This is a genomic window from Streptomyces sp. CB03234 (assembly GCF_001905885.1).
In the GTDB taxonomy this organism is placed as follows: domain Bacteria; phylum Actinomycetota; class Actinomycetes; order Streptomycetales; family Streptomycetaceae; genus Streptomyces.
In genome coordinates this window covers 498,169-555,839 of record NZ_LIYH01000001.1, presented here as the reverse complement: position 1 = coordinate 555,839, position 57,671 = coordinate 498,169, and the positions used below count along the sequence as shown (strand labels likewise).

The 57,671-nt window shown below is 72.5% G+C and carries 45 protein-coding genes, 2 tRNA genes and 1 pseudogene (1 of these 48 running past the window's edge); 8 read left to right on the top strand and 40 right to left on the bottom strand.

Annotated elements, in window-relative coordinates:
• The 3 genes from ybeY to AMK26_RS02435 form a co-directional block, all read right to left on the bottom strand.
• Window positions 1–442, bottom strand: the 5' portion of a protein-coding gene (ybeY, locus tag AMK26_RS02445; protein WP_073751379.1) for an rRNA maturation RNase YbeY. The gene continues 56 nt to the left of window position 1, outside the view; the window shows 442 of its 498 coding nt (coding positions 1–442); its start codon is at window positions 440–442; the stop codon falls past the left edge of the window.
• A 12-nt stretch (window positions 443–454) separates the two neighbouring features.
• On the bottom strand, window positions 455–1,468 hold the full coding sequence (locus tag AMK26_RS02440) for a PhoH family protein (protein ID WP_073751377.1): 1,014 nt from the start codon (window positions 1,466–1,468) through the stop codon (window positions 455–457).
• A 120-nt stretch (window positions 1,469–1,588) separates the two neighbouring features.
• The gene (locus AMK26_RS02435; RefSeq protein ID WP_073751375.1) at window positions 1,589–2,707 is read right to left on the bottom strand and encodes a carbohydrate kinase family protein; all 1,119 of its coding nucleotides are present in this window, start codon (window positions 2,705–2,707) and stop codon (window positions 1,589–1,591) included.
• Window positions 2,708–2,974: 267 nt separating this feature from the next.
• Here AMK26_RS02435 and AMK26_RS02430 point away from each other — a divergent pair, with 267 nt between their 5' ends.
• The gene (locus tag AMK26_RS02430) at window positions 2,975–4,300 is read left to right on the top strand and encodes an MFS transporter (RefSeq protein ID WP_073751373.1); all 1,326 of its coding nucleotides are present in this window, start codon (window positions 2,975–2,977) and stop codon (window positions 4,298–4,300) included.
• Window positions 4,301–4,633: 333 nt separating this feature from the next.
• On the opposite strand, the gene AMK26_RS02425 is transcribed toward AMK26_RS02430, so the two are convergent.
• From AMK26_RS02425 to hrcA, 9 genes are all read right to left on the bottom strand, one after another.
• Window positions 4,634–5,638 carry an adenosine deaminase gene (locus tag AMK26_RS02425; RefSeq protein WP_073751371.1) on the bottom strand — a complete coding sequence of 335 codons (1,005 nt, stop codon included), beginning with the start codon at window positions 5,636–5,638 and terminating at the stop codon, window positions 4,634–4,636.
• An 11-nt stretch (window positions 5,639–5,649) separates the two neighbouring features.
• Window positions 5,650–6,555, bottom strand: coding sequence for a ribonuclease Z (locus AMK26_RS02420; RefSeq protein ID WP_073751369.1), 906 nt, complete (start codon window positions 6,553–6,555; stop codon window positions 5,650–5,652).
• A gap of 9 nt (window positions 6,556–6,564) precedes the next feature.
• Complete coding sequence (locus AMK26_RS02415) at window positions 6,565–6,927, bottom strand: histidine triad nucleotide-binding protein (RefSeq protein WP_073751367.1); 363 nt, start codon at window positions 6,925–6,927, stop codon at window positions 6,565–6,567.
• A gap of 52 nt (window positions 6,928–6,979) precedes the next feature.
• The gene (locus tag AMK26_RS02410) at window positions 6,980–8,098 is read right to left on the bottom strand and encodes a tetratricopeptide repeat protein (RefSeq protein ID WP_073751365.1); all 1,119 of its coding nucleotides are present in this window, start codon (window positions 8,096–8,098) and stop codon (window positions 6,980–6,982) included.
• Entirely contained in the window at window positions 8,095–9,378 is a 1,284-nt protein-coding gene (locus AMK26_RS02405) for an ATP-binding protein (protein ID WP_073751363.1), read from the bottom strand. Before AMK26_RS02405 ends, AMK26_RS02410 begins: the two co-directional genes overlap by 4 nt.
• A 124-nt stretch (window positions 9,379–9,502) precedes the next feature.
• A complete protein-coding gene (locus AMK26_RS02400) occupies window positions 9,503–10,252 on the bottom strand; it encodes a 16S rRNA (uracil(1498)-N(3))-methyltransferase (RefSeq protein ID WP_073751361.1) in 750 nt (249 codons plus the stop codon).
• A complete protein-coding gene (locus AMK26_RS02395) occupies window positions 10,249–11,325 on the bottom strand; it encodes a nitronate monooxygenase (protein ID WP_073751359.1) in 1,077 nt (358 codons plus the stop codon). The genes AMK26_RS02400 and AMK26_RS02395 overlap by 4 nt, the downstream gene beginning before the upstream one ends.
• 405 nt (window positions 11,326–11,730) lie before the next feature.
• On the bottom strand, window positions 11,731–12,870 hold the full coding sequence (dnaJ, locus tag AMK26_RS02390) for a molecular chaperone DnaJ (protein WP_064071915.1): 1,140 nt from the start codon (window positions 12,868–12,870) through the stop codon (window positions 11,731–11,733).
• Window positions 12,871–13,887, bottom strand: coding sequence for a heat-inducible transcriptional repressor HrcA (gene hrcA, locus AMK26_RS02385; RefSeq protein ID WP_073751357.1), 1,017 nt, complete (start codon window positions 13,885–13,887; stop codon window positions 12,871–12,873).
• Between the two features lie 166 nt (window positions 13,888–14,053).
• On the opposite strand from hrcA, the gene AMK26_RS02380 reads away from it, so the two are divergent.
• Complete coding sequence (locus AMK26_RS02380) at window positions 14,054–14,776, top strand: MBL fold metallo-hydrolase (protein ID WP_073751356.1); 723 nt, start codon at window positions 14,054–14,056, stop codon at window positions 14,774–14,776.
• A gap of 10 nt (window positions 14,777–14,786) precedes the next feature.
• Window positions 14,787–15,587, top strand: coding sequence for a DUF3097 domain-containing protein (locus AMK26_RS02375; RefSeq protein ID WP_073751354.1), 801 nt, complete (start codon window positions 14,787–14,789; stop codon window positions 15,585–15,587).
• 24 nt (window positions 15,588–15,611) lie between these two features.
• On the opposite strand, the gene hemW is transcribed toward AMK26_RS02375, so the two are convergent.
• From hemW to lepA, 4 genes are all read right to left on the bottom strand, one after another.
• On the bottom strand, window positions 15,612–16,844 hold the full coding sequence (gene hemW, locus AMK26_RS02370) for a radical SAM family heme chaperone HemW (protein ID WP_198943972.1): 1,233 nt from the start codon (window positions 16,842–16,844) through the stop codon (window positions 15,612–15,614).
• Between the two features lie 28 nt (window positions 16,845–16,872).
• Window positions 16,873–18,819 (bottom strand): ATP-binding SpoIIE family protein phosphatase, encoded by a 1,947-nt coding sequence (locus AMK26_RS02365; RefSeq protein ID WP_079277408.1) that lies wholly within the window; start codon window positions 18,817–18,819, stop codon window positions 16,873–16,875.
• 150 nt (window positions 18,820–18,969) lie between these two features.
• Complete coding sequence (locus AMK26_RS02360; RefSeq protein WP_073751350.1) at window positions 18,970–20,859, bottom strand: AMP-dependent synthetase/ligase; 1,890 nt, start codon at window positions 20,857–20,859, stop codon at window positions 18,970–18,972.
• A 201-nt stretch (window positions 20,860–21,060) separates the two neighbouring features.
• Complete coding sequence (gene lepA / locus AMK26_RS02355; protein WP_073751348.1) at window positions 21,061–22,932, bottom strand: translation elongation factor 4; 1,872 nt, start codon at window positions 22,930–22,932, stop codon at window positions 21,061–21,063.
• A gap of 208 nt (window positions 22,933–23,140) precedes the next feature.
• On the opposite strand from lepA, the gene rpsT reads away from it, so the two are divergent.
• Window positions 23,141–23,407, top strand: a complete 267-nt coding sequence (rpsT, locus tag AMK26_RS02350; RefSeq protein WP_064069563.1) for a 30S ribosomal protein S20 — start codon at window positions 23,141–23,143, stop codon at window positions 23,405–23,407.
• Between the two features lie 575 nt (window positions 23,408–23,982).
• Here the strand turns inward: rpsT and holA are convergent.
• From holA to leuS, 7 genes are all read right to left on the bottom strand, one after another.
• Window positions 23,983–24,969, bottom strand: a complete 987-nt coding sequence (holA, locus tag AMK26_RS02345; protein ID WP_073751334.1) for a DNA polymerase III subunit delta — start codon at window positions 24,967–24,969, stop codon at window positions 23,983–23,985.
• 57 nt (window positions 24,970–25,026) lie between these two features.
• Window positions 25,027–25,272, bottom strand: coding sequence for a hypothetical protein (locus AMK26_RS02340; RefSeq protein ID WP_073751332.1), 246 nt, complete (start codon window positions 25,270–25,272; stop codon window positions 25,027–25,029).
• Between the two features lie 24 nt (window positions 25,273–25,296).
• Entirely contained in the window at window positions 25,297–27,795 is a 2,499-nt protein-coding gene (locus AMK26_RS02335) for a ComEC/Rec2 family competence protein (RefSeq protein WP_073751330.1), read from the bottom strand.
• Window positions 27,792–28,493 carry a helix-hairpin-helix domain-containing protein gene (locus AMK26_RS02330; protein WP_443333134.1) on the bottom strand — a complete coding sequence of 234 codons (702 nt, stop codon included), beginning with the start codon at window positions 28,491–28,493 and terminating at the stop codon, window positions 27,792–27,794. The genes AMK26_RS02335 and AMK26_RS02330 overlap by 4 nt, the downstream gene beginning before the upstream one ends.
• A gap of 727 nt (window positions 28,494–29,220) precedes the next feature.
• Window positions 29,221–30,066 carry a DegV family protein gene (locus AMK26_RS02325; RefSeq protein ID WP_073751326.1) on the bottom strand — a complete coding sequence of 282 codons (846 nt, stop codon included), beginning with the start codon at window positions 30,064–30,066 and terminating at the stop codon, window positions 29,221–29,223.
• 66 nt (window positions 30,067–30,132) lie between these two features.
• Entirely contained in the window at window positions 30,133–30,894 is a 762-nt protein-coding gene (locus AMK26_RS02320; RefSeq protein WP_073751324.1) for a hypothetical protein, read from the bottom strand.
• A gap of 130 nt (window positions 30,895–31,024) precedes the next feature.
• Window positions 31,025–33,895: a leucine--tRNA ligase gene (gene leuS, locus AMK26_RS02315; RefSeq protein WP_073751322.1), complete on the bottom strand. Its 2,871-nt coding sequence runs from the start codon at window positions 33,893–33,895 to the stop codon at window positions 31,025–31,027.
• 404 nt (window positions 33,896–34,299) lie between these two features.
• Between leuS and AMK26_RS02310 the strand changes: the two genes are divergently transcribed.
• Both AMK26_RS02310 and AMK26_RS02305 read left to right on the top strand, forming a co-directional pair.
• Window positions 34,300–35,601 carry a ferric reductase-like transmembrane domain-containing protein gene (locus tag AMK26_RS02310; RefSeq protein WP_073751320.1) on the top strand — a complete coding sequence of 434 codons (1,302 nt, stop codon included), beginning with the start codon at window positions 34,300–34,302 and terminating at the stop codon, window positions 35,599–35,601.
• Window positions 35,598–37,181, top strand: coding sequence for an NADH-quinone oxidoreductase subunit NuoF family protein (locus tag AMK26_RS02305; protein WP_073751318.1), 1,584 nt, complete (start codon window positions 35,598–35,600; stop codon window positions 37,179–37,181). Before AMK26_RS02310 ends, AMK26_RS02305 begins: the two co-directional genes overlap by 4 nt.
• A 99-nt stretch (window positions 37,182–37,280) precedes the next feature.
• Here the strand turns inward: AMK26_RS02305 and AMK26_RS02300 are convergent.
• Window positions 37,281–37,353 (bottom strand) — tRNA-Ala (locus AMK26_RS02300).
• A gap of 151 nt (window positions 37,354–37,504) precedes the next feature.
• Here AMK26_RS02300 and AMK26_RS02295 point away from each other — a divergent pair.
• Window positions 37,505–38,725, top strand: coding sequence for a glycosyltransferase 87 family protein (locus tag AMK26_RS02295; RefSeq protein ID WP_073751316.1), 1,221 nt, complete (start codon window positions 37,505–37,507; stop codon window positions 38,723–38,725).
• Here the strand turns inward: AMK26_RS02295 and AMK26_RS02290 are convergent.
• The 7 genes from AMK26_RS02290 to AMK26_RS37185 all read right to left on the bottom strand — a co-directional run bounded on the left by AMK26_RS02290 (window position 38,704) and on the right by AMK26_RS37185 (window position 43,327).
• On the bottom strand, window positions 38,704–38,937 hold the full coding sequence (locus tag AMK26_RS02290; protein ID WP_073751314.1) for a hypothetical protein: 234 nt from the start codon (window positions 38,935–38,937) through the stop codon (window positions 38,704–38,706). The two genes, AMK26_RS02295 and AMK26_RS02290, sit on opposite strands and share 22 nt — an antisense overlap.
• A 567-nt stretch (window positions 38,938–39,504) precedes the next feature.
• Window positions 39,505–39,577 (bottom strand) — tRNA-Ala (locus AMK26_RS02280).
• Window positions 39,578–39,650: 73 nt separating this feature from the next.
• The gene (locus tag AMK26_RS02275) at window positions 39,651–40,304 is read right to left on the bottom strand and encodes a histidine phosphatase family protein (protein WP_073751310.1); all 654 of its coding nucleotides are present in this window, start codon (window positions 40,302–40,304) and stop codon (window positions 39,651–39,653) included.
• Window positions 40,301–40,741 (bottom strand): ribosome silencing factor, encoded by a 441-nt coding sequence (gene rsfS / locus AMK26_RS02270; RefSeq protein WP_073752953.1) that lies wholly within the window; start codon window positions 40,739–40,741, stop codon window positions 40,301–40,303. Before rsfS ends, AMK26_RS02275 begins: the two co-directional genes overlap by 4 nt.
• Window positions 40,742–40,835: 94 nt before the next feature.
• Complete coding sequence (locus tag AMK26_RS02265) at window positions 40,836–42,443, bottom strand: LCP family protein (RefSeq protein ID WP_073751308.1); 1,608 nt, start codon at window positions 42,441–42,443, stop codon at window positions 40,836–40,838.
• Window positions 42,444–42,462: 19 nt separating this feature from the next.
• On the bottom strand, window positions 42,463–43,083 hold the full coding sequence (gene nadD, locus AMK26_RS02260) for a nicotinate-nucleotide adenylyltransferase (protein WP_073751306.1): 621 nt from the start codon (window positions 43,081–43,083) through the stop codon (window positions 42,463–42,465).
• A gap of 82 nt (window positions 43,084–43,165) precedes the next feature.
• The gene (locus AMK26_RS37185; RefSeq protein WP_179166370.1) at window positions 43,166–43,327 is read right to left on the bottom strand and encodes a hypothetical protein; all 162 of its coding nucleotides are present in this window, start codon (window positions 43,325–43,327) and stop codon (window positions 43,166–43,168) included.
• Between the two features lie 326 nt (window positions 43,328–43,653).
• Between AMK26_RS37185 and AMK26_RS02255 the strand changes: the two genes are divergently transcribed.
• The gene (locus AMK26_RS02255) at window positions 43,654–44,733 is read left to right on the top strand and encodes a M48 family metallopeptidase (RefSeq protein ID WP_073751304.1); all 1,080 of its coding nucleotides are present in this window, start codon (window positions 43,654–43,656) and stop codon (window positions 44,731–44,733) included.
• A gap of 345 nt (window positions 44,734–45,078) precedes the next feature.
• Here the strand turns inward: AMK26_RS02255 and AMK26_RS02250 are convergent, their stop codons facing one another.
• The 9 genes and pseudogenes from AMK26_RS02250 to AMK26_RS02210 form a co-directional block, all read right to left on the bottom strand.
• Window positions 45,079–46,170 (bottom strand): SCO2583 family membrane protein, encoded by a 1,092-nt coding sequence (locus AMK26_RS02250; protein ID WP_073751302.1) that lies wholly within the window; start codon window positions 46,168–46,170, stop codon window positions 45,079–45,081.
• Between the two features lie 65 nt (window positions 46,171–46,235).
• Window positions 46,236–46,823, bottom strand: coding sequence for an SCO2584 family spore wall biosynthesis protein (locus tag AMK26_RS02245; protein ID WP_073752951.1), 588 nt, complete (start codon window positions 46,821–46,823; stop codon window positions 46,236–46,238).
• Window positions 46,824–47,026: 203 nt separating this feature from the next.
• Window positions 47,027–48,283 (bottom strand): glutamate-5-semialdehyde dehydrogenase, encoded by a 1,257-nt coding sequence (locus tag AMK26_RS02240; RefSeq protein WP_073751272.1) that lies wholly within the window; start codon window positions 48,281–48,283, stop codon window positions 47,027–47,029.
• 158 nt (window positions 48,284–48,441) lie between these two features.
• On the bottom strand, window positions 48,442–48,942 hold the full coding sequence (locus AMK26_RS02235; protein ID WP_073751271.1) for a hypothetical protein: 501 nt from the start codon (window positions 48,940–48,942) through the stop codon (window positions 48,442–48,444).
• 162 nt (window positions 48,943–49,104) lie between these two features.
• Entirely contained in the window at window positions 49,105–50,232 is a 1,128-nt protein-coding gene (proB, locus tag AMK26_RS02230) for a glutamate 5-kinase (protein WP_073751269.1), read from the bottom strand.
• 201 nt (window positions 50,233–50,433) lie between these two features.
• On the bottom strand, window positions 50,434–51,645 hold the full coding sequence (locus tag AMK26_RS02225; RefSeq protein ID WP_241837769.1) for a glycosyltransferase family 2 protein: 1,212 nt from the start codon (window positions 51,643–51,645) through the stop codon (window positions 50,434–50,436).
• A gap of 205 nt (window positions 51,646–51,850) precedes the next feature.
• Window positions 51,851–53,995 carry a hypothetical protein gene (locus AMK26_RS02220; RefSeq protein WP_073751265.1) on the bottom strand — a complete coding sequence of 715 codons (2,145 nt, stop codon included), beginning with the start codon at window positions 53,993–53,995 and terminating at the stop codon, window positions 51,851–51,853.
• A gap of 142 nt (window positions 53,996–54,137) precedes the next feature.
• Entirely contained in the window at window positions 54,138–55,637 is a 1,500-nt protein-coding gene (locus AMK26_RS02215) for a bifunctional cytidylyltransferase/SDR family oxidoreductase (protein WP_073751263.1), read from the bottom strand.
• 165 nt (window positions 55,638–55,802) lie between these two features.
• A pseudogene (locus tag AMK26_RS02210) lies at window positions 55,803–57,671 on the bottom strand (glycosyltransferase family 4 protein); the annotation flags it as partial.

Genomic DNA, 57,671 nt, shown 5'->3' with positions numbered 1-57,671 from the left:
CGTCGACGATCGCCGCCTGAAGCCCGAACATCTCGGCCTTCTCGTCCGGCTCCTCATGGTCGTACCCGAGCAGGTGCAGCACTCCGTGGACGGTGAGGAGCTGGAGCTCCTCGTCCATGGAGTGCTGCGTCGGGGCCTCCTGGCCCTGCTTGGCGGCGACCTCCGGGCAGAGCACGATGTCGCCGAGGAGGCCCTGCGGGGGCTCCTCGTCGTCCTTGGACGGCGGGCGCAGCTCGTCCATCGGGAAGGACATGACGTCCGTGGGTCCCGGCAGGTCCATCCACTGGATGTGGAGCTGCTCCATCGCCTCGGCGTCCACCACGATCACCGACAGCTCGGAGAGGGGGTGGATGCGCATCCGCGTGAGCGCGTACCGGGCGACGTCGAGGATCGCCTGCTCGTCGACCTCGGTGCCGGACTCGTTGTTGACGTCGATCGACATGGTGCTGGTGAGCTACTTCCCGTTTTGGTTGTCGTACTTCTCGTACGCGTCGACGATACGGCCGACGAGCTTGTGCCGTACGACGTCGTTCGACGTGAGCATCGAGAAGTGGACGTCGTCGACGCCGTCCAGGATCTCCCGGACCTGGCGCAGACCGCTCTTGGTACCGCCCGGCAGGTCGATCTGGGTGATGTCGCCGGTGATGACGATCTTGGAGTCGAAGCCGAGCCGGGTGAGGAACATCTTCATCTGCTCGGGGTTCGTGTTCTGCGCCTCGTCGAGGATGATGAAGGCGTCGTTGAGCGTCCGGCCGCGCATGTACGCCAGCGGCGCGACCTCGATGGTGCCCGCCGCCATCAGGCGGGGGATCGAGTCGGGGTCGAGCATGTCGTGCAGCGCGTCGTACAGCGGTCGCAGGTACGGGTCGATCTTCTCGTAGAGCGTGCCGGGCAGGAAGCCGAGCCGCTCGCCCGCCTCGACGGCCGGCCGGGTCAGGATGATCCGGGTGACCTGCTTGGACTGCAGGGCCTGGACCGCCTTGGCCATGGCCAGGTACGTCTTGCCGGTGCCGGCGGGGCCGATGCCGAACACGACCGTGTGCTTGTCGATGGCGTCGACGTACCGCTTCTGGTTGAGCGTCTTGGGACGGATGGTGCGGCCGCGGCTGGAGAGGATGTTCTGGGTGAGCACCTCCGCGGGGCTCTCCTGGCCCGGCTCGGCCGTGCCGTTCTCGCTCGCCCTGAGCATGGCGATCGAGCGTTCCACCGCGTCCTCCGTCATCGGCTGCCCGGTGCGGAGCACCAGCATCATCTCGTCGAACAGGCGCTGGATGAGGGCTACTTCCCCCGCCGGTCCGACGGCACTGACCTCATTGCCCCGGACGTGGATGTCGGCGGCCGGGAACGCCTTCTCGATCACGCGCAGCAGTGCGTCGCCCGAGCCGAGTACGGTCACCATCGGGTGCTTGGCAGGGACGGTGAAGTGGGCTCGCGCCTGCTGGGTCTGGGCTGTGGGTGTCTGCGTCATGGGCCGGCTCAAAGGCCTGCACATACCTCCCGTTGCAGGGTTCTCGCTGCTCGACAACCTCTGGACATCCAGCGTACGTCGTGGCGCTGACAACCCCGAAGGCTTTTCCCGCCCCCGCTCCTACGCCGACCGGCGAAAGCCGATCGTGGGCACGGCCCGCCGCAGCGGCCAGGGCCTGATGGGGGCGGGCAGCAGCGACTCCAGGAACGCGTACCGGCGCAAGGCCGCCGGGTCCTGGCCGGAGCAGCCCTGTACGTAGTCCCACCAGGCGGCGACCTCCGCCCACCCCGGCGCGGACAGCGATCCGCCGAACTCCTGGACCGACAGGGCGGCGGTCAGCCCCGCGAAGGCGAGCCGGTCCGCGAGCGGCCACCCGGCGAGGGTGCCGGTGACGAATCCGGCGACGAAGACGTCCCCGGCGCCGGTCGGGTCGAGTGCGGCGACCTCGATGGCCGGGACCTCGGCGGTCTCGCCGGTCGCGCCGTCCACGGCGTACGCGCCGTCCGAGCCGAGCGTGACGACGGCGAGCGGCACCTTGTCGGCGAGCGCGCGGGCCGCGGCGCGCGGGCAGGAGGTGCGGGTGTAGCGCATCGCCTCTTCGGCGTTGGGCAGGAACGCCTCGCAGTGGCCGAGGTCCGGCAGGGCGGCCAGGTCCCAGCGGCCGGTCTCGTCCCAGCCGACGTCGGCGAAGATCCGGGTCGACTGGCGGGCGGCGTCGGAGACCCACTCCTCGGGGCGGCCGGGGGCGAGGGAGGCGACGGCGGCACGCGCGCGTGGCGGGCAGGCGGGCAGGGAGCCGTCCAGGGGCGGGGCTTCGTGGCCGTGCGACACCATGGTGCGTTCGCCCTCGTACGCCATGGAGACGGTCACCGGCGAGTGCCAGCCGGGCACGGTGCGCGACCGGGACAGGTCGATGCCCTCGCCCTGTTCGAGGGCGTCCCAGCAGTACTCGCCGTAGTGGTCGTCGCCGAAGGCGGCCGCCAGGGAGGTGCGCAGCCCGAGCCGGGCGAGGGCGGTGGCCATGTTGGCGACGCCGCCGGGGCTGGAGCCCATGCCGCGCGCCCAGGTCTCGGTGCCGCGCACGGGGGCGCTGTCCAGGCCGGTGAAGATGATGTCGAGGAAGACCGTGCCGGTGAGGAAGACGTCGTACTCGGGATCGGCGGGCGTGCGCAGCGTGTCCAAGGGGTCGATGCCGGCCGTGTGTTGCCGCTGCTGCTGCTCTCCCCTGGATGTGGTCACGGCGGACTCCCCGGTCGTGGTACGGATCAGGACAGTGTGCCTGATTCTCGTCGTTCACGAAGGGCGTCGGCACGCGGTGGAGCAGCCGGAAAGCAGAGACCTCTACCCGCCCTCATGCCGCACAAACACCTTGTGACTCGGATCACACACTCTCGCCTTCTCGTGCGACCTGCTCGCTTGATACAAATTGGCCCGCGTTCCCGTGCACGTTCCCGTACGACACCGGGCGCCCACCCCCTTTCCCCCTCTCCCTGTTCGGGAACGCCCATGCCCTCGCGCCCGCGCGCCCTGTGGCCGCTCGTCGCTGTCTTCACGGCCGGTTACCTCGCCGCGTACCTCCTGCCGACCGTCGTCGGCCGTCTCTCCGCCGGTCTCGGACTGACCCCCGCCCAGGCCGGTCTGGTCGGCTCCGGCCTCCTCCTCGGCTCCGCCGCCGCGGGCTTCACGCTCGCGTCGCGCGTCGAGCGGTACGGGCCGCGCCGACTGGCCCGCGCGGGCCTGCTGGTGGCCGTCACCGGCTACGGCTGCGCCGCGCTCACCTCGGTGGTCCCGCTGGTCGTGGCGGGCGCGGTGGCCGGCGGCTTCGGCTCCGGTACGGCGACGGCGGTCGCCGCGGCCGGGATCGCCGGGCAGCGCGATCCGCACCGCGCCTCGACGCTGGGCCTGCTGTCGGTGTCGGCCACGGCCGGCGCCCTGTACCTGACGCTTCCGCACCTGGGCGGCGGGCACGCCCTGCCGTTCGCGTCACTCGCCTTGGTCGCGGCGGCCGTGTGGCCGGCGACCGCGCGGCTGGAGACCGGCCACGACACGGGCGAGGCCCGGGAAGCGGGCGCGCCGCTGCCCCGGCTGCGGGCCGGCCTGGTGCTGGCGGGCGCGATGGTGTGCTGGTCCCTGGCCCAGAACGCCCTGTGGGGCGTCAGCGGCCGGATCGGGCTCACCCAGGCGGGCCTGAGCGAGGTGACCGTCGGCGCGGTGTTCGCGGCGGCACTCGGCGCGGGTCTGCTGGGCGTGACGGCGGCCGGCGCGCTGGGCGCCCGGCTCGGGCGGGCCGTCCCGATCGGCCTCGGTACGGTCGTGATCGCCGGCTGCATCGTGCTGAGCTCCGCCGCCGAGAACCTGGCGTCCTTCGCGGCCGGCGAGATCCTGTGGAACGCCTGCTACCCGGTCGTCCTGTCGTACCTGATCGGCCTCGCCGCCTCCCTGGACCCGCGCGGCCGCTGGGCCGTCCTCGCCGGCTCGGCGTCCTCCCTGGGCGTGGCCTGCGGGCCCGTGACCGGCAGCGTGCTGTCGGACCTGGCGGGCTACCCCGGCATGGGCCTGCTGCTCGGCACCCTCCTGGTGCTGCTCGCCGTTCCCCTGACCGCCGTGGCCCTGCACACCTCGGGCCGCCCGCTCGTCCCGGGCGCCATCCGCCGCCGCGGCGGCGCCCCCGCGGCGGTCGTCGCCGCCACCACGGGCACGGCGGCGGGCCTGTCCGCCCCGCAGATCGGCGCCCCGGAACAACCCGTCACGGAGTTCCCCGTCCGCGCCCTGGCCCCCCTCCTGGTCCGCCGCCGCGCCTACCGCCAGGCGGGCCCGTCGGGCCACCGCTGACGGCCGCGGGGGCGCGTTCCGCTCCTGGTGGGAGGCCGGTGCACACCAGGGCTTCGCGCCGCGCAGGTGTCCGGGGCCTCGGCTCGGCTCCCTCCGGAGCGGACCCCAACGGCACGTATACGCGCACGGGCCGCCCCAAGGGCTCGATCCGCCGGAACGGCGACCGGCGCGGGGAAGGGACCGCGCCGGGAGGGCGAGCCCGTGTGGCCCCGTCCGGCAGGGGCGACCTCCGAAGGGCGTCGCACCGACAGGGCACCCGGCGTCGACGCCGGCGCCGGGAGGACCCGCCCGGCAGGGGACCCCGCCGGGACGGCTAGTCGAAGTCGTACGCCTCTAGTCGAAGTCGTACGCCTCGACCTCCGCGAGGTACCGCGACCGCCGCTCCTCGTCGTGGTCCAGGAAGGACGCCAGGAACGAGTTGCGGGCCAGCTCGCGCAGTTGTTCCTCGCCCAGCCCCAGCGCCTCGTGCACCGCGTGGAACGTGTCGCCGACGTAGCCGCCGAAGTACGCCGGGTCGTCGGAGTTCACGGTGACCAGCAGCCCCGCCGCCATCATCGACGGCAGCGGGTGGTCCTCCAGGACGTCGACGGCGCGCAGCCGGACGTTCGACAGCGGGCACAGCGTCAGCGGCACCCGCTCCCGCGCCAGCCGCGCCACCAGCTCCTGGTCCTCCACCGCCCGTAGCCCGTGGTCGATCCGCTCGACGCCCAGGACGTCCAGGGCCTCGCGGATGTACGCGGGCGGGCCCTCCTCACCCGCGTGGGCGACCTTCCGCAGGCCGAGCGCCCCGGCCGCCGCGTACACCTCGGCGAACTTCGACGGCGGGTGGCCCACCTCCGCCGAATCCAGGCCGACGCCCACGATGTGGCGCAGGTACGGCTTCGCGGCGTCCAGCGTCTCCATGGCGGACTCGGCCGACCGGTCGCGCAGGAAGCACATGATCAGCTGCGTGGAGATGCCGTGCCGCTCCTCGCTGCGCTCCAGCGCCCGCGCCAGCCCCTCGATCACCGTGCCGATCGGCACGCCCCGCTCGGTGTGCGCCTGCGGGTCGAAGAAGATCTCGGCGTGCCGTACGCCCTGCCGCGCGGCCCGCGCCAGGTACGCGTCGGCGAGGTCGGCGAAGTCGTCGGCCGTGTGCAGCACGGCCATCAGCCCGTAGTACAGGTCGAGGAACGACTGCAGGTCGCTGAAGAGGTACGCCTTGCGCAGCTCCTCGGTGTCGGCGTACGGCAGCTCGACTCCGTTGCGCGCGGCGAGCGCGAAGGCGAGCTCCGGTTCGAGGGTGCCCTCGATGTGGAGGTGCAGTTCCGCTTTGGGGAGTGCTTCGGGGAGGTGCATGGTGCCGAGCCTTACTGGCGTTTGGGGAGCGGGACGCGGACCAGGTCGTGGGCGACGGTCAGCTCACCGTCGAAGCCGGCCGCCCGCGCCTGCTGTTCGAAGAGGTCGGGGTCGCTGTAGCGCTGCGAGAAGTGGGTGAGGACGAGGTGGCGTACGCCCGCCTCGGCGGCCACCGCGGCCGCCTGGCCTGCCGTCAGGTGCCCGTGGTCCTCGGCGAGCAGGGCGTCCTCGTCGAGGAACGTCGACTCGATGACCAGCATGTCGCAGCCCTCGGCGAGCGCGTACACACCGTCGCACAGCCGGGTGTCCATGACGAACGCGAACCGCTGCCCGCGCCGTACCTCGCTGACGTCCTCCAGCCGCACCCCGCCCAGCGCGCCCTCGCGCTGGAGGCGGCCCACGTCCGGGCCCTTGATGCCGTGCGCGGCCAGCCGCTCGGGCAGCATGCGGATCCCGTCCGGCTCGGTGAGCCGGTAGCCGAACGACTCGACGGGGTGCGAGAGGCGACGGGCCTCCAGCCGGTACGCGGAGGTCGCGGCGAGCACGCCGTCGGCGGCGACCGGCGCCTCGACCAGCTCCACCGTCTCGCGGTAGGCGGTGGCGTACCGCAGCCGGTCGAAGAAGCGCTGCCCGCTGGCCGGGTAGTGCGCGGTGACCGGGTGCGGGACCTGGTCGAGGTTGATGCGCTGGATCACCCCGGCGAGGCCCAGGGAGTGGTCGCCGTGGAAGTGGGTGACGCAGATGCGGTCGATGTCGTGCGCGGCGACCCCGGCGCGCAGCATCTGGCGCTGGGTGCCCTCGCCCGGGTCGAAGAGGAGGCCCTGGCCGTCCCAGCGCAGCAGGTAGCCGTTGTGGTTGCGGTGTCGGGTGGGCACCTGACTGGCGGTGCCCAGCACGACGAGTTCCCGTACGGACATGACCGGTGACTATCCGGGAGGCCAGTTCAGGCCGCGGCCGCCCAGCACATGGGCGTGCGCGTGCCAGACGGTCTGCCCGGCGCCGGTGCCGGTGTTGAAGACGATGCGGTAGCCGGTGCCGTCGACCTTCTCGTCCGCGGCGACCTCGCCCGCCTCGCGCAGCACGTCCGCCGCGAGCTGAGGCGCGGCGGCAGCGAGCGCGGCGGCGTCGGGGTAGTGCGCCTTGGGGATGACCAGGACGTGCGTGGGCGCCTGCGGGTTGATGTCGCGGAAGGCGACGGTCGTCTCCGACTCACGGACGATGGTGGCCGGGACCTCCCCCGCCACGATCTTGCAGAACAGACAGTCGCTCTGGTGCGGCTCTCCGGCCATGTCCTGGTCCTTTCTGTCACCGCTCGGTCAACGATCTACGTACGAGGGCACTCTATCGGCGGCCGGGCGCGCGTCTCTTGAGCGCGGACCTGCTGACCCAGTACGTGATGACCACGCCCCAGAACAGCGGCGCGCCGAGCCCGGCGACGACCCCGGCGCCCACCGTGGGCAGCGCCAGGGTGGTCAGCGAGTGCAGGCCCAGCAGTCCGACCGCCCCGGCCATCCACAGCACGGGTGGGCACCTGCGGGAGATCAGCAGGAGGGGGCGCCGCAGCCGCGGGGGCACCCGCCGCCGCATCCACAGCGCCCAGCCGCCCCACAGCGCCACGAGCACGGCGACGCCGGTCAGCTCCGCCACCACGGCGCCCGTCCCGGAACCGCCGGTGCGCAGTTGCGCCGAGCCGATGCTCGCGGCCATGAACCCGCCCAGGGCGACCCAGCGGGCGCCCGCGGCGGTGCCCCAGGCCATGGCCTCCAGGTTGAAGCGGGCCTCGCGGTCGTCCAGGTCGAGCGCGGCGGAGTCGACGAACCCCTCGGCGGCCCTGGTCCACGCGCCGCGCCGGTACCAGCGGCGGCGCAGGTGCAGCAGGGACAGGTTGTTGTGCGCCTCGCTGCTCTCGGGGTTGAGGCGCAGCGCGTTCTCGTAGGCCTTCTCGGCGGTGCGGTAGTCCTTGAGCTGGTACGCGGTCAGGCCGAGCAGGAAGTGGGTGGCGTCCTCCTCGGGGCCCAGCTCGACCGAACGGAGAGCAAGGGCGTACGCCTCGCGGCGCCGCGCCGGGTTCTCGGAGCGGGCGAGGATCGTGCCGAGCACGTGGTAGCCGCTCCAGTGGTGCGGTACGAGGGCGAGGCCGCGCCGGGCGGCGTCCTCCGCGGCCGCCCACTGCGGCCCGCCGGCCGGCCCGTGGGCCAGCAGGTCGGCGCGGAGGAACCACGCCGACGGCAGCTCGGGGTCGGCGCGCAGGGCCTCGTCGGCGAGGCGCAGTGCCTCCGCCCGGTCGCCGAGGTGGCGGCGGCAGCGGGCGAGCAGGGCGAGCGCCTGGGCGTCGTCCGGCTGCTGGGCGAGGTGCTGCGCGGTGAGGGCGGCGGCCTGCTCGTACCGGGCCAGGTCGTAGAGCGCCTCCGCGCGCTCCAGGGTGAGGGGCTGCGACTGCGGCGTGGGCGGGGTGGTCACAGCTTGCGCTTCCTCTTCAGGTACGCGAGGAGGTCGTCGTACATGCCGCCGTCGTTGGCGAACGTCGCCACATTGCGGGCAGCGGAGAACCAGGGCTCGGTGGACGGCCGTATCTGCTTGGCCGCACCCATCAGGTCCTTGGTGTTGATCATCCGTACGGTGCCGGTGCGGGCCGAGTCGAGCAGCGCGGCCTCGGCCGCCGTCTCGCAGACGTGGGCGAGGTCGGCGCCGGAGAAGTCCTCGGTGGCCTTGACGAGTTTGCCGAGGTCGACCGCTTCGATGGGCCGGTCGCGCAGGTGGTAGCGGAGGATCGCGTCCCGCGCGGCGGCGTCCGGCGGCAGGACCAGCAGCGTGCGGTCGAGGCGGCCGGGGCGGCGCAGCGCGATGTCCACGTCCCAGGGGACGTTGGTGGCGGCGAGGACGAACACGCCGTCGTTGCTGTCGGCGGCGATGCCGTCCAGCTCGGTGAGGAGCTGGTTGACGACGTTGCGCAGCCCGCTGTGGTGGCTGCGGCTGCGCTTGGCGCCCAACGCGTCGAGCTCGTCGAGGAAGACCACGCACGGGGCCTGGCGGCGGGCGGTCTCGAAGATGTCGTGGACGTTCTTCTCGGAGGCGCCGATGTACATGTCGAGGATGTCGCTGAGCGAGATCGACAGGAAGTTCGCGCCGAGCTCGCCGGCGACCGCGCGGGCGATGAACGTCTTGCCGCAGCCGGGCGGCCCGTACAGCAGCAGGCCGCCGCGGAGGCTCTTGCCGTACAGCTTGCGCAGCTCGGGGTTGCGCATGGGCGCGAGGAACGCGGCCTCCAGGCGGTCCTTGACCTCCTGCATGCCGCCGACGTCCGCGAGCCGTACGCCGCCGGGCGCGTCGACGTCCCAGGCGTCGGCGTCGCCCGGGTCGTCGCCGTGGCCGTCGGCGGTGAGGGGCGCCTCGGTGCCCTCGACGAAGCGGGGCGGGACGATGTCACCGACTTCCTGCTCGGCGGCGGCCCAGTCGAAGTTCCCACTGTCGTGCGGGACTTGCGGCGCCGGGGCCTGCGGGGGCGGGGCCTTCGGGGCCGGGGGCGGCGCGGGCGGCATGCCCATGGCGCGGCCCATCAGGGCGCGGGCGTCCGCGTCACCGGGTGCGTGCTGAAGGGCGACGGCCGCCTCGGTCACGGCGTCGTCGTTCCGCCCCGCCTGCAGGAGGAGTTCGGCGAGGTGCAGCCGCAGGGGCACGTCGTCGGGTGCGGCGGCGACGGCGGCACGCAGGCTGCGGATGAGAGGAGACTCGTCGGACATGCCGCCACCTTACGGAGCGGGTACGACAACGGGTCCGGTGGGCCCTGCCCACCGCGCACGGCGTCCACGAGGTGGACGGCCGACCGCTGTTCGACGCGCCGGTCGCCTGAGGCCGCCGCGGGTTCTACGACCAGCGGCCGGTGCGCCCCAGCAGGAGGGCGGTGGCGGCCGTCCCGGCGGTCGACGTACGCAGCACGCTGCGCCCGAGCCGGTACGGCTTCGCGCCCGCCTCCGCGAACGCCGCCAACTCGTCGGGCGACACGCCCCCTTCGGGGCCCACGACGAGCACGATGCGGCCGGTGGCGGGCAGTTCGGCGGTCGCGAGCGGCTGGGCGCCCTCCTCGTGGAGGACGGCCGCGAAGTCGGCGTCGGCGAGGAGCTGGGCGACCTGCTTGGTCGACGCCAGGTCCGCCACGTCCGGGAAACGGAGCCGGCGCGACTGCTTGCCCGCCTCCCGCGCGGTGGCCCGCCACTTGGAGAGCGCCTTCAGGCCCCGGTCGCCCTTCCACTGCGTGATGCAGCGGGACGCCGCCCACGGCACGATCCCGTCGACGCCCGTCTCGGTCATGGTCTCCACGGCCAGCTCGCCCCGGTCGCCCTTGGGCAGGGCCTGGACCACGGTGATACGGGGGGAGGGTTCGGGTTCCGTACGTACCTCGGTGACCGTCACGTCGAGGCGGTCCTTGCCCTCGACGGCCGCGACGGTGCCGTAGGCGCCGGTGCCGGCGCCGTCCGTCAGGACGATCTCCTCGCCGACGCGCAGCCGCCGTACGGAGACGGCGTGCCGCCCCTCCGGCCCGTCGAGCGTGACGGTCCCGCCGGTGACCTGGTCGACGCGGTCGAGGCGGTCGACCAGGAAGACGGGGGCCGTCATGACGCGACGCCCCGCAGTGCGAGGGAGGCCACCGCGGCGTCCAGTTCGGCGTTGAGGACCTCCACCAGGCGCCCGGCGGGCAGCTCGCGCGCCATCCGGTGCCCCTGCCCGGCCCACAGCGCCATACCCTGCGGGTCGCCCGCCTTGGCGGCGGCCTTGCGCAGCCCGCTCGTCAGGTGGTGCACCTCGGGGTACGCGGCCGGGGCGTACGGGCCGTGCTCGTGCATGAACCGGTTGACCAGGCCCCGCGCGGGACGCCCCGAGAACGCCCGCGTCAGCTCCGTACGGACGAACAGCGGGTTGGTCATGGCCTGCTTGTGCAGGGTGTGCGCGCCCGACTCGGGGCACACCAGGAACGCCGTCCCGAGCTGAGCGGCGTCGGCGCCCGCCGCGAGGACGGCGGCGATCTGGCTGCCGCGCATCAGGCCGCCCGCGGCGACGATCGGCAGCGGCACGGCCTCCTTCACCAGCGTGATGAGCGACAGCAGCCCCGTGCCGGTCCCGCCGGTCTCCGGGTCGTCGCGGTGCGTGCCCTGGTGCCCGCCGGCCTCGATGCCCTGGACGCACACGGCGTCGGCGCCCACCCGCTGCGCGGCCTGGGCCTCCTCGGGCGAGGTGACGGTCACGATCGTGTACGTCCCGGCGCGCGCGAACGCGGCCACCGTCTCGCGGGTGGGGCACCCGAACGTGAACGACACCACCGGGACCGGGTCGTCCAGCAGGATGGCCAGCTTGGCCTCGTACCCGTCGTCCCGCCCCGCGTCGGGGTCGCCGAGCGGCGTGTCGTACCAGCCGGCCTCACCGGCGAGCTGGTGCCGGTAGACGTCGACGGCGGCGGGATCGGCGTGCCCGGGCTGCGGCATGAACAGGTTGACGCCGAAGGGCCGCGAGGTCAGCCCGCGTACCTGCTTGATCTCCTGGTACATGCCGTCGGCGGTCTTGTACCCGGCGGCCAGGAACCCCAGGCCGCCGGCCTCGGACACGGCCGCCACGAGCTGCGGACAGGAGGCGCCACCCGCCATGGGGGCCTGCACGATCGGGTACCGGCAGAGATCGGTCAGTGCGGAGGACATGCACGCATGGTGTCACGCCCCCACGGCCCACCCACACGGGCCCGCCCATGCGCGCACGCGCGCGTGCCCTTGGCCCGCCTCGGCGGGACGTGCCCTGCGGGGTCGCCCGGCGTGCCCCGGGCCGGTCACCGTCCCGGCGGGGTGCGCCCTGCGGGGTCGCCCGTGCGCGGGGGCGTGCCGTTGGGTCCGCTCCGTGGGGCGTGTCCCCCTTCGGGGCCGAGCCGAGGCCCGGGCACCTGCGCGGTGCGAAGCTGCCGCGCTGGGGGGGTGCGGGGGCGTCAGCCCCCGCCCGCTGGGGCCCGGGGCGGAGCCCCGGTTTCGGGGGTGGGGGCGCCGGCCCCCACGACCACGGCTGGCCCCCGTCAGGGGGCACCGCCCCGGTCAGGGGGCACCGCCCCGTCAGCGTCAGCGGCCGTTGAACGCGTCCTTCAGGCGGGAGAACAGGCCCTGCTGCCCCGGCTGGAACTGCCCCGTGGGCCGCTCCTCGCCCCGCAGCTTGGCCAGCTCCCGCAGCAGCCGTTCCTGCTCCGGGTCCAGCTTCGACGGCGTCTGGACCTCGACGTGCACGATGAGGTCTCCGCGTCCGCCGCCCCGCAGGTGGGTGACGCCGCGCCCGTGCAGCGGGATCGACTGGCCCGACTGCGTACCGGGGCGGACGTCGACCTCCTCCAGCCCGTCCAGCGTCTCCAGCGGGCACTTCGTGCCCAGCGCGGCCGCCGTCATCGGGATGGTCACCGTGCAGTGCAGGTCGTCACCGCGCCGCTGGAAGACCGCGTGCGGCAGCTCGTGGATCTCGACGTACAGGTCGCCCGCCGGGCCACCGCCCGGGCCGACCTCGCCCTCGCCGGCGAGCTGGATACGGGTGCCGTTGTCCACACCGGCCGGGATCTTGACCGTGAGCGTACGGCGGGAACGGACCCGGCCGTCGCCCGCGCACTCGGGGCACGGGGTGGGGACCACGGTGCCGAAGCCCTGGCACTGGGGGCAGGGGCGGGACGTCATGACCTGGCCCAGGAAGGACCGGGTGACCTGGGAGACCTCGCCACGGCCGCGGCACATGTCGCAGGTCTGGGCCGACGTACCGGGCGCCGCGCCCTCGCCGGAGCAGGTGGTGCAGACGACGGCCGTGTCGACCTGGATGTCCTTGGTGGTGCCGAAGGCCGCCTCGTTGAGGTCGATCTCCAGGCGGATCATCGCGTCCTGGCCGCGCCGCGTGCGTGACCGGGGGCCGCGCTGGGACGCCGTACCGAAGAAGGCGTCCATGATGTCGGAGAAGTTGCCGAAGCCACCCGCGCCGAAACCACCCGCGCCCGCGCCGCCGCCGGAGGCGGACAGCGGGTCACCGCCGAGGTCGTAGACCTGCTTCTTCTGCGGGTCCGACAGCACCTCGTAGGCGGCGTTGATCTCCTTGAACCGCTCCTGCGTCTTCGGATCGGGGTTGACGTCCGGGTGCAGCTCGCGGGCGAGCCTCCGGAACGCCTTCTTGATCTCGTCCTGGGACGCGTCGCGGCGCACGCCGAGTACGGCGTAGTAGTCCGTGGCCACTTACGACTCCGCCAGGATCTGTCCGACGTAACGTGCCACTGCGCGTACCGCTCCCATCGTTCCGGGGTAGTCCATGCGGGTCGGTCCGACCACGCCGAGTTTGGCGACTGCCTCGTCGCCCGAACCGTAGCCGACCGCGACGACGGACGTGGAGTTGAGGCCCTCGTGGGCGTTCTCGTGCCCGATACGTACGGTCATGGCCGAGTCCTTGGCCTCGCCGAGCAGCTTCAGGAGCACCACCTGCTCCTCCAGCGCCTCCAGCACCGGCCGGATCGTCAGCGGGAAGTCGTGCCCGAAGCGGGTGAGATTGGCGGTGCCGCCGATCATCAGCCGTTCCTCGGTCTCCTCCACCAGGGTCTCCAGCAGCGTGGCCAGCACCGTGGAGACCGTCCCCCGGTCCTCCGCCTCGAAGGACTCGGGAAGGTCCTGCACCAGGTTGGGGACGTCTGTGAAGCGGCGTCCCACGACGCGGCTGTTCAGCCGGGCCCGCAGGTCGGCCACGGACGTCTCGCCGAACGGCGCCGGGCAGTCGACCATGCGCTGCTCCACGCGGCCCGTGTCGGTGATCAGGACGAGCATCAGCCGGGCGGGGGCCAGCGACAGCAGCTCCACATGACGCACGGTGGAGCGCGTCAGGGACGGGTACTGCACGACCGCTACCTGCCGGGTCAGCTGCGCGAGCAGCCGTACCGTGCGGCCGACGACGTCGTCGAGGTCGACGGCACCGTCCAGGAAGTTCTGGATGGCGCGCCGCTCCGGCGTCGACAGCGGCTTGACGCCGGCGAGCTTGTCGACGAAGAGGCGGTAGCCCTTGTCGGTGGGGATGCGGCCCGCGCTGGTGTGGGGCTGGGCGATGAAGCCCTCCTCCTCCAGCACCGCCATGTCGTTGCGCACGGTGGCGGGCGAGACGCCGAGCTTGTGGCGCTCCGTGAGCGCCTTGGAGCCGACGGGCTCCTCGGTGCCGACATAGTCCTGGACGATGGCGCGCAGCACCTCGAGTCTGCGTTCGCTCAGCATCGCGCGCACCTCCAGCCGCCGTGGTTCCTTCTGCTTCGCTGGCACTCGCGATGCCCGAGTGCCAGTCGTCCCCGGCCAGTGTACGGCGCCGGGGTACGCCCCCGGCAAGGGCGGCGGGACACGCTACCGCGCGACGCGGCTGGTCGTTGCCGATAGCGTCGCCGGTATGGACGTCACTTGGGAAGACTTCGGGTGGGAACGTCTGGCCGACGGAGTGGGCCGCAGGAGGCTGCCGGTGTGGGACGCGACCACGGCTCTGGTCGTCGGCGAGGACGGTGCCCTGCTGTTCGACACGGGCGCCACGCTCCGTGAGGGCGCCGAGATCCGGACACAGGCGCAGGGGCTCATGGGCGGCCGGAGAGTGACGCATATCGCATTGAGCCACCCCCATTTCGATCATGTGCTCGGGACGGCGGCGTTCTCCGGGGCGGAGGTGTACGGGGCGGTCGGCATCGACACCGTACTGACCAGGGACCGGGACGGGCTGCGTGGCGACGCCGTGCGGCACGGGGTCGCCGAGGCGGACGCCGTGGAAGCGACGGACGTCCTGGTGGCACCGCACCACCTGGTGTGCGGAGAGTGGACGCTGGAGCTGGGCGGGCGGCAGGTGCTGCTGGCCAACGTGGGGCCGGGCCACAGCGGCCACGACCTGGCCGTACTCGTGCCGGGCCGCCGGGAGGTCGTCCTGTGCGGCGACCTCGTGGAGGAGTCGGGCGATCCGCAGGCGGGGCCGGACGCCATCCCCTCGCGCTGGCCGGCCGCCCTGGACCGGCTGCTGGAGCTGGGCGGCGAGGACGCCCTGTACGTACCGGGTCATGGGGCCGCCGTCGACGCCGCCTTCGTACGCGCCCAACGCGATGAACTGGCCCGGCGGTTCGGGGTGTCGTAGCGTCTGGCGAATGCGCGCTTACGACCCTGACCTGACGCCCTCCTGGAAGCGTTCGGCCCCGGTGCCGGAGGTACCCGCCGAGCCGGACCTGGTGGTCGAGGAGGTGAGCACCGGCTTCTGCGGGGCGGTGATCGGCTGCGAGGCGGGCACGGTCACCCTGGAGGACCGGTTCGGCAAGCACCGGGTTTTCCCGCTGGCGCCCCGGGGGTTCCTCCTGGAGGGCCGTACGGTGACGCTGGTGCGCCCGCCGGCCGGCCCCTCGCGCCCGTCGCGCACGGCATCCGGCTCGATCGCCGTTCCGGGCGCACGCGCGCGTGTGGCCCGTGCCGGGCGTATCTACGTGGAGGGCCGCCACGACGCGGAACTGGTGGAGCGGGTCTGGGGCGACGATCTGCGCGTCGAGGGCGTGGTCGTCGAGTACCTGGAGGGCGTCGACGACCTCCCGGCCGTCGTCCGGGACTTCGGCCCGGGCCCCGACGCGCGCCTCGGGGTCCTGGTGGACCACCTGGTCCCCGGTTCCAAGGAGTCCCGCATCGCGGCCTCCGTCACGGACGCCCACACCCTGGTGGTGGGGCACCCGTACATCGACATCTGGGAGGCGGTGAAGCCGTCGTCGGTGGGCATCCGGGCGTGGCCCTCGGTCCCGCGCGGCCAGGACTGGAAGACGGGCGTGTGCCGGGCTCTCGGCTGGCCGGACAACACGGGCGCGGCCTGGCAGCACATCCTCTCGAAGGTCACCTCGTACAAGGACCTGGAGCCGGAGTTGCTGGGGAGGGTGGAGGAGCTGATCGACTTCGTGACGGCACCCTAGGCACCGTCGGCCGGGGGCCCGCGCCTAGTCCACGAGGTCCCGCACCACCGCGTCGGCGAGCAGCCTGCCGCGCAGGGTGAGCACGGCCCGCCCGTCGGCGTACGACTCCTCCTGAAGGAGCCCGTCCGCGAGGGCGCGCCTGGACGCGGCCAGCCCCGCGGGCTTCAGCAACGACAGCTCGCACCCCTCCCGCAGCCGCAGCTCCAGCAGCACCCGCTCCACCCGCCGGTCCTCCTCCGTCAGGACCTCGCGCCCCGCCCCCGGGGACCGCCCGGCCGCGAGGGCGGCGGCGTACGCGCCCGGGTGCTTCACGTTCCACCACCGCACGCCGCCCACGTGGCTGTGCGCGCCCGGCCCCGCGCCCCACCAGTCGGCGCCGCGCCAGTACAGCTCGTTGTGCAGGCACCGTCCTGCCTCCGACGTGGCCCAGTTGGACACCTCGTACCAGGAGAAGCCCGCCCCGGACAGCACGTCCTCCGCGATCAGGTACCGGTCGGCGTGGACGTCGTCGTCCGTCATCGGGACCTCGCCACGCCGGATGCGCCGCGCCAGCTGCGTACCCTCCTCGACGATCAGGGCGTACGCCGAGACATGGTCAGGACCCGCCCCGATCGCCGCGTCGAGCGAGGCGCGCCAGTCGTCGTCGCTCTCCCCCGGCGTGCCGTAGATCAGGTCGAGGTTGACGTGCTCGAAGCCCGCCGCGCGCGCCTCCGCGACGCAGGCCTCCGGCCGGCCGGGCGTATGGGTGCGGTCGAGCACCTTCAGGACGTGCTGCCGGGCGCTCTGCATGCCGAAGGAGATCCGGTTGAACCCGCCCTCCCGTAGCTCGGCCAGGTACGCGGGGTCGACGGACTCCGGGTTCGCCTCGGTGGTGATCTCGGCGTCGTCCGCGAGCCCGAACTCCTCCCGGATGGCGCCCAGCATGGTCACGAGGTCGGCGGCGGCAAGCAGCGTGGGCGTACCGCCGCCGACGAAGACGGTGCGTACCGGGCGGGTGTCGTCGCCGAGGACCTTCCGTGCGAGGCGCACCTCGTCGGTCAGCGTCGTGGCGTAGTTGTCGCGGGAGGCGAGGACGCCGCCGGAGCCGCGCAGCTCGGTGGCGGTGTAGGTGTTGAAGTCGCAGTAGCCGCAGCGGGTGGCGCAGTACGGCACGTGCAGGTAGAACCCGAGCGGCCGCTCACCGGCTCCGAGCAGGGCGGACGCGGGCAGCGCGCCGTCCTCGGGCATGGGCTCACCATCGGGCAGTACGGAAGGCATGGGTCCCATTGTCCGTCACCCGGGCCGGTCACCTGGCCTGGAGCACCAGCAGGGCGAGGTCGTCGCGTACGGGCGTCTCGCCGAAGGTGTGGACCGCCTGCCGGATCCGGTCGGCGACCTCCCGTGCGGGCAGCCCGGCGCAGCCTGCGAGGGCCTCGGCCAGCCCGTCGCCGTCGTCGAACATCCGGCCCGTACGGGAGCGGCGTTCGGTGACGCCGTCGGTGACGCACAGGAGCGTTTCGCCGGGTGCGAGGTGGAAGGTGTGGCTCTCGTACCCGACGTCGTCGACGACGCCGAGCAGCACCTGCGGGGCCGCGGCGGGCGTCACGGAGCCGTCGGGGCGCAGCAGGAGCGGCAGGGGGTGGCCGGCGCAGGCGAGGGTGCAGCGGGCGCCGCCGCCGTCCTCGGGGGCGAGGGGGACGAGCTCGCCGTACAGGAGGGACAGGAACCGCGCCTGGGGCTGGTACGGGGGCTGTGGCCCGCCGGGCAGGTCGCCGGCCGCGGCGACCATGGACGCGGCGGCTTCGGCGGCTTCGGTGGCGTCGTCGAGGAGGAGCCGGTTGAGCCGGTCGAGGACCTGGCCGACCTGGTGGTCCTCGCGGGCGAGCAGCCGCAGCCAGGGGCGGGCGAGGCCGGTGACGACGGCGGCCTCCGGGCCGCTGCCCTGGACGTCGCCGAGCATGAAGCACCAGCGCCGGGCTCCCGGCCCGGCCTGGAACACGTCGTAGAAGTCGCCGCCGGCGAGTCCGTCGTCGCTGGGCTCGTACACGACGCGGCTGTCGACGCCCGGGATCTGGGCCAGCTGGCTGGGCAGCAGCCCGCGCTGGAGGACCCGGCTGATGGTGACCTGGCGGGTGTAGCGGCGGGCGGCGCCGATGGCGAGGGCGACGCGGCGCGCGAAGTCCTCGACGAGGGCGGTGACGGCGTCGGGGATACGGGCGCGCCCGCGCCGTCCCAGCATGAGCGTGCCGAGCCCGTGCCCGCCCACGACCAGCCGGTACGCGAGCGCCGTGCCGCCCGCCGCGCTCCCCTGCGGCCCTGATGACGGCGAGGGCGACGGCGGCCAGGGGATGGGCACGGGGCCGGTGCGGGCCGGTTCGGGCATGTGCGGTGGTTCCTTCTCCAGCGCCGTACGCAGCGCCTCCAGCGCCGATTCGTCGGCGTGCCATACGCGGGCGAGCCGCGGTCCGCCGCCCTCCGTGCCGTCGCCCTCCAGCCAGAACGCGCACCAGTCGGCGAGGCGGGGCACCAGGAGCTGGCCGGCGAGGGCGGCGACGAGGTCCTCGTCCAGTTGGCCGGCGAGGAGGTCGGACGCCTCGGCGAGGAACGAGAGCGCGCCGCGCCCGGCCCACTCGTGGTCGTCGCGCACCAGGCGGCGCGGTGCCGGGGCGAGGATCTCGGCGGCGCGCAGCCCGCGCTGGATCGCCGGTTCGGCGCCGGGTACGGGGCAGGTGTCCCAGCCGTCGAGGGGGAGCCGGGCCCAGACGGTCTTGAGGCCGGGGCGGTAGGTGATGCCCCAGCATTCGGCGAGGGCGGCGACGAGCTGGAGCCCGCGACCGTACTCGTCGAGACCGTCCTCGTCCTCCTGGTGGTGGTGCTGGTGCTCGTGGCGGACGGTCCTGGTGGGGTGGTGGTCGGACACCTCGAGGACGAGGGCGGCGGGCAGGCCGTCGGCGGGGTCCTCGAGGCGGCAGAGGAGTTCGACGGTGGTGCCGGCGTGGACGACGGCGTTGGTGACGAGTTCGCCGACGACCAGGACGGCGTCGTCGGCGACCCGGTCGGTGATCGTCGCGGCGGCGGGCAGGGCGAGGCCGGTCCAGTCGGCGAGTGCGGCGCGTACGAAGCGGCGGGCGGCGGACGGGGCGAGCGGGTTGCCGGGCAGGCTGGTGCGTGCGACGGACTGGGTCGGGGGCGGGTGGTGGGGTGGAAGCGGCAACTCGCCGGTGGTCGCGCGCTGTGTCGGAAAGGACCCCACGTGCGGCTCCTCGTCGGCTCCTGGTCGGCTCGTGGTTCGGACACCGACAGGGTGACAGATGGAGCACGTTCATAAGCGCCGAGTCATCGAACTCGCCCGTGCGAAAGGGGGCCGCGCACCGGAGCGCGGCCCCCTTTTCCGCCGTACGGCTCAGGCCTCCCTGGATCCGGCGTACATCTCGTCGATCAGGTGCTTGTACTCGCGCTCCACGACGGGGCGCTTCAGCTTGAGGCTGGGTGTCAGCTCGCCGTGCTCGATGTCGAGGTCGCGCGGCAGGAGGCGGAACTTCTTGATGGTCTGCCAGCGCTGGAGACCCTGGTTGAGCCGGTCCACATAGCCCTGGACGAGCTGGGTGACCTCCGGGGTGGCCACGACTTCGGCGTACGTCTTGCCGCCGAGGCCGTGCTCCTCCGCCCAGCCGAGGATCGCGGGCTCGTCGAGCGCGATGAGCGCGGTGCAGAAGTTCCGGTCGGCGCCGTGGACGAGGATGTTGGAGACGTACGGGCAGACCGCCTTGAACTGTCCCTCGACCTCGGCCGGTGCGATGTACTTGCCGCCGGACGTTTTGATCAGGTCCTTCTTGCGGTCGGTGATACGGAGGTAGCCGTCGACGGACAGTTCGCCGATGTCGCCGGTGTGGAACCAGCCGTCCGGCTCCAGGACCTCGGCGGTCTTCTCGGGCAGCCCGTGGTAGCCCTCCATGATGCCGGGGCCGCGCAGCAGGATCTCGCCGTCGTCCGCGATCCGCACCTCGGTGCCGGGCAGCGGCTTGCCGACGGTGCCGGTGCGGTAGGCCTCGCCCGGGTTGACGAAGGAGGCGGCGCTGGACTCGGTGAGGCCGTACCCCTCCAGGATGTGGATGCCGGCGCCGGAGAAGAAGTAGCCGATGTCGGGGGCGAGGGCGGCCGATCCGGAGACGGCCGCGCGCAGCCGGCCGCCGAAGGCGTCACGGAGCTTGGAGTAGACGAGGGCGTCGGCGATCTTGTGCTTGGCGTTCAGGCCGAAGGGGACGCTCGCGCTGCCGGTGCGGCGGAAGTTGTCCTGGCTGGTCCTGGCGTACTCGCGGGCGACCTCGGCGGCCCACTTGAAGATCTTGTACTTGGCGCCGCCTCCGGCCCGTGCCTTTGCGGCGACTCCGTTGTAAACCTTTTCGAAGATACGGGGGACGGCGGCCATGTACGTCGGCTGGACGACCGGCAGGTTCTCGATGATCTTGTCGACGCGGCCGTCGACGGCGGTGACGTGCCCGACCTCGATCTGGCCAGAGGTCAGCACCTTGCCGAAGACGTGTGCGAGCGGCAGCCACAGGTACTGCACGTCGTCCGTCGTGACCAGGCCGGTCGCGGCGATGGCCTTGGCCATGTACGACCAGTTGTCGTGCGGCAGTCGTACGCCCTTGGGGCGGCCGGTGGTGCCGGAGGTGTAGATGAGGGTGGCGAGCTGGGTGGGGGTGATGGCGGCGACCCGGTCCTTGACGGCGTCCGGGTGCTTCTCCAGGTACGCGCGGCCGCGCTCCTCCAGCTCGGTGAGGGACAGGACCCAGCCCTCGGGGTCGCCGGCGTCCGCCTCGACACCGGTCGGGTCGATGACGACGACATGGGCGAGGTGCGGCAGGTCGGCGCGGCGCTCACGGGCCTTGGCGAGCTGGGCGGCGTCCTCGGCGATCAGGACGCGGCTGTCGGAGTCGGCGAGGATGTACGCGGACTCCTCGGCGTTGGTCTGGGGGTAGACGGTGGTGGTCGCGGCGCCGGCGCACATCACGCCGAGGTCGGCGAGGATCCACTCGACGCGGGTGGCGGAGGCGAGGGCGACCCTCTCCTCGGACTGTACGCCGAGGTCGATGAGGCCGGCGGCGATGGCGTAGACGCGCTCGGCGGCCTGTCCCCAGCTGAGGGACTTCCAGTCGTCGGGGCCCTGGCCGGTGGCGGCCGGCACCGGATAGCGGTAGGCCTCCGCATCCGGGGTTTCGGCCACGCGCTCCAGGAAGAGGGCCGCCACGGAGGGCGGGCGGTTCTCGATCAGGGTCTGTGTGTCGCTCACGACGTCCTCCGGGCGGCTTGCGGCAGGGCTGCACGACGGGATGATTGTTTAACTGGCGAGTAACCCTCGGGCGGCATCAGGTTAGAGCGCCGTGGTCCGCCATGTAAGGGGCTGTTCATAACGACTGTGCCCTGCCCTAGGGGTGTCACGGCACGCAAAAGCGCCCGTCCGTGAACCGAACGGGCGCTGTGCGGCAGGGCTCTACTTCTTGGTCTTGCCGCCGGCGGAGTCATCGCTGGACAGCACCGCGATGAAGGCCTCTTGCGGAACCTCCACGGAACCGACCATCTTCATCCGCTTCTTGCCTTCCTTCTGCTTCTCCAGCAGCTTCCGCTTACGGGAGATGTCACCGCCGTAGCACTTGGCGAGGACGTCCTTGCGGATGGCGCGGATGGTCTCGCGGGCGATGACGCGCGAGCCGATGGCCGCCTGGATCGGCACCTCGAACGCCTGCCGGGGGATGAGCTCGCGCAGCTTGGCGACGAGCCGCACTCCGTACGCGTACGCCGCGTCCTTGTGCGTGATGGCGGAGAAGGCGTCGACCTTGTCGCCGTGCAGCAGGATGTCGACCTTGACGAGGCTGGAGGCCTGCTCGCCGGTGGGCTCGTAGTCGAGGGAGGCGTAGCCGCGGGTCTTTGACTTGAGCTGGTCGAAGAAGTCGAAGACGATCTCGGCGAGGGGGAGGGTGTAGCGGATCTCGACCCGGTCCTCGGAGAGGTAGTCCATGCCGAGGAGGGTGCCGCGGCGGGTCTGGCACAGCTCCATGATGGAGCCGATGAACTCGCTGGGGGCGAGGATCGTGGCGCGGACGACCGGCTCGTACACCTCGCTGATCTTGCCCTCGGGGAACTCGCTCGGGTTGGTGACCGTGTGCTCGGTGCCGTCCTCCATGAGCACGCGGTAGACCACGTTGGGGGCGGTGGCGATCAGGTCGAGCCCGAACTCGCGCTCCAGCCGCTCACGGATCACGTCGAGGTGGAGCAGGCCCAGGAAGCCGACGCGGAAGCCGAAGCCGAGCGCGGCGGAGGTCTCCGGCTCGTAGACGAGCGCGGCGTCGTTGAGCTGGAGCTTGTCGAGGGCGTCACGCAGCTCGGGGTAGTCGGAGCCGTCCAGCGGGTAGAGGCCGGAGAACACCATGGGCTTGGGGTCCTTGTAGCCGCCCAGGGCCTCGGTGGCGCCCTTGTGCAGGGTGGTGATGGTGTCACCGACCTTGGACTGCCGGACGTCCTTCACACCCGTGATCAGGTACCCGACCTCGCCGACGCCCAGCCCGTCGGCCGGGAGCATCTCGGGCGAGTTCGTCCCGATCTCCAGCAGCTCGTGCGTGGCGCCGGTCGACATCATGCGGATGCGCTCGCGCTTGTTGAGCTGGCCGTCGATGACACGGACGTACGTGACGACGCCCCGGTACGAGTCGTAGACCGAGTCGAAGATCATCGCGCGGGCGGGGGCGTCCTTGACGCCGACCGGGGCCGGGACCTCCCTGACGACGCGGTCCAGCAGCGCCTCGACCCCGAGACCGGTCTTGGCGGACACCCGCAGCACGTCGTCGGGGTCGCAGCCGACCAGGTTGGCCAGCTCCTCGGCGAACTTCTCCGGCTGGGCGGCCGGCAGGTCGATCTTGTTGAGCACGGGGACGATGGCGAGGTCGTTCTCCATCGCCAGGTAGAGGTTGGCGAGGGTCTGCGCCTCGATGCCCTGGGCGGCGTCGACGAGCAGGATGGTGCCCTCGCAGGCGGCCAGGGACCGCGACACCTCGTAGGTGAAGTCGACGTGACCAGGGGTGTCGATCATGTTGAGGATGTGGGTGCTGCCCTGGCCGGGCCCCTCGGTGGGGGCCCACGGCAGACGCACCGCCTGGGACTTGATCGTGATGCCGCGCTCGCGCTCGATGTCCATGCGGTCGAGGTACTGAGCGCGCATCTGCCGCTGCTCGACCACACCGGTCAGCTGGAGCATCCGGTCGGCAAGGGTGGACTTGCCGTGGTCGATGTGCGCGATGATGCAGAAATTGCGGATCAGCGCCGGGTCGGTACGGCTCGGCTCGGGCACGTGGATAGGGGTCGCGGGCACGCAGGGTCCTGATTCTCGAGACGCCGGGCGTCTCTGCTCGGGTCGACGGCGGATCGATACGTAGGTTCCATGGTCCCACGGACGGGGACGGGCGCTCGGTTTGGGCCGCCCGGAGGGCGACTGGTAGCCTGGGCAGCTGTGTCTCGTGGCCCTCTCTGCGACGTGGCACACATCAGAGAAATCCTTACGAACCTGAAAAGGCTCTTTCGTGGCGAACATCAAGTCCCAGATCAAGCGGAACAAGACCAACGAGAAGGCGCGCCTGCGCAACAAGGCCGTCAAGTCGTCGCTCAAGACCGCGATCCGCAAGGCCCGTGAGGCTGCTGCCGCGGGTGACGTCGAGAAGGCCACCGTTGCCGCTCGCGCCGCCTCCCGTGCGCTCGACAAGGCTGTCTCGAAGGGTGTCATCCACAAGAACGCCGCCGCCAACAAGAAGTCGGCGCTGGCCACCAAGGTTGCCTCCCTGCAGGGCTGAGCTTTCTTGATTTGATCGCCGGAACGGACCCAGCGGGCCCTCTCTTCCGCTCCTGACCGGCACCCCGAGCTCGTACGCGGCCTGCGTTCGCCACGCGGGTACGAGCTCACCAACGCACCACCCGAAGGCCCCGTCGCCGTCCTTCCCCAGGACGCCCCGCCGGGGCCTTCGCCATGCCGCGCCCTGGCGAACGCGTGACGCCCGGAGTCGTACGGCGTCGTACGACGTCGTACGACGGGCGGCGAAGAGGCCCGCGCGGGGGTGGTGACGACGGGAACCACCATCTCCGGGCCTGCCGGCTCCGACGGCGGAGAGGCCCTGCTCCAGAGGCTCCGAACGACAGCCCCCGCCGCGCGGCCCACGGCCGCCGACGGCGCAGAGGGCCCACGGGAGGACCCGCACTCGCCCCTCCTCCCACACGGGTGGTGCGGGTGGGAACCCCAGTCCGGCCGTCAGGCCGGGCGCACCCCCACCGGCCGGCGGCCGACCACGCACCCCGGACCGCCCCGCGGCCCTACCGCCAGCGCCAGCGCCACCGCCCCCGCCGCGCAGCGATGCGCGCCGCCCCGCGAGGGTCAGCGGCGGGAGCGGGCCGCGCGGGCGATGGTGACGACCGCCTTCTCCAGCGCGTACTCCGGGTCGTCGCCCCCGCCCTTGACCCCCGCGTCGGCCTCGGCGATCGCGCGCAGCGCGACGGCGACGCCGTCCGGTGTCCAGCCGCGCATCTGCTGACGCACCCGGTCGATCTTCCACGGCGGCATGCCGAGCTCGCGCGCGAGGTCCGCCGGGCGCCCGCCCCGTGCCGCCGACAGCTTGCCGATCGCCCGCACACCCTGCGCCAGCGCGCTGGTGATCAGCACGGGCGCGACACCGGTGGACAGCGACCACCGCAGCGCCTCCAGGGCCTCGGCTGCCCGCCCTTCCACCGCCCGGTCGGCGACGTTGAAGCTGGAGGCCTCCGCGCGGCCCGTGTAGTACCGCCCGACGATCGCCTCGTCGATGGTGCCCTCGACGTCCGCGGTGAGCTGCGACACCGCGGACGCGAGCTCCCGCAGATCGCTGCCGACCGCGTCGACGAGCGCCTGGCACGCCTCCGGCGTCGCCGACCGGCCCAGCGCCCGGAACTCACCGCGTACGAACGTCAGGCGCTCGGCCGGCTTGGTGGTCTTCGGGCACGCGACCTCCCGGGCGCCGGCCTTGCGCGCCGCGTCCAGCAGGCCCTTGCCCTTGGCGCCGCCCGCGTGGAGCAGGACGAGGCTGATGTCCTCGACGGGCGAGGCCAGGTACGCCTTGATGTCCTTGATCGTCTCGGCGGAGAGGTCCTGCGCGTTCCGCACGACCAGCACCTTGCGCTCGGCGAAGAGCGAGGGGCTCGTCAGCTCGGCGAGGGCGCCCGGCTGGAGCTGGTCGGGCGTCAGGTCGCGGACGTCCGTGTCGGCGTCGGCCGCGCGGGCGGCCGCCACCACCTGCTGCACCGCGCGGTCGAGGAGCAGGTCCTCCTGCCCCACGGCGAGGGTGACGGGCGCGAGGACGTCGTCGGTCTGGTTCTTTCTGGTGGCCATCGCGAACCAGCATCGCACGGCCCACCGACAACGCCGGTACGCCCGGACCGCCCCTCCCTACGGCTCCTCGCGCCAGCCGTCCCACTGGGCCGCGAACTCGTCCAGTTCCCGGGCCGCGAGCCGCCCGTCCGGGTCCTCGACGACCACCAGCCACTGGGCGTCCTCGGCGTCGTCCTCACCGGCCAGGGCGTCCCGGACCAGCTGCGGCTCCTCCGTGATCCCGAAACGCTCCCCGAGCTCCTCCGCCGCCTCCTCGGCCGCGTCCCGGTCGGGCAGCACCAGCACATGTCTCACATCGCTCACGCACAACATTGTTCCTGCGTGCCGCTACGGCTCCGGCCCCGCCCCCTGCGCCGTGGCGGCACGCAGCTCCTTCCCCCTTCCCGTCACGGCGATCGCGCCGTGCCTGTCGGTGCTGAGGACCACCGCTCCCTGGGCCCGCAGCGCGCCGACCGTACGCGGCGACGGGTGGCCGTACGGGTTGTCACGGCCGGCCGAGACCAGGGCCAGCCGTGGCCGGACCCTGCTCAGCAGACGCGGGTCCTGGTGGGCCGAGCCGTGGTGGGCGACCTTCAGGACGTCCACCTGCGGCAGGTCCGGGTGGGCCCGCAGCAGGCCGTGCTGGGCGGGTGGCTCCAGATCGCCGAGGAGCAGCAGGGTCGTACGGCCGCCGGCGCGGACGAGGAGCGTGACGCTGGCGTCGTTCGCCCCCTCCGGCACCGGGCCGCCCATGGCGGCGCCCGGCCACAGCACCTGCCAGTCGAGCGGCCCGATCCGCCGGCGTTCGCCGGCACCCGCCCGGATGACGGGCACCCCGGCCGCGGCGGCCGCCCTCCGCACGAACGCCGACTGCTCCTCGGGGTCCTGGAGGCTCGTGGTCTGGATCGCCCCGACGGCCCGGCCGCGCAGGACGCCCGGCAGGCCCGCGACATGGTCGGCGTGGAAGTGCGTGAGCACCACGAGCGGCACCCGTGTGACGCCCAGCGCGTGCAGGCACCGGTCCACGGGCTCGGGATCGGGCCCCGCGTCCACCACCACGGCCGTGTCGCCGCCCGCCGCGAGGACCGTCGCATCGCCCTGGCCGACGTCACACATCGCGAACACCCAGCCGGGCGGCGGCCAGCCGGTTATCAGCCTGACGAGCGGCGGCGGCCGCACCACCGCGAGCAGCAACAGCACGGTGCACGCGCCGGCCAGCCATGCCCGGTGCCGCATCCGCCGCACCCACACCACCGACGCCCCCGTGACGGCGGCGAGCAGCAGCCCACCCTGCCAGCCGCCCGGCCACTGGGCCTCCGCCCCGGGCAGCGCGGCTCCCGCGCGGGCGACGGAGGCGAGCCAGCCAGCCGGCCAGCCCGCGCACTCGGCCAGCGCCCCGGCCACCGGCATCGCGACCGGTGCCGTGGCGAGCGCGGCGAACCCGAGCACGGTCGCGGGGGCCACCGCGAGTTCGGCGAGCAGGTTGCACGGGATCGCCACCAGACTGACCCGGGCGGCGAAGACGGCCACGACCGGGGCGCACACGGCCTGGGCGGCGGCTGTCGCGGCCAGCGCCTCCGCGATCCGCGGCGGCACCCGGCGCCTTCCCAGCGCGGCGCTCCAGCGCGGGGCGACGGTCAGGAGCGCCCCGGTGGCCAGCACGGACAGCAGGAAGCCGTAACTGCGCGCCAGCCACGGGTCGTACAGCACCAGCAGCAGTACGGCGGCGGCGAGCGCGGGGATCAGTGACCTGCGGCGCCCGGTGCCGATGGCGAGCAGGGTGATCAGCCCACAGGCGGCGGCGCGCAGCACGCTCGGGTCGGGTCGGCAGACCAGGACGAACGCGAGGGTCAGCGCCCCGCCGAGCAGCGCCGTCGCCCGGAGCGGGATTCCCAGCCTGGGCGCCAGCCCTCCGCGTTCGGCCTTCAGCGCGCTTCCGGGTGGGCCGATGAGCAGCAGCAGCACGATGGTGAGGTTGCTGCCGGAAACGGCCAGGAGGTGGGTGAGGTCGGTGGCCCGGAAGGCGTCGTGCAGGTCGGGCGGGATGCGGGAGGTGTCCCCGACGACCAGCCCCGGCAGCAGGGCGCGGGCATCCAGAGCGAGCCCGTCGGTCGCGGCGCGCAGTCCCGCGCGCAGTTCCCCTGCCGTGCGCTGGAGTGCGGTCGGCGGCCCCGTGACACGTGGCGGGCCCGCGTCCGCCCGTAGGACGGCGGCGAACGGCTCGCCGTCGTGATGCGGCGGTGCCAGCCGCCCTGTCAGGCGCAGCCGGGTGGACGGCAGCAGCCGCTGCCACTCGCCTCCGCCGGGCGGCACGACGACCAGCACGGGCGTACGGACGCTGGTGACCGCCCCGTCGGGCGCCGTCACTCGCGTCACGTGGGCGTCCAGGACGACGGAGGCGGGGGCCGCCCGGGGACCGCGCACCCTGACGCGCGTGAGCCGTGGATCGGAGGTGACCGTTGCCTCGACGCCGACCCGTGCGTGCTGCTCCGCGAGCCCCGGCAACGGACCCCGTCTCAGATCGGCGCCGTGCAGCCCCGCGGACGCCGCACCGGCCGCGGCGCAGAGCAGTACCGCCGCACACGCCGTCCCGTTGCCCCGCCACCGGGCGGGTGCCACGGGCACGGCCCGTCCGCCGGCACACACCAGCAACAGCATCACACCGCCCAGGGCGCAGAGCGCCGCGCCCAGCACCGTCCACCGGCCGGGTGCGCCGATCGCGAGCGCCGCCGCTGCCCACGCCGCCAGCGCGGGTCCCACGAGCCGCACGTCGGCCGGGCCCTCCTGCCGCGGATCGGCCGCCCCGAGTGGGCTGCCTGACGCCGCGTGAACCGCCGGGCGGCTCATGGCCGTACGAGGGACTGGAGGTCCGCGAACCGGCGCTCACCGATCCCGTTGACCTCGCGGAGTTCGTCGACCGACCGGAAACCCCCGTGCCGGGTGCGGTAGTCGACGATGTGCTGGGCCAGCACGGGGCCGACGCCGGGCAGCGTGTCCAGTTGTTCCACGGTCGCTGTATTGAGGCTGACCGGCCCCTCGCCACCACCGGGACCGGACGGCGCCCCGGGCGGGGGAGCCGCCGGTCCGGGTACGGCGCCCACCACGACGTGCTCGCCGTCCATGAGTACGCGGGCCCGGTTCAGCCCGGTGAGGTCGGTACCGGGCCTGGCACCGCCTGCCGCGCGCAAGGCGTCACCGACCCGTGATCCTGCGGGCAGCCGCAGCACGCCCGGCCGCCGTACCTTCCCGCTGACGTCGACGACGACGGGTGGTGCCCCCGCAGGGGGTCGGCGGGTCGCGGCGCCCGCCGCCGGTGGCGCCGCCGCCCTGACCAGGTCGGGCGCCCGGACCGGCTCCGGGCGGCCCGCCCAGAAGTACCTCCCGGCAAGGGCAGCGGCCACGACCAGGACGACCGCGAGTGCGACAACCGTCCGCGGTTCCATCCCGCACCGCGCCTGCAGCCACAACGGCATCCGCTCCCGCAACCCGAGGCGCCACCGTTCCCGCCGCCCCAGTGCCTCCTCCCCGGAGCCCGGAGCAGCCACGCCGGCACCCGCCGCAGCCTCGCCGGCCACCCCCGCCGCCGGCCCCGCCGCCGCCACCGGTGACCGCGCCGGCACCCGCCCACCGGTCGAAAGCCGGCCACTGACCGAGCGCGGACCACCGACCGAAGGCAGGCCACCGTCCGGACACGCGCCACCGTCCGACGGCCAACGAGCATCCGGCAACGTGCCACCGCCCAAAGGCCGACCAGCATCCGGACTCGCGCCACCGCCCAAAGGCCGACCAGCATCCCCCGGCGGCGGCCCACCGTCCGAGCACGGCCCACCGTCCGAGCACGGCCCACCGTCCGAGCACGGCCCACCGTCCGGACGCGGCCCACCGTCCGGACGCGGCCCATCGTCCGGGGACGGGTGGCTCGCCCGGGGCGTGTCGTCGTCCGGCGGCGGATGCGTCGCGTACGCGCCCGTCCCTGCGAAGAGGGCGTCCGCGCGGCGGCGTGCTGTCGCCGTCGCGTGCGCGGCTGCTCGTCTTCCGCGCACGCGGTGTCGTGCGGGGCCGCGGCTGCGCGTGCGGCCGTCGGAGCCGGGTGCCCGGCCGGGGCCGCTCGCTGCGCGCACGAGGGGCGATGAGGATGTTACGGAGTGTGTTCGCTTTGCCATGCCGAGCACGCTAGACGCATTCGCCCGAACCCGCCGAGCCGCGTCAAATTCCGTGGATAACCCGCCAGTTGTGGAAAACCCGGTCACTCACAAGCATGAGCCCGGGCAGTCACCGCGACGAGACGACGACCCCCAGCAGCCCTGGCCCGGTGTGCGCGCCGATGACCGCGCCGACCTCGCTGACGTGCAGCTCGGCCAGGCCGGGGACACGGCCGCGCAGCCTGTCCGCGAGCGCGGCGGCCCGGTCGGCTGCCGCGAGGTGGTGCACCGCGATGTCCACCTGGCTCGCGCCCGCCCGCTCGGCGGCGATCTCCTCCAGCCGGGCGATGGCCTTCGACGCCGTGCGGACCTTCTCCCGCAGCTCGATCCGCCCGCCCTCCAGTTCCAGCAGCGGCTTCACGGCGAGCGCGGAGCCCAACAGCGCCTGGGCCGCGCCGATGCGGCCGCCGCGGCGCAGGTACTCGAGCGTGTCGACGTAGAAGTACGCGGAGGTCCCGGCGGCCCGCTTCTCCGCGGCGGCGACCACCTCGTCCGGCGTGCCGCCCGCCTCCGCCGCCTCGGCCGCCGCCAGCGCGCAGAAGCCCAGCGCCATGGCGACCATCCCGGTGTCGACGACCCGCACGGGCACCGCCGCGTCCTTGGCGGCCAGCAGCGCGGCGTCGTACGTCCCCGAGAACTCGGCCGACAGGTGCAGCGACACGATCCCGGCGGCGCCCTTCTCGGCGGCGGCCCGGTAGGCCGCGGCGAACACCTCGGGGCTGGGCCGGGACGTGGTCACCGAGCGTCGCTTCTGGAGCGCGAGGGCGAGGGAGCGGGCCGAGATCTCGGTGCCCTCCTCAAGGGCCTGGTCACCGAGGACGACGGTCAGCGGCACCGCGGTGATACCGTGCCGCTCCATCGTCTGCGGCGGCAGGTAGGCCGTTGAATCGGTGACGATCGCGACATGGCGGGACATGACCGGGAGGGTACCCCGGAGGGGGCTCCGTACGGCAGCCCGCCCCCGGCCCGTGATCGGTCCGGGTCAGTTCGTGGTCTCGGGCCGCGTCGACTTCTGCCAGGAGTAGAACGTCTGCTGCCGGGGATCCTGCGCCGTGATCGCCTTGGGCACGTCCGCGTCGGAGGCGGCACCGCCGCCCTGCGGCGCTCCCGTGCCCGGCTGCGCGTCGGCCTCGACCGGCCAGGTCTGTGCCGATGCCTGCCCCGCCGCTGCCTCCGGCCAGGAAAGGTCGTCCTCCTCGCGCCCGGCCCAGTGCCGCAGCGCCCCGGCCTCCACGTCGATCTGCGCGCTCAGCGACGCCAGGTCGTCGTCCGCGAACTTCCGCGCCCGGTCCCGGGCCGCCCACCGCAACGACTCCGCCGAGTGGGTGATCCGTTCCGTACGCTCACGCAGCTCACCGAGTTGCGCGGCAACCCCGGCCCGGTCGGGGTCGCGCTCCAGCCGCTTGAGGTCCTCGTCCAGTTCGTGCCCGTGCGCGCTGAGCCGTCGGAACAGCTCCAGGGACTCCTTGAGCGAGGCGTCCTCCGCCACGCCCGCCTCCAGCGCGTCCTGGGTTGCCCGCATCGACGTCCGCAGCGACAGCCGGAGTTGCGCCAGCTCGGCGGTCACGCCGCCCGGCGCGTAGCTCTTGGCCCGCAGCGTGGTGTCCTCGACCGTTCGCCGCGCCTGGGTGATGGTGCGGTCCACCCCCCGCTTCGCGGCCTTGACGGCCTTCACGGTCACGTACACCCCCAGAGCGACGAAGGCGACGAAGAGCAGCGCCAGGATCGCGATCGCCTCTGCCATGAAGTCCCCTCGATGTCGCTCGGTACGGCGCGGGCGCGCCAGTACGTCGTTCCTCCACGGTAAACGGAACGGGCAGGCCGAGGGTTCCATCCGAACCCCCAACCTGCCCGTAGGGGAAAACACCCAGGTGTCACGCCGGGACGATGTTCACCAGCTTCGGCGCCCGCACGATGACCTTGCGGATGCCCGCGCCGCCCAGCGCCGCGACGACAGCCTCGTCGGCCATGGCCAGTGCCTCCAGGTCCGCGTCCGTGATGGACGGGGAGACCTCCAGGCGCGCCTTGACCTTGCCCTTGATCTGGACGACGCAGGTCACCGTCTCGTCGACGACGTACGCCGGGTCGGCGACCGGGAAGTCCTGGTGGACGACGGAGTCGGTGTGGCCGAGCTTGCGCCACAGCTCCTCGGCGATGTGCGGGGCCAGCGGGGCGACCAGCAGCACCAGGCGCTCGGCGACCGACCGCGACAGCGGGCCGCCGGTCTTGGTCAGGTGGTTGTTCAGCTCGGTGACCTTGGCGATCGCCGTGTTGAACCGCATGGCGGCCATGTCCTGCCCGACACCGTCGATGGCCTTGTGCAGGGCGCGCAGCGTGTCCTCGTCGGGCTCGCTGTCGACGACGGTGACCTCACCGGTCGCCTCGTCGACGATGTTGCGCCACAGCCGCTGCAGCAGCCGGTACTGGCCCACCACCGCGCGCGTGTCCCAGGGCCGGGAGACGTCCAGCGGGCCCATGGCCATCTCGTACAGGCGCAGCGTGTCCGCCCCGTACTCGGCGCAGATCTCGTCCGGGGTGACGGCGTTCTTCAGGGACTTGCCCATCTTGCCCAGGACACGGCTGACCTTCTCGCCCTGGTACCAGAAGGCGCCGTCGCGCTCCTCGACCTCGGCGGCCGGTACGGCGATGCCGCGCGCGTCGCGGTAGACGAACGCCTGGATCATGCCCTGGTTGTACAGCTTGTGGAACGGCTCGGCCGAGGAGATGTGCCCCAGGTCGTACAGGACCTTGGACCAGAAGCGGGCGTACAGCAGGTGCAGTACGGCGTGTTCGGCGCCGCCCACGTACAGGTCGACGCCGCCGTGCGGCTGTCCCTCGCGCGGGCCCATCCAGTACTGCTCGATCGCCGGGTCGACCAGCCGGTCGCTGTTGTGCGGGTCCAGGTAGCGCAGCTCGTACCAACAGGAACCGGCCCAGTTGGGCATGGTGTTGGTCTCGCGCCGGTACTTCTTGGGGCCGTCGCCCAGGTCCAGGGTGACGTTGACCCAGTCCTCGTTGCGCGACAGCGGCGTCTCGGGCTGGGTGTCGGCGTCGTCCGGGTCGAAGGTGCGCGGCGAGTAGTCGTCGACCTCGGGCAGTTCCAGCGGCAGCATCGATTCGGGCAGCGCGTGGGCGATGCCGTCCTCGTCGTAGACGATGGGGAAGGGCTCGCCCCAGTAGCGCTGGCGGCTGAACAGCCAGTCACGCAGCCGGAAGTTGACGGTGCCTTCGCCGATGCCACGCCCGGTCAGCCACTCGGTGATCTTCGTCTTGGCCTCGACGACGCCCAGGCCGTCCAGCGAGATGGCGTCGCTCGACGAGTTGACGATCTTCGCGTCGTACGAGTCGAAGGCGTCGTCCCATGTCGAGGGGTCGGTGCCGCGGCCGTCCGACGGCTCGACGACGCAGCGCATGGGCAGCTCGAAGGCGCGCGCGAAGGCGAAGTCGCGGGTGTCGTGCGCGGGCACGGCCATGATCGCGCCGGTGCCGTAGCCCATCAGGACGTAGTCGGCGATGAAGACCGGGACGCGGTCGCCGCTGACCGGGTTGATGGCGTACGCGCCGGTGAAGACGCCGGTCTTGTCCTTGGCCTCGGCCTGGCGCTCGACGTCGGACTTGGACGCGGCCTGCTTGCGGTAGGCGTCGACGGCCTCGGCCGGGGTGGCGTGGCCGCCCGTCCAGACCTCGTGCGTGCCCTCGGGCCAGGCCGCCGGGACGATCTTCTCGACCAGCTCGTGCTCGGGCGCCAGCACCATGTAGGTGGCGCCGAACAGGGTGTCCTGGCGGGTGGTGAAGACGGTGATCGCGTCGTCGCCGACGGCGAAGTCGACGCGGGCGCCCTCGGAGCGGCCGATCCAGTTGCGCTGCTGCAGCTTGATGGCGTCGGGCCAGTCCAGCGCGTCCAGGTCGTCCAGCAGCCGGTCGGCGTAGGCGGTGATGCGCATGTTCCACTGGCGCAGCTTGGCCTTGAAGACCGGGTAGTTGCCGCGCTCGGAGCGGCCGTCGGCGGTGACCTCCTCGTTGGCCAGGACGGTGCCCAGGCCGGGGCACCAGTTGACGGGCGCGTCCGAGGCGTACGCCAGGCGGTACCCGCTCAGGACGTCGGCGCGCTCGGTGGCGGTCAGCTCGGACCACGCGCGCGTGGTGCCGGGTACGGGGCGCTCACCGCTCTCGAACTGGGCGATCAGGTCGGCGATGGGGCGGGCCTTCTTCGCCTCCTCGTCGTACCAGGAGTTGAAGATCTGCAGGAAGATCCACTGGGTCCACTTGTAGTAGTCCGGGTCGATCGTGGCGAACGACCGGCGCTTGTCGTGGCCCAGGCCCAGCCGGCGCAGCTGGACCTTCATGTTCTCGATGTTCGCCTCGGTCGACACGCGCGGGTGGGTGCCGGTCTGGACGGCGTACTGCTCGGCGGGCAGGCCGAAGGCGTCGAAGCCGAGCGTGTGCAGGACGTTGTGCCCGGTCATGCGCTGGTGGCGGGCGAAGACGTCGGTGGCGATGTAGCCCAGGGGGTGGCCGACGTGCAGTCCGGCACCCGAGGGGTAGGGGAACATGTCCATGATGAACTTCTTGGGGCGGGCGACCACGGCCGGGTCGCCGGCGAGGTCACCGCTCGGGTTGGGCGCCTCGTAGGTGCCCTCGGCGTCCCAGAAGTCCTGCCAGCGTGCCTCGATGTCGGCGGCCATGGCCGCCGTGTATCGATGCGGGGCTGCTGACTCGACAGCAGCCGAATTCATCTCGCTCATGATCCTTGAAGCTCCATCGATCGTCTCTGCCGGCTGCCGCTCTGTAGCGCGGCGAAATGAAAAAACCCCTCACACAGGAGGGGACGCCGCGCCGATTCCGGCCGGATCTTTCATCCGCCGGTACTGATCAGCGCGGCTCGCTAAGCAGAAGGCGTACGGCACGCATGGCGTCAGGGTACCGCAGGGCCCGTACGAGCCGCATCGAGGTTCCACGGGCTGGTCACGCCGCCGGACGCCACGGCGGGCCTCAGGGTTACTCCGCGTATCGACCCTATCCAGGGCAACCCCAGAGTCAGTTGTCGGCCGTTCCGAACCTTAAACGCTCGAATCTCGTACCGGTTGGTATGCCTCGACTTAGCATGCGGCCACGGGACCTCTTTTCCGCACCACTGGAGTCGCCCCCCATGAACCCTCATCGCAAGACCCGCTCATCGCCCGCCTCGCAGGCCGGTTTGAGCAAGCCGGTACAGGGCGGGCTTTCCGCGGCCGCACTGGTACTCATACCCGTGCTCGCGATCGGCGGCAGCGACAGCTTCCGGGCCGCCCTGGACTTCACCACCGGCGTCCTCTCCCTGGTGTCACTGACCGCTTCCGTGGCCTGGGGCCTGATCGCGACGGACCGGCTGCTCCTCTCCACCCGCCACCGTCTGCTCGCCCAGGCCATCCACCGCACCACCGCGGTGGCCTCGCTCGGCTTCCTCCTCCTCCACGCCACCGTCAAGGTCTCCCTCGGACACGTGGCGCTCATCGGGGCCCTCATCCCCTTCGGACTCGGAGTCACCGGCACGTCCGGCCTGATCGGCTTCGGGTCGCTCGCCGGCCTGCTGATGGTGATCGCCGCGTCCACCGGCGCCGCCCGCAGCGCCCTGGCCGGCCGCGGCAGCATCGCGGCCCGCTGGCGGCCCCTGCACATGCTGGCCTATCCGGCGTGGTGCTGCGCGCTCGTCCATGGGCTCTACGCGGGTCGCCCCGCGGCCACCTGGGTGACCACCATGTACTGCCTCGCGCTCGCCGGGGTCGCCGCGGCCGTCTCGATACGACTGCTGCCCCGCCCCGCCCAGCAGCGCCTCGCCGAGCGCGTCCTGGCCCTGATCGGGCCGGGCACCGACAAGCCGGGGCGCGGCCGCGGCCGGCGGCGCGACCCGTCGGTGTCGCCGCTGCCGGGCGCCTCCGGCATCGCCCCGCCCCGCCTCTACGACCCCCCGTTCGAGCAGGAGCTGCGGCGGGAGCCGGTCACCCGGCCCGAGCGCCCGGCCGCCTCCCCCGACCTGCCCCTCGGCCGCCCCCGCGAACAGCCCCGGACCCTCACCCCGCCTTCCCCGCCGCTGTACGAGCCCGGCTTCCCCTCGCCCTCCACCAGCGGCACCACAGGGGCGGGCATCTCCGCGGCGTACCGGGCCGTGTCCCTGGGCAACGCCGCCGCCGGCAGCCCCACCGGCAGCCCCACCCAGGAGATCCCGTACGCCGAGCGCGTCCCCATGACGGAGGAGCTGCCGGTCATGACCGACGAACCGGCGACCCGTCCCGGCTACTGGCCGACCCCCTCCCCGCCGCCGCCCGCCCCGTCCCCCGCCCCGGCCTCGTACGGCCACGACACCACCCCTCCCCCGTACAGCTCCACCAGCCCCACTGAGCCCGCACCGGGCCCCTTCCAGCAGCCGCCGGCCGGCGAGCCCTGGACCGCACCCGCAGGAGACCGCCCGTGAACGACCCGCTCCCCGACGTCCCCGAAGTCCGCGTCGTCGGCCTCCCGCAGCTCACCCAGGGCTTCGACCTCGTCGAGCGGCTCGACCTGCAGATGCACCTGAAGGTGCACGGCCCGCTCGAACCCATGGGCGGCGAGCGGCTGGCCCAGCTCGCCGAGGACATATCGCTGACGGGTCGCGGCGGCGCCGGCTTCCCGTTCGGCAGGAAGCTGCGCGCGGTCGCCAAGGCGACGATCCGGCGCGGGGTGCGCCCCGTCGTGGTGGTCAACGGCAGCGAGGGCGAGCCCGCCTGCCGCAAGGACACGGTCCTGCTGAACCGCGCCCCCCACCTCATCCTGGACGGCGCCCTGCTGGCCGCCGAGGCCCTCGGCGCCCGGACCCTGATCGTCGCCGTCACCCGCAACTCCACGGAGATCTCCATCCGGGCCGCCCTCGCCGAGCGGGGCCTGTCCGACCGGCGCGGACAGCGGCTACGCGCGCGTGTCGTGCGTACTCCGGAGCGCATGGTCTCCGGTGAGGCGTCCTCGGTGATCCGCGCGGCGAACGGCGGTCCCGCGATCCCGCCGGGCCGCCGCGAGCGCGCCGCCGAGTCGGGAGTGGGCAACGCGCCGACGCTGCTGTCCAACGCCGAGACGTTCGCCCAGCTCGCCGTCGCCGCCCGGATCGGCGCCGGCCGTTATGGCCAGCACGGCCTGGACAGCGAGCCCGGCACGGTGATGCTGACGATCTCCGGGCAGGTCGCCCGCCCCATGGTGGTGGAGGTCCCCACGGGCGTCCCCATGCGGTACGTGCTTCAGATGGCCGGCGCCCCGCCGGTCCCCCAGGGCGTACTGACCGGCGGGTACCACGGCAACTGGATCGACTCCATGGCCGTGGACAACTGCGTCATCTCCAGGCACTCCATGGCGTCCGTGGGGGGCGCCCTGGGAGCCGGCGCGATCCTGCCGATCGGGCCCGAGACCTGCCCCCTGGGCGAGGCGCAGCGTGTGGCGAACTGGCTGGCGGCCGAGACGGCCGGTCAGTGCGGCCCCTGCCGCCTGGGCCTGCCGGCCGCCGCGGGCGGCCTGTCGGACGTGCTGAACGGCGGCGGGCCCGCCGCCCTGGAGGCGCTGCGCGAGGTCACCCAGGCGGTGAAGGGCCGGGGCGTGTGCAAGCACCCCGACGGGTCGGCGCGCTTCTTCAGCTCGACGCTGTCCGCGTTCACCGACGATCTGGCCGCGCACGTCCTGCACGGCGGCTGCGGGCGGCCGACGATCGGCGTGCTGCCGCTGCCCGAGCCGGGCTACGAGGAGGCCGTGGAGTCCATCCCGAGCGGCGAGAAGCTGGCAGTGGACTGGACGCTGTGCAAGGGCCACGGGCTGTGCGCGGACATCGTCCCGGAGCTGATCCGCATGGGCCGCGACGGCTATCCGGTGCTCGCGGACGCGTCGGTGCCGGTCCACCTGCGGGACCGCGCGCAGTTGGCGGTACGGCGCTGCCCCGAGCTGGCGCTCCGTCTTGAGCGGGGGCCCCAGGAGCGGCCCGCCCGTCCGGCGTTGCCGAGCGCCGACCGCAAGGCGCTTGGCAGCGGCAGAGGTTGACGGACCCCGGCGGCTTCGGCCGCCGGGGTACACGGCCGGCAACGCAGGAACACAAGGAAGGCGGGCCATCCGATCGGATGGCCCGCCTTCCACATTCTGTGGAGCTAAGGAGAATTGAACTCCTGACCTCCTGCATGCCATGCAGGCGCTCTACCAACTGAGCTATAGCCCCTCGCTGTGTGCCACTCCTCCGGAGTTTCCTCCTGGCCGGGTCTCCCTTGCGGGCTTCCCTCGCGGCGACACAGAGAACATTACACGGTCCCCCCGGTGGTTCACCAAATCGTTTACGGTCGGTAGGGCTCTGGCCGGTAGCGTCGCCCTTCGTGACCGTGACCATGACCCTCCGGGCGCGCCTCCGGGGCCTGCCCTACGCCGCCGCCGCAACGGCCTGCCTGCTGTCCTTCGTGGCCTTCTGGATGGCGCAGCGCGCCGCCAACGTCACCATGCTGGACCTCTCCGTCTACCGCGCGGAGGGCGAGACCGTCCTGGCCGGGGGCGACCTGTATGCGATGCGCGCCACATCGGCGAACCTGCCGACGACGTACCCGCCGTTCGCCGCGCTGCTGTTCACGCCGCTGACGCTGCTCGGCGTCCCGGAGATGCGCACCCTGGCGACCGCCGGGAACCTGCTCCTGCTGCTGGCGCTGGTGCATCTGTCGCTGCGCTTGGTGGGCCGTGACCGGCCGGGCACGGCGCTGTGGGTGGCGGCGGTCCTGGTCTGGTGCGAGCCGGTGTGGACGACGCTGCGGTACGGGCAGATCAACCTGCTGATCGCGGTGGCGGTGCTGTGGGACCTGACACGGCGGGAGAACAACCGGTGGGCCGGGGTGGGGATCGGTCTGGCCACGGCGGTGAAGCTGACGCCCGGGCTGTTCGTCGTCCTGCTGCTGGTCGTGGGGGTAGCACGCGCGCGTGCGCGGGGGTGGGAGCAGGGCTGGAACCCGTGGCTGCGGCAGGCGGCGACCGCCACCGGGGTGTTCGCCGGCGTGACCGTGGCGTCGGCCGTCGTCCTTCCGTACGACTCGCGCCGCTTCTGGACCGAAATGATCTTCGAGACCAGTCGGGTCGGCCGCAAGGAGGAAACCGCCAACCAGTCGCTGAGCGGCGTGCTGGCCCGGTTGCTGCACACCACCGACCCGGGGGTGTGGTGGCTGGTCGCGGCCGTCGTCGTGGGTGTGGCGGGAATCACCGTCGCGGTGCTGGCGGCGCTGCGCGACGACCGGCCGGTGGCCGTGGTGGCGTGCGCCACGACGGCGCTGCTGGTGAGCCCGATCTCCTGGTCCCACCACTGGGTGTGGTGCGTGCCGATGCTGATACTCCTGGCGACCCGGGTACGGCCGGCCTGGACCGTCGGTACGGCTCTGGTGTTCGCGTCGTTCGCCCTGTGGTGGGTGCCGCACGCTCCCGCGCCGGTCCGTCTCGAACTCCACCAGAACGGCTGGCAGATGCTGCTGTCCGCGCTCTACACCCTGGTCGGTACGGGCGTGTTGGCCGCGTTCGGGGTGAGGCAGTGGCGAACGAGTCAGGCAGTGGCGAAGGAGTAGAACCGCTTGAGGGTGCAGTGCTCGTCGAGCAGGCGCCCGTAGATGGGCTCCCCTTCGAGTTCCCGGTAGGTCTCGATGGGGTCGCCTTTTATGATCAGCGCCCGCGCGCATTCCTCGCACCAGTACTGGTACTCGGAGTTGACCGGGTCCATGTCGCGGACGATCGGCGTACCGCTGCCGCACCAGTCGCATTTCCGCCTGTGTGCACCCATCAATCAGCTCCAGGTGTGGCCGCAGGACGTGCACACATAGGACACTCCGCCATTGTCACCGAGCACTTGGGCGACGTGGGACGAACCGCACGAGGGGCAGCTGAGTCCGGAGCCCGCCTGCGCCGCGGTGAGCGGGTCGGAAGCCTCCTCGGATCTCCTGGCCGCCATCGCGCACTCCCTCCCGTCCCGGACCGTCGTCCCCCTCCGGCCGTCCGATTCTGCCATGGCGCGGCACGAGGGTCAGCGGGGTCGGCGCACCAGCCCCGCCGACGCGCCCACGATCGACGCGGCGGCCAGTGCCGGGGCACATACCCACAGCGCATCGGCCGATGCATACGCCCCCGGCGCGTTCGGACGGCTGAGGAAGAGTGTGCCAAAGGTCGCGACGCCGATCAGCCGGCCGAGCTGAGTGGCGGTCGCCGGCAGACCGCCGGCATCGGCGGCGTGCCGTGATCACGGGTGCCGGGCCGGGGCGGCAGAAGGAGCCGGGCCGGGGAGCGCGGCGGGCGGGGCCGGTGGGGAAAGCGCGGATCCCGCCCCCCTGATGGGGACGGGATCCGGTGATTGTGGAGCTAAGGAGAATTGAACTCCTGACCTCCTGCATGCCATGCAGGCGCTCTACCAACTGAGCTATAGCCCCTCGTGTTCTTCGCGCTCCGCGCTGCGAACAAGAAGAACTTTAGCCTGTGACCTGCCGGAAAGTGAAATCCGGGTCAGTCGTCGTCGCCGAGGACCGGTTCCGGGAGCGTTCCGGCGTTGTGTTCCAGCAGGCGCCAGCCCCGCGCGCCCTCGCCCAGCACCGACCAGCAGCAGTTCGAGAGCCCGCCCAGGCCCTCCCAGTGGTGCGACTCCAGGCCGAGGAGCCGGCCGATGGTGGTGCGGATCGTGCCGCCGTGGCTCACCACGACGAGCGTGCCGTCGTCGGGCAGCTTCTCGGCGTGCGCCAGCACCACGGGGGCGGCCCGGTCGGCCACCTCCGTCTCCAGTTCGCCACCGCCGCGCCGCACCGGCTCGCCACGCTTCCACGCGGCGTACTGCTCGCCGTACCGCGCGAGGATCTCCTCGTGGGTCAGGCCCTGCCACTCGCCCGCGTACGTCTCGCGCAGCGCGGAGTCGTGGTTGACCTGATGACCGGTGATGGCGGCCAGCTCGGCGGCCGTGGCCGACGCGCGCTTCAAATCGGAGGCGATGATCGCGTCCGGCTTCAGCGCGGCGAGCAGCCGCGCGGCCCGGCGCGCCTGGGTGACGCCCGTGTCGGTCAGTTCGATGTCCGTGGAACCCTGGAACCGGCGCTCCAGGTTCCAGGACGTCTGGCCGTGCCGCCAGAGGACGATCCGGCGGCCCCTGCCGCCCTTGGTGCCGTTCAGCTCAGCTCACCGTCCGAGCCGTCGGCGTCGCCGCTCAGCCGGGCGTGCTCCTCCGCCTTGCCGCGGGTCTTCACGGCGTCCTCGGGCAGAGGCAGCTCGGGGCAGTCCTTCCACAGCCGCTCCAGGGCGTAGAAGACCCGCTCCTCGCTGTGCTGGACGTGGACGACGATGTCGACGTAGTCCAGCAGGATCCAGCGGGCGTCGCGGTCGCCCTCGCGGCGGACCGGCTTGGCGCCGAGGTCCTTGTTCAGCCGCTCCTCGATCTCGTCGACGATCGACTTGACCTGACGGTCGTTGGGCGCGGAGGCGAGCAGGAAGGCGTCGGTGATCGACAGCACGTCGCTGACGTCGTAGGCGATGATGTCGTGCGCGAGCCGGTCGGCAGCCGCCTGGGCGGCGGCGGTCACGAGCTCGATGGAGCGGTCAGTGGCGGTCACATGCAAGCTTTCGTCGGCGGTCCAGAACACTCCCAGGGTCTCACGTACCACCGACAGCCCGGCAAACCGTTACTCGACCGCCTCCCTCGACGCCCTACTCGACCTCGTAGTCCTGGCCCAGGACGACCGTGACGTCCGCGTTGGCCGCGGCCGTGCCCTGCTCGACCGCGCCGACGGGCAGGCCCAGGGTCTTGGCGACCTCCTCGGCCTTCGCCTTCTGCGCCGCGTCACCATAGATGACCTGCGACGACGACTCTGTGTCGCCCTTGCCGCCGTCCACGACGGCGTAGCCGCCGTTGACCAGCACGATCCGTGCCGCCTCGGTGGCGTCCTCGTTGCCGGAGGCGTTCCTGACCCCGACCCGGACGGCCGCGCCCTGCTCGGGGGCGCTGACCGAGCCGCCCAGGATGTCCTTCACCACACTGCTCGTCGCCTGCTCACTGAGCGTGCCGTCCTCCTGTACGGGCAGCAGCGCCGTCTTGTAGTCGCCCACCTTGGCGTGTTCGGCGAGCTTGGCGAGGGAGGCGCCCAGGTCCTTCTCGGGCAGCGACGGGTCCAGGATCTGCGCCAGCGTCTGGACCGTGACCGTCGCCGACTCGGGGTCGTCCGACATCTTCCGCAGGACGCCCTGGATGACCTGCCCGAACCGCTCCAGTTGCTTGGCCTCCGCCTCGCCGGAACCCCGGTGGGTGGCGTACGCGACGGCCATGCGCCCGTTCAGGGTCTGGTTGTCGCCCTTCGCGACCAGGGGCGCGTCGCCCTTCTTGGTGCCGGGCACCTCGGTGTCGGTGCTGATCTCGATGCCGCCGACCAGTTCGACCAGGTTCTCCAGGTACGGGGTGTCCAGCCGCCACGTACCGGTGATCTTGGTACCGAGCAGGGCACCGATGGCCTCGCGGGTGCCGGTGGAGCCGTCGTCGTCGACGGACTTGCCGAGCGTGGTGGTGGTGCCGTCGTCGTTGGCGACGGAGAGGGAGTTGGGCAGCAGGATCGTGGTGCCCTGCCTGGTCGTGGCGTTGTCGACCAGCAGCGCCGTGGACGTCTCCTCGTTCTTGGTGTTGTGCAGGTGCAGGACGATCACGTCCCGCTTCTGCGGGCCGCCGGCGGTGCCGCCCTGCTCGGTCTCCTGGTCGGACAGCCCGGGGATCTTGCCGGCGGACCACAGGTAGCCGACGCCGCCGATGAGGGCCACGGCCAGGACGACGACGAGCGCGACGACCCGGTTGCGGCCGCGCCGCTTGGCCTCCTCGCGGCGCTCGGAGCGGCTCTCGGTGAACTTGAGCCAGTCGATGACGTCTTCGGAGTCCTCGTCCGGGTCCTCGACGAAGGAGAACTGCTCGGTACGGTACTCACGCTCCGGTTCCGGCCGTTCCGGCCCGGGCGCCGGGCGGCGCTGCTCGGGCACGGCGGCGGGCGCCGGCTGCGGGTGCGGCGAGGGCGGCGGGGCCGGCTGCTGGTGGGCGGTGTCGTAACCGGGGGCGTAGCCCTCGTACCCGTACCCCTGCTGTGCGTACGACGTGTCGGCGTACTGGTCGTAGCCGTAGGACTGCTGAGGCTGTGCGTACGGGTCGTACTGGTGCTGCTGCTCATGCTGCTGCGGCTGCTGAGCCTGCTGGTACACCGGCTGCCCGTACGCGTCGTAGCCGACGATCTGCGGTTGCGGCAGGTAGTACGGGTCGTACGGGTTCTGCTGGTCGTTCACCGGTGCCCCTCTCCGTGGCTCATTCGCCCCGGTACAACTGGCGCTTGTCGATGTAGCGCACCACGCCGTCCGGCACCAGGTACCAGACGGGATCGCCCGCGGCGACCCGCGCCCGGCAGTCCGAGGAGGAGATGGCCAGCGCCGGCACCTCGACCAGGGAGACCCCGCCCTCGGGCAGCCCGTCGTCCGACAGGTCGTGACCCGGGCGGGTCACCCCGATGAAGTGGGCGAGCGAGAAGAGCTCCTCGGCGTTGCGCCAGCCCGGCATGATCTGGGACAGCGCGTCCGCTCCGGTGATGAAGAACAGGTCGGTGTCCTCGTTGAGGGCACGCAGTTCCCGCAGGGTGTCGATGGTGTACGTCGGTCCGCCGCGGTCGATGTCGATACGGCTGACCGAGAACTGCGGGTTGGACGCCGTGGCGATGACCGTCATCAGGTAACGGTCCTCGGCCGGGGAGACATTCTTGTGGCTCTTCTGCCACGGCTGCCCGGTCGGGACGAACACCACCTCGTCCAGGTGGAACAGGGCGGCCACCTCGCTGGCGGCCACCAGGTGTCCGTGGTGGATCGGGTCGAATGTCCCGCCCATCACGCCAAGTCGGCGTTTGCCGGAACTGGTAGGCACTTGCTGGTCTCCCATGCGTGCAGAGCCTAGTGGCACGGCGCCGCGGGCGGCCCCGGCGGTCGCGGGCTCAGCGGTCGCGGGCTCAGCGGCCGAGGGCTCAGCGGTCGCGGTTGAAGCGCGTGGTGATCCACAGCAGCAGGAGCAGCACGACGAGGGCGCCGCCACCGGTGATGTACGGGTTGAGGCTGGCGTGGTTGCCACCGTGCTCGCCGCCCTGGGCGAGCGTGACGAGGCTGGCGGCGGTGGTGGGGAGGCTCATCTTCGGCAGGACCTATCCATCGGAGTCGGAGCGGAGACTTCGCGCACATCGTATGCGGGCCGTCCGGGCACGCTCACGCCGACTCAGTCGTTGTCGTGATCGGTCGCGGTGTCCGCGGCGGAGGAACCCGGCGAGCCGGGCGGCTCCGGCGATCGGGACGACGAGCACGATTCCGAGCGTATCGCCGGGTCTTCGCTGCTCGGCGGCGGCGGCCGGCAGCGTGACTCCAGGGTTATCCACAGGCCCGGTCGCACCGCGGCGCCAGCGCCTACGCTGGGGGCCGTCAGGGGGACGAGGCGAGGTCTCGTACGAAGAGGGGGCATTCCATGACCGACAGCAGTCACGAGAACGTGCCGAGCAGGCAGCGCAGGCGGTTCCCGGGCATTTCGTCCCGGGCGTACGAACATCCGGCGGACCGTTCCGCGCTCGTCGCCCTGCGCAAGCTCAGCGGCTTCGACACGGTCTTCAAGGCGCTGAGCGGGCTGCTGCCGGAGCGCAGCCTGCGGCTGCTCTTCCTGTCCGACTCGGTGCGGGTGAGCGACGCGCAGTTCGCCCACCTCAACGCCATGCTGCGGGACGCCTGTTACATCCTGGACCTGGAGAAGGTTCCGGCGATGTACGTCACGCAGGACCCGAAGCCCAACGCGATGTGCATCGGGCTGGACGAGCCGATCATCGTCGTCACGACGGGGCTGGTGGAGCTGCTGGACGAGGAGGAGATGCGGGCGGTCGTCGGCCACGAGGTCGGCCACGCCCTGTCGGGCCACGCCGTGTACCGCACGGTTCTGCTCTTCCTCACCAGCCTGGCGCTGAAGATCGCCTGGATCCCGCTCGGCAATGTCGCGATCATGGCGATCGTGACGGCGCTGCGCGAGTGGTTCCGCAAGTCCGAGCTGTCGGCGGACCGGGCGGGGCTGCTGGTGGGCCAGGACCTGAAGGCGTCGATGCGCGGGCTGATGAAGATCGCGGGCGGCAACCACCTGCATGAGATGAACGTGGACGCCTTCCTGGAGCAGGCGGAGGAGTACGAGGCCGGGGGCGACCTGCGCGACTCGGTGCTCAAGATCCTGAACGTGCTGCCGCGCTCGCACCCGTTCACCACGGTGCGGGCCGCCGAGCTGAAGAAGTGGGGCGAGAGCCGCGACTACCAGCGGATCATGGACGGCCACTACCCGCGGCGCTCGGAGGACAAGGACACATCGGTCACGGACTCCTTCCGCGAATCGGCGTCCCACTACGCCGAGTCGGTGCGCACCAGCAAGGACCCGCTGATGAAGCTGGTCGGCGACATAGCCGGCGGCGCCGGCGACCTGGGCGGCAAGCTGCGCGACAGGTTCACGGGCGGCTCGGGCGGCCCCAACGGGGCCTCCGGCCCCACGGGGGGCGACGGCCGGCCCACGGACTGAGCCCCGCGCCCGGGGCCCCGGTCCGGCCCGCCCTGGGCGTCCCGGTCCCAGGGCGCCGGGCGCCGGGACCGGCGCGGCCGGGTTCCGGGACCGGCGCGGGCCGGGCGCCAGGTGCTGGGACTGCGGCGTCAAGGGTGCCGCGACGGACGCGGCCCACCCGTGAGCGAGGGTGCGGGCGCCCGACGGGTGCCATCGCCGGGCGCGGGCTTCACGGCCCGGGCGCCCGACGGGGCCATCCCCCAGGCGCGCGCTTCACGGTCCAGGCGCCCGACAGGATCCCCGGGCGCAGGCTTCACGGCCCGGGCGCCCGACGGGGCCATCCCCCAGGCGCGGGCGCCTGACTGGTCAGGTCCCGGGGAGGGAGGGCTGGGCGCTGGGGGCCAGGGCGCCGCAGAGGGCAGCGGTGCCCCGGGTGCCGGTGGCGTACGGATCGGTGACCGCGGGGCCCGTCGGGGTGGCCCGGTGCCCGGCGAGCAGCGGGTGCAGCGCGCCCGACGCGTCGGCCGTGCAGGCCTGCGGGCCGGCCTGCACCCGGCTGGTGAGCACCTCCACCCGGTGCATCCGCAGGTCCTCCCGGTCGAAGCGGAAGGCCAGCTCGCGGCGGACGGTGAACAGCGAGGCGTCGGCGGCTGCCGCCCCGGCCGGGCGCACCGCGTAGACGAACGTGTGGTCCGACGTGACCTCCAGGACGTCGGGCTCCACCTCGGACACCCGCATCGTGCCCCGTACGCGCGCGGCGGTGTCGGCCGGCGCCGCCTCGGCCGTGTCGAAGCGCACCAGCCAGCCGGTCGCGGCGTGCCTCCCGTCGTCGGCGGGCGACTCGACGCTGCGGTCGAACTGCTCCAGCTGGTCGGGGTCGAGCAGCAGCCGCACCTGCCGGACGGCGCTTCCGGTCAGGACGTCCGGGTCGAGCGAGGACTGCACCAGGTAGTCCTTCACGGTGCTCAGCGCGGTCACCACCTGGCTCTCGGAGAAGTGCGCGGTGCGCTTCGCGGCGGGGAGGGCGATACCGGCGGCGCCCGAGCGGAACTGGGCGGCGGGGCTGTGGGCGTACAGGGCGGCGGGCTCTCCGCCCGGGACCGTGCCCTGCGGGGCCAGCGGGATCACGGTGATCCGCAGCGGTTCGGCGCGCCGGTCGGTGAGCGGCTGGTAGCTGTTGCGGGCGCCCAGGTAGATGACCGCGGCGAAGGCGACCGCGAGTACCAGCACGAGCACCAGTGCGCCGTGCCGGGGACGGGAGCGCTCGGGGGCTCTGCCCCACGCGGGGCGGCTGCGCACCGCCTGGGCGTGCTCCCCCATGCGTTCCTGCGCGGAGAATTCCTGCAGGCGGGCAGCGCGGACGAACGACTCGTCGAAGACGACGGATCGGTACTCGTCCTCACCACCGCCGGGGAGCCCCTCCGGTGTCCCCTCAGGCGGGTCGCCACTCCCTGCCATACCTTCAGGGTAGGTCTGTCGAGGCCCCGGTAAACGCGCTGGTACGGGGCAACCTGCGGGCGGTCTCAGGGTGTTCGCGGCACCGCCGGCACGGCTGGGGCGCTGTACTCGGCGGAGGCGGAGGGAGCGTTCGGGGCGGGCGTCGCGGGAGGCGTGTCGATGCCGCTGGTCGCCGGTGCGGGGACCTGCCCGCCGCGGCCGCCGGAGGTACCTCGGTAGACGGCCGTGAAGGCGAGGGCGATCATCCCGACGCCCATCACCACCGCGAGGATCCACGCCACCGGCCGGTGCCAGCGGGAGCTGGGCCGGTACGGGCGCAGGGCGCCGCCGTGCGCCCCGTAGGGGTCGCCCTCGTCGTCGGCGGGGTCGTGCCCGTCGCCGCAGCCGTGGGCATGGCCGCCGGGCCCGTACCCGTCTTCGTACAGCTCGTCGTCGGCCGCGGCGCCGCCCGCCCCGGACCGTGCGGCCTCGGCGTCCGCGCGCGCCTGGGCGGCGGCCAGCAGCCGCTCGACGGCGGTGGGTTCATGGATTTCGGCGGCCCGTACGAAGTCCTCGTCGAACACCACGGAGGCGAAGTCCTCGTCGGCGCCTCCGCGGTCGTCGTCGGGCTCCCAGCCGTCCGGAAACGGCTTGCCCCCCACGTCGTCCGGCACGCATTCAGAGTAGACCGGGGAGGTGGTTTTGGGCAGGGAGAGTACGAACTCTCCCCCCGCCATCCCGGTTGGCGGCGGCGCCCCTCGGGCCCACCCCCGCCCGGCTCCCCCGCAGGGCGGCACGCGTCAGGCCGCCCCCGCAAGGACCCACCACCCACAGCAACACCGAGCCCCAGGCCCGGCCCCACCCCGGAAAAGGGCGCCTACCGGGTGTGACCGTCGCCCGTGACGATGTACTTCGTCGACGTCAGCTCCGGCAGCCCCATCGGGCCCCGGGCGTGCAGCTTCTGCGTCGAGATGCCGATCTCGGCGCCGAAGCCGAACTGGCCGCCGTCGGTGAAGCGCGTGGAGGCGTTGACCGCGACCGTCGTGGAGTCGACCAGCTGGGTGAAGCGGCGGGCGGCCGCCTGGGAGGTGGTGACGATCGCCTCGGTGTGGCCTGAGGTCCACAGCCGGATGTGCGCGACGGCGGCGTCCAGCGAGTCGACGACGGCGGCGGCGATGTCGTACGAGAGGTACTCGGTCTCCCAGTCCTCGGCCGTGGCGGCCACCACGGTGGCCTTGGACCCGTCCGCGTACGCGACGACCCGCTCGTCGCCGTGGACGGTGACGCCCGCCTCGGCGAGCGCGTCGAGGGCGCGCGGCAGGAAGGTGTCGGCGATGTCCTGGTGGACGAGGAGCGTCTCGGCGGCGTTGCAGACGCTGGGCCGCTGCGCCTTGGAGTTGATCAGGATGTCGACGGCCATGTCGATGTCGGCCTGGGCGTCGACGTACACGTGGCAGTTGCCGGTGCCGGTCTCGATCACCGGGACGGTGGACTCCTCGACGACCGTGCGGATCAGGGAGGCGCCGCCGCGCGGGATCAGGACGTCGACCAGGCCGCGGGCGCGCATCAGCTCACGCACCGAGTCGCGGGACTCGCCGGGCACCAGCTGGACCGCGTCGGCGGGCAGGCCGGCGCCGCCGACCGCGTCGCGCAGGACGCGGACGAGGGCGGTGTTGGAGGAGTACGCCGACGACGAGCCGCGCAGCAGCACCGCGTTGCCGGACTTCAGGCACAGGGCGGCGGCGTCGACCGTCACATTCGGCCGGGCCTCGTAGATGATGCCGACGACACCGAGGGGGACGCGGACCTGGCGGAGGTCGATGCCGTTGGGGAGGGTGGAGCCGCGGACGACCTCGCCGACCGGGTCGGGCAGCGCGGCCACGTCGCGGACGTCGGCGGCGATGGCCCGTACCCGCTCGGGGGTGAGGGTCAGCCGGTCGATGATCGACTCGCTGGTGCCGGCCTCGCGGGCGCGGGCGACGTCCTCGGCGTTGGCCTCGACGATCTCGCTCGTCCGGACCTCGAGCGCGTCCGCGATCGCCAGCAGCGCGTCGTCCTTGGCCGCGCGCGGGAGTGGCGCGATTTCGGCGGCGGCGGCGCGGGCCCGGTAGGCGGCCCGGGTGACCGGGGTCATGTCGTCGTACGGCGTGACGGACGGCGAGCCCGACTCCGAGGCGGGCTGCGAAGCGGAGGAAGCGGGGGAATGCGACGAGGTCATACTCGCAGCGTAATGCGCTCCCGACGGGCATCCATCACATATCCCGCTCTGCGAGACACCCCACAGCCGGTACGTCAGTACGGGTGTACGCCCACGGGGGCGGCGGGCGGCGGGCCGTACCCCTCCGCGATCCGCAGGTGGTACGTCTCGCGGTCGATGACCTCCAGGCCGACGATCTCCCACGGTGGCAGCCCGGCGCTCTGCCGGTGCTCCCCCCACAGCCGCAGCGCGACGGCTGCGGCGTCGTGCAGGTCGCGGGCCTCTTCCCAGTACCGGATCTCGGCGTGGTCGTTGGCATACCGGCTGGTCAGGAGGAACGGGTGGTCGTGGGCGAGCTGCTCCAGGGCCCGTCTGACGTCCTTGAGCGGGGCCTCCTGGCCCGAGACGCTGAGCGTGATGTGCCACAGCTTGGACACCGGCCGGTCCGGCGTGTGCCGGTCCGGCTGACTTCCCGCCTGCCGGGCCGCGGCGCCGTCGTCCAGGACGGTTTCGTCGAAGTCGGCCCCGGCCTCGACACTCGTCAAGGCACGTTCGGCCGTCCCTCGGGGCAGAGCCCCTGGGCGCGCTCGTCTCACCGGCGGCCTCCTGTGTGTGCGTCTTGTGCGTCGTGGTGCTGTCACCCCGCTTACCCCTGAGACAAAGTTGACCAGTCTTGCGCGGAACATGGGGCGGTTTTGGTGAAGGTCTCTGGCGGATGGCGGGACTTTCAGCCGTTCTGGGGCCGGGCCACGGCCGTTCTAGGGCTGGAGGACGACAAGATCGTCCCTGTGTACGACCTCCCTCTCGTACGCCGGGCCCAGTTCCTTCGCCAGCTCCCTGGTGGACCGGCCCAGGAGCTGGGGGATCTCCTTGGCGTCGAAGTTGACCAGTCCCCGCGCGACGGCCCGGCCGGAGGCGTCGCGCAGCTCGACGGGGTCCCCGGCGCCGAAGTCGCCCTCGACGGCCGCGATGCCCGCCGGGAGCAGCGACTTCTTCCCCTCGACGACCGCGCGCACCGCGCCGTCGTCCAGGATCAGGGCGCCCTGCGGGGTGGAGGCGTGGGCCAGCCACAGCAGCCGGTCGGCGGAGCGGCGGCCGGTGCGGTGGAAGTACGTGCCGGTGTCGCGGCCCGCGAGGGCGTCGGCGGCGCGGCTGGCCGAGGTCAGGACGACGGGTACGCCGGCGGCCGCGGCGATGCGGGCCGCCTCGACCTTGGTGACCATGCCGCCGGTGCCGACGCCGGCCTTGCCGGCCGAGCCGATCTCGACGCCTTCGAGGTCGGCCGGTCCGCGCACCTCCGCGATGCGCGAGGTGCCGGGCTTCGACGGGTCGCCGTCGTACAGCCCGTCCACGTCGGAGAGCAGCACCAGCAGGTCGGCCCGCACCAGGTGGGCCACCAGGGCGGCGAGCCGGTCGTTGTCGCCGAACCGGATCTCGTCGGTGGCGACCGTGTCGTTCTCGTTGACGACCGGCACGGCGCCCATGGCGAGCAGCTGGTCGAGCGTCCGGTAGGCGTTGCGGTAGTGGGCGCGGCGGCTGGTGTCGTCGGAGGTGAGCAGGACCTGGCCGACGCGTACGCCGTAGCGGGCGAAGGAGGCGGTGTAGCGGGCGACGAGCAGGCCCTGGCCGACGCTGGCGGCGGCCTGCTGGCGGGCCAGGTCCTTGGGGCGGCGGGCCAGGCCGAGTGGTGCGAGGCCGGCGGCGATGGCGCCGGAGGAGACCAGGACGATCTCCTTCTCACCTCCGCTGCGGACCTTGGCGAGTACGTCGACGAGCGCGTCGACGCGGTCGGCGTCGAGGCCGCCGGAGGCGGTGGTCAGGGACGACGAACCGACCTTGACGACGATCCTGCGGGCTTCCGTTACGTGCTGCCTTGCCACTGTCACGTGGGAAATCTATGCCAGGCGCGGCGTTGCGCGCGCGCGTATTCCAGCCGCTGGACAGCGCCCTGGACAGGCCGGCCCGACCGGAACCGGGCCCCGCCCACACCGCCGGTCACGTCCGCCCGCACCACCGGCCGCGCCTCCGCCCGCAACGCCGGTCACGTCCGCCCGCACCACCGGCCGCGCCTCCGCCCACACCGCCGGTCACGCCCCCGCCCGTGCCTCCCGCATCCGCCTCACCCGCCGCAGCACGCGCCCCGCCACCCGCCCCGCCACCCGCCCCGCCAGCCGCCGGGCCCGGCGCCGCGCGACGGTCAGCGGCCGGGCCGCGCCGCGCACTTCGTACGCGGTGTCCGGGATGCCCACCGCCGGGTCGCGGAAGTGCGGGTACGCCAGGTACGCGCGGCCCCACCCGCGTACCCGCTGCGGCTGCTTGCCCTCGTGCAGGAAGGTGACGACGTCCACGAGCGCGTCGGGCTTGTCCATCGCCACGCACGTCAGGCGCAGCCGGTCCTCGGTCTTGAGGCGGCCCGCCACACCGGGCGTCCAGTACGCGGCCATCAGCGGCGCGGCCAGCTCCAGCTTGGCGAGCAGGATGTCGCGGGGCTGCCGCAGCACGACGGGCCCGAACTGGGGCAGCAGCGTCACCGTGAACGGCCTCAGCATGAGCAGGTTGCGGCGCTCTCCCGCCGGTACGTGCGCGGCGATCAGCTCCATCAGGGCCTTGGCCGAGTCGAAGCGGGGCACGTAACCGCCGGTCTTCGTCAGGTGTTTACCGTCCTCGCGGCCCACCAGGTAGTAGCACGTGTAGTCGGCGACCACCGATACGCCGCTGCCGCGCAGGTACGCCTCCAGCGTGAACAGCGCGTCCTCGCCGGTCGTCAGCGACTCGTCGAACCGCATGCCGTGCTTGACGAGCAGCTCGCGCCGGAAGAGTTTCTGGGCGCTGAGCGTGTACTTGACGTTGGAGCGGTAGATGTCGGCGCGTTCGACGGTCTGCTTCCACATCGACTTGGCGGCGTTGCGGTTGACGCCGACGGTCTTGCCGAGCACCACGTCCGTACCGGCCTTGTCGGCCATGGCGACGAGCCGTTCCAGCGCCTCCTCGCCGAAGTAGTCGTCGGCGTCGAGGAAGAAGACGTAACGGCCGCGCGCGAGGGCGAGTCCGGTGTTGCGCGGGCCGCTCGGGCCACCGGAGTTGGCCTGCCGGACGACCCGCGTGCGGACCTTGGAGCGGGCGGCGAACTCCTCCAGGTACTCCCCCGTGCCGTCGGTCGAGCCGTCGTCGACGGCGACGATCTCGATCCGGTGGGCGCCGAGTGTCTGGGCCTCCACCGATTCCAGGCACTTCACCAGGTACGGCATCGCCTCGTAGGCCCCGATGATCACGCTGACATCAGGAGTGTTCTCAGTCATCGGCACCCACTGCATTCCCTACCCCGGCGGCAGGCCTGGCGGTAGACCCGGCGGTAGACGGACGAAGGTCGCCCGTCATGGTGCCCTCTGCGCGTTTCCCGGGTGTGACGGCGCGCACAGCGGCCCGTAAGTGCTCCTCGGACGAGGGACTTACGGGCCGCGGGGTGTACGTCCTGCTTTACGCCGACGGGCGGAGCCGGGCGGCTCAGCCCGCCACCGTGGCCTCCTCGGCACCCTTCTCCGCCACCGTGTCGAGCGCGGCGCCCACCGGCTCGGCGCCCGCGCCGTCGGCCTCCTGGTCGAGCTCGCCGATCCGCTGCCCGGCCAGCCGCTGCGCGACGCCGCTGTTGCGGGCCTCCGCCCTGGCGGTCAGCGCGCGCACGGCGGCGTTGAACTGCTCGATCGACGTGGGCTCGTCGGGGCCCAGCAGGTACTGCTTGAGCAGCTTCCGCTCCGCCGCGAGCAGGTCGGCGGCCGGGTCGGCCACGGCGGCCAGCAACTCGTCCAGCTCGGCGGCGCTGTTGGAGAGGACGACCGCGGCCCGGACGGCCGTGTTCTGGCGCTTGAACTCGTCGACGCCCAGCTCGGCGGAGTCCGTCACGGCGTACGGCTTGCCGCTGGCGATGAAGTCCGACACGACGCTGGAGATGTCCGAGACCATGCCGTCGGCCTCGTTGAAGCAGTCGTACAGCTTCGGCTCGGCGCCGGTGACGACCTTGTGCTCCCACCAGCCGAAGGAGCGCCAGTACGCGTCGTTCCACTCGGCCCGCAGCCGCTTGATCTCGGCGAGGCGCTGGGGGTCGGCGAGCGAGACGCGCGACTCCTCGGCCTCGTCGCCGCCCTTGCGGCCGGGGGCGGCGAGCTGCGTGATGCGCGCCTCGATACGGGCGAGTTCGGCGCGGGCCGCGGCCTGGGTGCCTTCCGCGGCGGCGCTCTCCTCGGCCCAGCGCGGCTCGGCGGCGCGCGCCGCGTTCGCCGCGGCGACCATCTTCTGCAGCCGCTCGTCGACGGCCTTCGCCTTCTTGTTGACGAGTCCGGTGAAGGGGTGCGGCTTGTAGATCACGCGGACCGGCTGCGGGGCGTTCAGCAGCCGTTTCATGATGTTCTCGCCGGCCAGCAGCAGCGAGGTGTTGCCGGGGTTGTTGTCCCAGCCCTCCCAGGTGGGGGCGTACAGGATGGTGGGGATCGGGTTCTTGGGCGTGCCCGTCCAGGTCGTGATCGGGGCGAGCTGAGGGCGGCCCACCTCGACGATGTCGTCGTCGCGGACGCCGACGTCGGCGAGCGCGTACCGGTCGCGGCCGGCCCGGCCGGCGGTCCAGACCTCGTCGTACACCTTGGAGAACGGGTTGACGCTGGCGAGCTTGTCGCTGTCGCCGTGCCCGATGAAGACGTGCTTCATGGTCGGTACGCGCAGCATGTGGATGTTCTTGCCGACGTTGGCGGGGTACAGCGTGACGCGGATCGACGACAGGTCCATGGCCATCAGGTGCTGACCGCCGGGCACGCACAGGATCGGCACGGACGTCGGGTTGAGCTTCTTGACCAGGTTCCGCTCGCGCATGATGATCAGCGGCCGGCCGTCGACCTGCTCCATCGTCTCCAGCCACATGTTGACCTGGTACGCGGAGTCGTCGGAGCCGGAGAAGTACAGCGCGACCGTCGGCTGGTACTCGCGCAGCCAGGTGCCGACGGCCTTGAGGACGGCGCCCGTGGCGGGCACACGGCGCTTGCGGCGCAGGTGGGGGACGAGGGCCGCGGTGTAGAGCAGGCCCAGGGCGAGCGTGGCGGCGACACCCGCGTACCCGATGAGGTTCACGCCGGTGGCGACCGCGACGATCACGCCCGCCATGGCGGGGACGTCGAGGTGCAGCATCTTCTCGGCGGAGCGGTTGAGCAGCGCCTTCGGCGGGGCGTCGGGGATGCGTACGGCGTTGAGGTCGATGTTGCGGGTGACGACCGGCATGGTGCGGCGCAGCCGGATGAGGGTGGCGAGGGCGCCCTGGGGGGCCTGGAGGCCGTAGAAGAGCAGGAAGCAGGCGACCGCCGCGTAGAACACGGGCTGTTCGGCGAGGCCTTCGCGGGCGAGCAGCAGGATCAGCAGCAGCTGGCGCAGCAGGAAGCGGATCGGCAGTCCCGCGCGGATCTTGCTCAGCCGGTTGATCAGGTAACTGTTCTTCTGGTGCAGATACCAGTCGGCGACATAGGTCACGGCACCGGCGGCCGCGAAGAACCAGAGGTTGGGGAGGAGGGCGGCGAGCATGACGCACGGATAACCCAGTCCCATGAGGAATGCCGCGGCGAGCTCTGACCTACTGCCTACACGTGCCAGGCGAATGGCGGTCGAAATCACGAAGAACCTGCTCCAGAAGGGGGTGCCGGTTTTTTCACATGGACGATTCTCGTAAAGGCGTAAAGGGATTGAGCCTTACGAACTCGGGCCTCTGCATTCGCGAGGTGCGACACAGAGGCCCGAAAAGCACATCTGGTGAGTATTACACATCTTCCTGTCGGTCCAGCACCGAGGCCAGAGCCTGCTCGAAGCCGGACGCCTCGCTCGCCCCACGGGTGGGGTCCTGCTGCCGTACGTCGATGACATGGCCGGTGAGCTCGGAGAGCAGCACGTCCAGCGAGGTCCGGGCCACGGCCTCGGAGGACAGCAGCGATCCGGCGGGCTCCTGGCCGAACGCCTTCGTACGCATCGGTGTGGCGGTGCGCTCGGGGTTGACGCAATTCACCCGGATTCCCTCGCCGGCCCATTCGTCGGCGAGGGCCTGGGTGAGATTCACCATGGCCGCCTTGGTGGACGAGTAAAGGCTGTACTCGGCGCGGCCGCGGGTGTAGCTGGAGGAGGTGTAGAGCAGGAGCTGCCCCTTGGTCTCGGCCAGGTATTTGTACGCGGCGCGCGCGATCTGCACGGGCGCCAGGTAATTGACGTTCAGCGCTTCCTGAATGGTCGCGTTGTCCGTCTCGGCGAGCTTGCCGATGCGCAGCACGCCCGCCGTGTTGATGACGTAGTCGATACGGCCGCTCTCCGCGTACGCCGTGGCGAGCGCCTCCTCGACGTGCTCGGGGTTCTCGACGTGCGTGCCGGTGGTGGAGCGGCCCAGCGCGTACACGGTGGCGCCGTACCGCTCGGCGAGGGCGGCGATGTCGGCGCCGATGCCGTACGAGCCGCCGAAGACGACGAGGGTCCTGCCGGACAGCAGCTCGCGGTAGGCGGCCTCGTCGGCCTGGCGCGGGGCGGCGGTGGAGGCCAGCTGGAACAGCTTGTCGGCGATGAAGACGTCGACGGGCTGGGTGACCTTCATGTTGTACTCGTCGCCCGCGACGACGTAGATCGGCACGTCCGGCAGGTACTTCAGGACGACGCTGCAGTCGTCCGTCGCCTGGAAGTTGGGGTCACCGGCCGCGATCTCGTACGCCCGCTTGATCGTGGACAGCTTGAACGCCTGCGGGGTCTGGCCGCGGCGCAGCCGGGAGCGGTCGGGTACGTCGGTGATGAACTCGCCGTCCTCGCCGTGGGTGCGGGTCACGATGATGGTGTCCGCGGACGGGATGGCGACGTCGACGGCCTGGTAGCGGTCGAGGGCGTCGACACAGTCCTTGATGACACGCTGTGACAAAAGTGGACGCACCGCGTCATGGAAGAGGACGTTGAGGTCCTCGCCCTGCCCGAGGCCCTCGCCGAGGGCCTCGATGGCGCGCTCGGTGGTCTCGTTGCGGGTGGCGCCGCCCTCGATGACACGGGTGACCTTGGTGAGCCCCGCCTTGGCGATGATCTTCTCGACGTCGGGCACGAACCCCGGCGCCATCAGCACGATCACGTCGTCGACGCACTCGGCCTGTTCGAAGATCGTCAGCGTGTGCTCGATGACCGCCTTGCCCGCGATCTTCAGCAACTGCTTCGGGATCGCGAGACCCACGCGCTGGCCGGTACCGCCGGCGAGCACGACAGCTGTGGTGCGGGTCTTGGCTTCATGCGGCGCTGACACAGAACGACCTACCTTGCGACGACTGGGGGACGGGCTGATGGTCGCACTCTCCGTGACCGTCTCGCAAGGCGGACAGAGGGCACCCCACACCCGCGCGACACCTGGTGTTCACGCTGTGGCCAGGGAGAGCGGGCAGGCGCCGCGAGGGTGCACCGGTGACCGACATCACGCGGCCGGCTTGTCGACCACATTGAGGACGAGATCGTTGGCGGCGCTGTAGAAAACCTTGATCACGACCCGTTCCCGCGGCGTGCCCACCAGCTTCCTGACCAGGGCGCGCACCGGCCCCAGCGGCTGCTTCTTGCGCAGTTCGGCCGGGGGGTAGGGGAAGAGGGAGCCCTTCTCCACGACGTCGTCGAGGATGCGCGCCAGCCGGACCGGCTCGGCGTCCGGGGCGGGCCGCAGCCACAGGTCCCACACATCGTGAGAGTCCTGCTGGCGGGCGGCGGGGGCCGTGCAGGAGAAGGTGAACCGGAAACCGCCACTGCCCTCCCGGGTGCCGGGGAAGGCCAGCTCCAGCGGGGCCTTGCCGCGCCGCCGCAGCAGCAGAGCCGGTTCGCCACCGGTCCCGGCGGCGCCGTACAGCCGCGCGGACAGCGTGACCGTCCCGCCCTGGATCCGGACGTCGCCGACCTCGGCATGACGGGAGCGCACCCAGGAGCGCAGGTGCAGAGCACCGCTCCTCGTATACGGAACGAGCTGCCGAACCGGTTCGCCGGCGCCCTGGCGGGCGGCCGCCCGCATGGCGCCGCGCTGGTCGACGGCGCGGGTGGCGAGCGGTACGCGTTCGCCCGTACCCGGCAGCTCGAGGTGGGCGGGGTGGACGCCCTCGGCGAACGGCGTGCCGGCCGGGACGGTCGCGGTGCCGTGCTCGTCGAAGGGGAAGCCCCGCTCCTGGACCACCAGACGGGCGCCCTTACGAGGGGTGAGCAGCGTCACGGTGACGGTGCCCTCGTCGTCCACGACGCAGTCGGCGACGGTTCCCGGCGCGGGGGCGGCCGCCCCCGGGTGGCGGCCGGAGCGGTGGGTGGCGGCCGCGCCGAGCTCGGCGAACAGCTCCTCGTACTGCTTGGCCACCGGGCCCGGGTCGAAACGGCGGCCGTTGACGAGGGCGGCGGCGCCCATACGGCGGCGGAGCGCGGGGTCGTCGATGAGCCGGATCAGCGCGCCGGCGATGGCGTCGACGTCACCGACGGGTACGAGCAGGCCGTCCTCGCCGTCCTTGATGATCTCGCGGGGGCCGTAGTCGCAGTCGGTGGACACCACGGGCAGGCCGCAGCGCATCGCCTCGACGAGCGTCATGCCGAAGGACTCGTGGCGGGAGGTGGACACGGCGATGGCGCCCTTGACCCACTCGGGCTCGATGGGGGAACGCGGGCCCATGAGGTGGACGCTGTTGTAGAGGCCCAGGTCGTCGATCCTCTTGCGCAGCCGGTCCTTCTGGTTGCCCCAGCCGCAGATGCGCAACGTCCACTCGGGGCGCTGGGCGACCACCTTGGCGAACGCCTCGATCAGCACGTGGTACTGCTTCTCGGACGCCAGCCGCCCGGCCGCCACGATGGTGGTGCCCGAGGTGTCGGACGGCGTGACGACCGGCTCCGGCACGCTGTTGGGGATCGCGAGCACCCGGGTGCCGGGCAGCGGCATCTGCGCCCGCCAGGAAGCCGCGTCGCCCTCGGAGACGGTGACGAACGCGTCGAGCTTCGTCAGGAACGCGGCCATCTCGGCCCGCAGGACGGGCTTGTGGTGGTTGTGCGTCATGTGCTCCTGCCCGACGAGCACGGCGCCTTCGGGCGCGAACGCGGCGACGTACGCGACGAGTCCGGGCCGGGTGCCGATGACGACGTCGGCGTCGGAGCCGGCGTAGTGGTCGCGCACACGCTCGTCGGTGAGGCGGCTGTACTCCTTGTACCGCGCCTCGCTCTTCGGAAAGTGCTCCGCGGGCAGCAGGTGCCGCTCGTGCGTGCTCTCGTTGGTGGGCGAGGAGGGGCGGGTGTCGACGAGCGGTACGACGGTGATGCGCGGGTCGATCGC

Excerpts from the sequence above, each read along its gene's own strand:
- AMK26_RS02240 (WP_073751272.1), bottom strand. The coding sequence starts at position 48,283 with ATGACCCCGGTCACCCGGGCCGCCTACCGGGCCCGCGCCGCCGCCGCC.
- AMK26_RS02310 (WP_073751320.1), top strand. The coding sequence starts at position 34,300 with ATGAACCCTCATCGCAAGACCCGCTCATCGCCCGCCTCGCAGGCCGGT.
- AMK26_RS02400 (WP_073751361.1), bottom strand. The coding sequence starts at position 10,252 with ATGACGGCCCCCGTCTTCCTGGTCGACCGCCTCGACCGCGTCGACCAG.
- AMK26_RS02225 (WP_241837769.1), bottom strand. The coding sequence starts at position 51,645 with ATGACTGAGAACACTCCTGATGTCAGCGTGATCATCGGGGCCTACGAG.
- AMK26_RS02430 (WP_073751373.1), top strand. The coding sequence starts at position 2,975 with ATGCCCTCGCGCCCGCGCGCCCTGTGGCCGCTCGTCGCTGTCTTCACG.
- AMK26_RS02290 (WP_073751314.1), bottom strand. The coding sequence starts at position 38,937 with ATGGGTGCACACAGGCGGAAATGCGACTGGTGCGGCAGCGGTACGCCG.
- hemW (WP_198943972.1), bottom strand. The coding sequence starts at position 16,844 with ATGCCTTCCGTACTGCCCGATGGTGAGCCCATGCCCGAGGACGGCGCG.
- AMK26_RS02415 (WP_073751367.1), bottom strand. The coding sequence starts at position 6,927 with ATGGCCGGAGAGCCGCACCAGAGCGACTGTCTGTTCTGCAAGATCGTG.
- AMK26_RS02335 (WP_073751330.1), bottom strand. The coding sequence starts at position 27,795 with ATGAGCCGCCCGGCGGTTCACGCGGCGTCAGGCAGCCCACTCGGGGCG.
- AMK26_RS02325 (WP_073751326.1), bottom strand. The coding sequence starts at position 30,066 with ATGTCCCGCCATGTCGCGATCGTCACCGATTCAACGGCCTACCTGCCG.
- AMK26_RS02440 (WP_073751377.1), bottom strand. The coding sequence starts at position 1,468 with ATGACGCAGACACCCACAGCCCAGACCCAGCAGGCGCGAGCCCACTTC.
- AMK26_RS02425 (WP_073751371.1), bottom strand. The coding sequence starts at position 5,638 with ATGCACCTCCCCGAAGCACTCCCCAAAGCGGAACTGCACCTCCACATC.
- leuS (WP_073751322.1), bottom strand. The coding sequence starts at position 33,895 with ATGAGCGAGATGAATTCGGCTGCTGTCGAGTCAGCAGCCCCGCATCGA.
- AMK26_RS02395 (WP_073751359.1), bottom strand. The coding sequence starts at position 11,325 with ATGTCCTCCGCACTGACCGATCTCTGCCGGTACCCGATCGTGCAGGCC.
- holA (WP_073751334.1), bottom strand. The coding sequence starts at position 24,969 with ATGGCCACCAGAAAGAACCAGACCGACGACGTCCTCGCGCCCGTCACC.
- AMK26_RS02420 (WP_073751369.1), bottom strand. The coding sequence starts at position 6,555 with ATGTCCGTACGGGAACTCGTCGTGCTGGGCACCGCCAGTCAGGTGCCC.
- AMK26_RS02405 (WP_073751363.1), bottom strand. The coding sequence starts at position 9,378 with ATGTCCGACGAGTCTCCTCTCATCCGCAGCCTGCGTGCCGCCGTCGCC.
- hrcA (WP_073751357.1), bottom strand. The coding sequence starts at position 13,887 with ATGCTGAGCGAACGCAGACTCGAGGTGCTGCGCGCCATCGTCCAGGAC.
- AMK26_RS02375 (WP_073751354.1), top strand. The coding sequence starts at position 14,787 with ATGCGCGCTTACGACCCTGACCTGACGCCCTCCTGGAAGCGTTCGGCC.
- AMK26_RS02320 (WP_073751324.1), bottom strand. The coding sequence starts at position 30,894 with ATGGCAGAGGCGATCGCGATCCTGGCGCTGCTCTTCGTCGCCTTCGTC.
- AMK26_RS02250 (WP_073751302.1), bottom strand. The coding sequence starts at position 46,170 with ATGGCAGGGAGTGGCGACCCGCCTGAGGGGACACCGGAGGGGCTCCCC.
- AMK26_RS02255 (WP_073751304.1), top strand. The coding sequence starts at position 43,654 with ATGACCGACAGCAGTCACGAGAACGTGCCGAGCAGGCAGCGCAGGCGG.
- AMK26_RS02380 (WP_073751356.1), top strand. The coding sequence starts at position 14,054 with ATGGACGTCACTTGGGAAGACTTCGGGTGGGAACGTCTGGCCGACGGA.
- nadD (WP_073751306.1), bottom strand. The coding sequence starts at position 43,083 with ATGGGAGACCAGCAAGTGCCTACCAGTTCCGGCAAACGCCGACTTGGC.
- AMK26_RS37185 (WP_179166370.1), bottom strand. The coding sequence starts at position 43,327 with ATGAGCCTCCCCACCACCGCCGCCAGCCTCGTCACGCTCGCCCAGGGC.